The organism is Streptomyces tailanensis, from assembly GCF_008386495.1.
GTDB classification, from domain to species: Bacteria; Actinomycetota; Actinomycetes; order Streptomycetales; family Streptomycetaceae; genus Streptomyces; species Streptomyces tailanensis.
Window position 1 is genome coordinate 1 of the sequence record NZ_VTHJ01000070.1, and the last position, 44,356, is coordinate 44,356.

The 44,356-nt window shown below is 69.5% G+C and carries 40 protein-coding genes and 1 pseudogene; 18 read left to right on the forward strand and 23 right to left on the reverse strand.

Annotation, left to right across the window (positions count from 1 at the left end; all coding sequences use genetic code 11):
- Positions 1-120 precede the first annotated feature (120 nt).
- The 10 genes from F3T56_RS38410 to F3T56_RS38465 all read right to left on the reverse strand — a co-directional run bounded on the left by F3T56_RS38410 (position 121) and on the right by F3T56_RS38465 (position 11,107).
- Positions 121-1,197 carry a CU044_5270 family protein gene (locus F3T56_RS38410; RefSeq protein ID WP_149830108.1) on the reverse strand — a complete coding sequence of 359 codons (1,077 nt, stop codon included), beginning with the start codon at positions 1,195-1,197 and terminating at the stop codon, positions 121-123.
- A complete protein-coding gene (locus tag F3T56_RS38415; protein ID WP_246204290.1) occupies positions 1,194-1,838 on the reverse strand; it encodes an RNA polymerase sigma factor in 645 nt (214 codons plus the stop codon). Before F3T56_RS38415 ends, F3T56_RS38410 begins: the two co-directional genes overlap by 4 nt.
- A gap of 132 nt (positions 1,839-1,970) precedes the next feature.
- Positions 1,971-3,089: a c-type cytochrome biogenesis protein CcsB gene (gene ccsB / locus F3T56_RS38420; RefSeq protein WP_149830109.1), complete on the reverse strand. Its 1,119-nt coding sequence runs from the start codon at positions 3,087-3,089 to the stop codon at positions 1,971-1,973.
- The gene (resB, locus tag F3T56_RS38425) at positions 3,086-4,921 is read right to left on the reverse strand and encodes a cytochrome c biogenesis protein ResB (RefSeq protein ID WP_246204291.1); all 1,836 of its coding nucleotides are present in this window, start codon (positions 4,919-4,921) and stop codon (positions 3,086-3,088) included. Before resB ends, ccsB begins: the two co-directional genes overlap by 4 nt.
- 3 nt (positions 4,922-4,924) lie before the next feature.
- A complete protein-coding gene (locus tag F3T56_RS38435) occupies positions 4,925-5,683 on the reverse strand; it encodes a cytochrome c biogenesis CcdA family protein (RefSeq protein WP_425473721.1) in 759 nt (252 codons plus the stop codon).
- Positions 5,684-5,732: 49 nt separating this feature from the next.
- Complete coding sequence (locus F3T56_RS38440) at positions 5,733-6,335, reverse strand: TlpA family protein disulfide reductase (protein WP_172639340.1); 603 nt, start codon at positions 6,333-6,335, stop codon at positions 5,733-5,735.
- A gap of 98 nt (positions 6,336-6,433) precedes the next feature.
- Complete coding sequence (locus F3T56_RS38445) at positions 6,434-7,714, reverse strand: polysaccharide deacetylase family protein (protein ID WP_149830110.1); 1,281 nt, start codon at positions 7,712-7,714, stop codon at positions 6,434-6,436.
- 273 nt (positions 7,715-7,987) lie between these two features.
- Positions 7,988-8,662 (reverse strand): histidine phosphatase family protein, encoded by a 675-nt coding sequence (locus F3T56_RS38450; protein ID WP_149830111.1) that lies wholly within the window; start codon positions 8,660-8,662, stop codon positions 7,988-7,990.
- Positions 8,659-9,987, reverse strand: coding sequence for a glutamate-1-semialdehyde 2,1-aminomutase (gene hemL / locus F3T56_RS38455; RefSeq protein WP_149830112.1), 1,329 nt, complete (start codon positions 9,985-9,987; stop codon positions 8,659-8,661). The genes F3T56_RS38450 and hemL overlap by 4 nt, the downstream gene beginning before the upstream one ends.
- Positions 9,988-10,726: 739 nt before the next feature.
- Positions 10,727-11,107: a hypothetical protein gene (locus tag F3T56_RS38465; protein ID WP_149830114.1), complete on the reverse strand. Its 381-nt coding sequence runs from the start codon at positions 11,105-11,107 to the stop codon at positions 10,727-10,729.
- 45 nt (positions 11,108-11,152) lie between these two features.
- Between F3T56_RS38465 and F3T56_RS38470 the strand changes: the two genes are divergently transcribed.
- A complete protein-coding gene (locus F3T56_RS38470) occupies positions 11,153-11,590 on the forward strand; it encodes a hypothetical protein (protein WP_003974483.1) in 438 nt (145 codons plus the stop codon).
- A 67-nt stretch (positions 11,591-11,657) separates the two neighbouring features.
- Here the strand turns inward: F3T56_RS38470 and F3T56_RS38475 are convergent, their stop codons facing one another.
- Positions 11,658-13,007 carry a tyrosine-type recombinase/integrase gene (locus F3T56_RS38475; protein WP_149830141.1) on the reverse strand — a complete coding sequence of 450 codons (1,350 nt, stop codon included), beginning with the start codon at positions 13,005-13,007 and terminating at the stop codon, positions 11,658-11,660.
- A gap of 672 nt (positions 13,008-13,679) precedes the next feature.
- On the opposite strand from F3T56_RS38475, the gene F3T56_RS38485 reads away from it, so the two are divergent.
- The 4 genes from F3T56_RS38485 (at position 13,680) to F3T56_RS38500 (ending at position 18,228) form a co-directional block, all read left to right on the forward strand.
- Positions 13,680-13,913, forward strand: a complete 234-nt coding sequence (locus F3T56_RS38485) for a helix-turn-helix transcriptional regulator (RefSeq protein WP_234390463.1) — start codon at positions 13,680-13,682, stop codon at positions 13,911-13,913.
- 537 nt (positions 13,914-14,450) lie between these two features.
- Positions 14,451-15,758 carry a DUF3631 domain-containing protein gene (locus F3T56_RS38490; RefSeq protein WP_246204292.1) on the forward strand — a complete coding sequence of 436 codons (1,308 nt, stop codon included), beginning with the start codon at positions 14,451-14,453 and terminating at the stop codon, positions 15,756-15,758.
- Between the two features lie 228 nt (positions 15,759-15,986).
- On the forward strand, positions 15,987-16,553 hold the full coding sequence (locus tag F3T56_RS50350; RefSeq protein WP_149830143.1) for a MobC family plasmid mobilization relaxosome protein: 567 nt from the start codon (positions 15,987-15,989) through the stop codon (positions 16,551-16,553).
- A 4-nt stretch (positions 16,554-16,557) separates the two neighbouring features.
- On the forward strand, positions 16,558-18,228 hold the full coding sequence (locus F3T56_RS38500) for a relaxase/mobilization nuclease domain-containing protein (RefSeq protein ID WP_149830115.1): 1,671 nt from the start codon (positions 16,558-16,560) through the stop codon (positions 18,226-18,228).
- Here the strand turns inward: F3T56_RS38500 and tgmC are convergent, their stop codons facing one another.
- The 5 genes from tgmC to F3T56_RS38525 all read right to left on the reverse strand — a co-directional run bounded on the left by tgmC (position 18,229) and on the right by F3T56_RS38525 (position 21,570).
- Entirely contained in the window at positions 18,229-19,419 is a 1,191-nt protein-coding gene (tgmC, locus tag F3T56_RS38505) for an ATP-grasp peptide maturase system methyltransferase (RefSeq protein ID WP_149830116.1), read from the reverse strand. It lies immediately after the preceding gene.
- Complete coding sequence (gene tgmB / locus F3T56_RS38510) at positions 19,412-20,371, reverse strand: ATP-grasp ribosomal peptide maturase (RefSeq protein WP_149830117.1); 960 nt, start codon at positions 20,369-20,371, stop codon at positions 19,412-19,414. The genes tgmC and tgmB overlap by 8 nt, the downstream gene beginning before the upstream one ends.
- A 5-nt stretch (positions 20,372-20,376) precedes the next feature.
- On the reverse strand, positions 20,377-20,679 hold the full coding sequence (gene tgmA / locus F3T56_RS38515) for a putative ATP-grasp-modified RiPP (RefSeq protein ID WP_149830118.1): 303 nt from the start codon (positions 20,677-20,679) through the stop codon (positions 20,377-20,379).
- Between the two features lie 118 nt (positions 20,680-20,797).
- Positions 20,798-21,130, reverse strand: a complete 333-nt coding sequence (locus F3T56_RS38520; protein WP_246204293.1) for a hypothetical protein — start codon at positions 21,128-21,130, stop codon at positions 20,798-20,800.
- Between the two features lie 23 nt (positions 21,131-21,153).
- The gene (locus tag F3T56_RS38525) at positions 21,154-21,570 is read right to left on the reverse strand and encodes an ATP-binding protein (protein ID WP_149830144.1); all 417 of its coding nucleotides are present in this window, start codon (positions 21,568-21,570) and stop codon (positions 21,154-21,156) included.
- Positions 21,571-21,820: 250 nt separating this feature from the next.
- Here F3T56_RS38525 and F3T56_RS38530 point away from each other — a divergent pair, with 250 nt between their 5' ends.
- Both F3T56_RS38530 and F3T56_RS38535 read left to right on the forward strand, forming a co-directional pair.
- Complete coding sequence (locus F3T56_RS38530; RefSeq protein WP_149830120.1) at positions 21,821-23,074, forward strand: helix-turn-helix domain-containing protein; 1,254 nt, start codon at positions 21,821-21,823, stop codon at positions 23,072-23,074.
- Entirely contained in the window at positions 23,059-23,589 is a 531-nt protein-coding gene (locus F3T56_RS38535; RefSeq protein ID WP_149830121.1) for a GNAT family N-acetyltransferase, read from the forward strand. The genes F3T56_RS38530 and F3T56_RS38535 overlap by 16 nt, the downstream gene beginning before the upstream one ends.
- Positions 23,590-23,982: 393 nt before the next feature.
- Here F3T56_RS38535 and F3T56_RS38540 read toward each other — a convergent pair whose 3' ends face one another.
- Positions 23,983-26,112, reverse strand: coding sequence for an amylo-alpha-1,6-glucosidase (locus F3T56_RS38540; protein WP_149830122.1), 2,130 nt, complete (start codon positions 26,110-26,112; stop codon positions 23,983-23,985).
- Positions 26,113-26,232: 120 nt separating this feature from the next.
- On the opposite strand from F3T56_RS38540, the gene F3T56_RS38545 reads away from it, so the two are divergent.
- From F3T56_RS38545 to F3T56_RS38575, 7 genes are all read left to right on the forward strand, one after another.
- Positions 26,233-27,306 carry a LacI family DNA-binding transcriptional regulator gene (locus F3T56_RS38545; RefSeq protein ID WP_149830123.1) on the forward strand — a complete coding sequence of 358 codons (1,074 nt, stop codon included), beginning with the start codon at positions 26,233-26,235 and terminating at the stop codon, positions 27,304-27,306.
- Positions 27,307-27,556: 250 nt separating this feature from the next.
- Positions 27,557-28,801: a sugar ABC transporter substrate-binding protein gene (locus tag F3T56_RS38550; protein WP_149830124.1), complete on the forward strand. Its 1,245-nt coding sequence runs from the start codon at positions 27,557-27,559 to the stop codon at positions 28,799-28,801.
- Between the two features lie 225 nt (positions 28,802-29,026).
- Positions 29,027-30,037 (forward strand): carbohydrate ABC transporter permease, encoded by a 1,011-nt coding sequence (locus tag F3T56_RS38555; RefSeq protein WP_149830145.1) that lies wholly within the window; start codon positions 29,027-29,029, stop codon positions 30,035-30,037.
- Positions 30,034-30,933: a carbohydrate ABC transporter permease gene (locus F3T56_RS38560; RefSeq protein ID WP_149830125.1), complete on the forward strand. Its 900-nt coding sequence runs from the start codon at positions 30,034-30,036 to the stop codon at positions 30,931-30,933. The genes F3T56_RS38555 and F3T56_RS38560 overlap by 4 nt, the downstream gene beginning before the upstream one ends.
- 59 nt (positions 30,934-30,992) lie before the next feature.
- Positions 30,993-32,615: a glycoside hydrolase family 13 protein gene (locus F3T56_RS38565; RefSeq protein ID WP_149830126.1), complete on the forward strand. Its 1,623-nt coding sequence runs from the start codon at positions 30,993-30,995 to the stop codon at positions 32,613-32,615.
- A gap of 297 nt (positions 32,616-32,912) precedes the next feature.
- Positions 32,913-33,314 (forward strand): aminoglycoside phosphotransferase family protein, encoded by a 402-nt coding sequence (locus F3T56_RS38570; protein WP_172639341.1) that lies wholly within the window; start codon positions 32,913-32,915, stop codon positions 33,312-33,314.
- 174 nt (positions 33,315-33,488) lie between these two features.
- Positions 33,489-34,412: an aminoglycoside phosphotransferase family protein gene (locus F3T56_RS38575; RefSeq protein WP_149830128.1), complete on the forward strand. Its 924-nt coding sequence runs from the start codon at positions 33,489-33,491 to the stop codon at positions 34,410-34,412.
- Positions 34,413-34,418: 6 nt separating this feature from the next.
- Here the strand turns inward: F3T56_RS38575 and F3T56_RS48725 are convergent.
- Together F3T56_RS48725 and F3T56_RS38585 are read right to left on the reverse strand one after the other, a co-directional pair.
- Positions 34,419-34,681, reverse strand: a pseudogene (locus F3T56_RS48725) (transposase); the annotation flags it as partial.
- 52 nt (positions 34,682-34,733) lie between these two features.
- Entirely contained in the window at positions 34,734-35,498 is a 765-nt protein-coding gene (locus tag F3T56_RS38585) for a class I SAM-dependent methyltransferase (RefSeq protein ID WP_149830129.1), read from the reverse strand.
- A gap of 188 nt (positions 35,499-35,686) precedes the next feature.
- Between F3T56_RS38585 and F3T56_RS38590 the strand changes: the two genes are divergently transcribed.
- The gene (locus F3T56_RS38590; protein ID WP_149830130.1) at positions 35,687-36,601 is read left to right on the forward strand and encodes an aminoglycoside phosphotransferase family protein; all 915 of its coding nucleotides are present in this window, start codon (positions 35,687-35,689) and stop codon (positions 36,599-36,601) included.
- Positions 36,602-36,685: 84 nt separating this feature from the next.
- Here the strand turns inward: F3T56_RS38590 and F3T56_RS38595 are convergent, their stop codons facing one another.
- Positions 36,686-37,477: a phosphotransferase family protein gene (locus tag F3T56_RS38595; RefSeq protein WP_172639342.1), complete on the reverse strand. Its 792-nt coding sequence runs from the start codon at positions 37,475-37,477 to the stop codon at positions 36,686-36,688.
- Positions 37,478-37,605: 128 nt separating this feature from the next.
- Positions 37,606-38,157 carry an HIT family protein gene (locus F3T56_RS38600; protein WP_149830132.1) on the reverse strand — a complete coding sequence of 184 codons (552 nt, stop codon included), beginning with the start codon at positions 38,155-38,157 and terminating at the stop codon, positions 37,606-37,608.
- A gap of 568 nt (positions 38,158-38,725) precedes the next feature.
- Here F3T56_RS38600 and F3T56_RS47215 point away from each other — a divergent pair.
- On the forward strand, positions 38,726-40,375 hold the full coding sequence (locus F3T56_RS47215; RefSeq protein ID WP_216373062.1) for a serine/threonine-protein kinase: 1,650 nt from the start codon (positions 38,726-38,728) through the stop codon (positions 40,373-40,375).
- On the opposite strand, the gene F3T56_RS38610 is transcribed toward F3T56_RS47215, so the two are convergent.
- Complete coding sequence (locus tag F3T56_RS38610; RefSeq protein WP_149830133.1) at positions 40,372-41,070, reverse strand: ArsR/SmtB family transcription factor; 699 nt, start codon at positions 41,068-41,070, stop codon at positions 40,372-40,374. The genes F3T56_RS47215 and F3T56_RS38610 overlap by 4 nt on opposite strands.
- 88 nt (positions 41,071-41,158) lie before the next feature.
- Here F3T56_RS38610 and F3T56_RS38615 point away from each other — a divergent pair, with 88 nt between their 5' ends.
- Both F3T56_RS38615 and F3T56_RS38620 read left to right on the forward strand, forming a co-directional pair.
- Positions 41,159-42,550, forward strand: coding sequence for an MBL fold metallo-hydrolase (locus tag F3T56_RS38615; protein WP_149830134.1), 1,392 nt, complete (start codon positions 41,159-41,161; stop codon positions 42,548-42,550).
- 44 nt (positions 42,551-42,594) lie between these two features.
- Positions 42,595-43,830: an MFS transporter gene (locus tag F3T56_RS38620; RefSeq protein ID WP_149830135.1), complete on the forward strand. Its 1,236-nt coding sequence runs from the start codon at positions 42,595-42,597 to the stop codon at positions 43,828-43,830.
- A gap of 235 nt (positions 43,831-44,065) precedes the next feature.
- Here F3T56_RS38620 and F3T56_RS38625 read toward each other — a convergent pair.
- Positions 44,066-44,356, reverse strand: a 291-nt coding sequence (locus F3T56_RS38625; protein WP_149830136.1) for a zinc ribbon domain-containing protein, incomplete at its 5' end; no start/stop codon positions are given.

Here is a 44,356-nt window from a genome sequence, read left to right on the forward strand (position 1 = left end):
CCGGATCCGCCACACCGCGCGGGCCGGATCCGCCAGATTGATCGAAACCAGATACGCGCCCTAGCCGGGCAGATCGCCTCGGGGGCGCTGCAGGCGCCCCCGAGGCTTCCCGCTCTCCCCTTACGGCAACTCCCCCGCCTTGTCCACGACGGCCACGTCAGTGATCGCCTTGGACATGAGGACGGCCCCGTCCCGCACCGGCGGACACGTCGACCCGCTGCGCTCCGCCTCCTGGCCCGCGCCCTCGCCGGTCGGCTCGACCCACACCATCCGCTCGCCCAGGTACTCCAGCGTCTCCTCGTCGAAGATCCACTCGATCCGCTCGGTCCTGGCCTCGTCCGGCGTACGTCCGATCGAGATGCCGCCGCGGCCGAGGGCGTCCTTCACCCCGAACTTCACGGTCACCCCGGGGAGTTCGGCGACGGCCCGGAAGAGCGCGGCGCTCACCTGCGGCGGCACCAGGTTCTCGCTCAGGATCTCGCTCGCGGTTTGGAAGGCGCTGTCGTCGGACCGGCTCCGCGAGTTGTTCCCCTTGTGCAGCCAGACGTACATCTTCTCCGGATCGGTGGGCAGTTCCTGGACCGCGCGGTAGTTCATGGGCGCCTTGGCGCCGCTCGACTTGGCCTTGGGGTGCTGCTTCTCCTCGTACGTCTGCTTGCCGTTCCCGTACGAGCGGTCCAGCCCCCAGAGGGTGCCGTCGACGGACGTCCAGGACTCGAAGTCGTAGAGGTTCACGGCCTGGATCGCGCAGGTGTCGTCGAAGGAGGCGTCGGCGGCGTCCTCGGTGCTCTTGATGTAGACGAACTGGTCGTCGCCGGCCTTCCCCGGCCCCGGCCGCTTCTCGGCGGCCCGCGCGATCCGTTCCAGCACCTCGGCCGCGCTCGGACGCTCGGACGTGCTCCGCGCTTCCGGCCGTGGCGGCGCGGCGGCGTTCTGGGTCACCGTGCCGCCGACGACGACGGCGGCCGTGAGGGTGGCCGCGACGACGGGGGCGACGAAGGCGGGGCGGCGCCAGAAACGCCGTACAGCCGCCTGCTCCGGCGCACCGCCGCCGGCGCCGGCGTTCTCGCTCTCGTTGATCTCGCTGATCTCGCGCATCAGATGCTCCTTCAGGACGCGGTGGCGGCCCGGAGGGAGGTCCCGGTCCTCGGCGGACGGGAGCTCGTGGTCCTCGTGGGGGGACGGGTTGGCGTTCACTTGTTCCCCTCCTGGATGGGCCCGGCCACGGAGGTGTGACCGCCCTTTGTCTGTCCGCGGCCGCGGCCCGGTTCCCCGCCACGCCCCAGTTCGGCGGCGAGTTTCGTCCGGGCGCGGGAGAGCCGGGAGCGTACGGTGCCGAGGGGGATGCCGAGGGCCTCGGCGGCCGCCGCGTAGTCGAGCCCGCCCCAGGCGCACAGGGCCAGTACCTCGCGCTCGGGGCGGCGCAGCCGGTCGACGGCGGCGCGTACGGCCTTCAGGTACGCCGTGTCGTCGAACTGTCCGGCGACCTCGTCGGCGAAGTCCCGTACGGATTCCGGCCTGGGCAGCCGGGCGACGGCGGCGGCGTGCCGCCGGGTGGCGCGGCGGGTGTTGCGGGCCACGTTGGTGGCGATGCCGAGCAGCCAGGGGCGCGGTGAACCGCCCTCCGCGTCCAGCCGGCCGCGCAGCCGCCACGCCTCCAGGAAGGTCAGCGACACGATGTCCTCGGCCGCCGACCAGTCCCCCGTCAGCCGGAAGGCGTGGTTGTACACGGAACGGGCGTACGCGTCGAAGACCTCGCCGAAGGCCCCCGCGTCCCCGTCCCTGATCCGGGCGCGCAAGGCACTCCGGTCCCCGATGTCCCCCTGGTTCGTCTCCACGTCCTCCCCCTGTCCGTACGGCGAAGACCGGTTCCCGTGACGTGCGTCACAGCACTAGGGAACCGGCCTTCGGTGTACGGGGGTTGTACGGGAGGCGGGAGCGGGCAGTCGGGAGGCTCGGTCGCCGGGGCGTCAGACTCCGACGGACTGCAGTACGGCCAGGCTCACATCCGCGTAGGAGTGCTTGCCGGAGACGAGGATGTTCACGCCGTAGTAGTTCCACAGCCAGCAGACGAACGCGGCGATCGCGATGTACGCGGCCTTGCGGCCCTTCCAGCCGGCGGTGGCGCGGGCGTGCAGATAGGCGGCGTAGAACACCCAGGTGATGAACGACCAGGTCTCCTTGGGGTCCCATCCCCAGTAGCGGCCCCACGCGTCGCCCGCCCAGATCGCGCCCGCGATGATCGTGAACGTCCACAGCGGGAAGACGGCGGCGTTGACGCGGTACGAGAACTTGTCGAGCGACGCGGAGGAGGGGAGCCGCTCCATGACGGAGGTCGCGAAGTGGCCGGGGCGGCCGCCGCTCGCGAGCTTGCTCTCGTAGGAGTCCTTGAAGAGGTACAGGATCGTGCCGACCGCGCCCACGTAGAAGACGGCGCCGCAGAAGATCGCGGTGGAGACGTGGATGTACAGCCAGTACGAGTGGAGGGCGGGAACCAACTGGTCGCTGGCGGTGTACAAGACAGTGACGGCGAGACCGAGATCGAGGAGGACGGTCGTGATGAGCGGAAGCCCGAGCCAGCGGACGTTCTTCTTCAGCGCGAGCAGCGAGAGGTACACCCCGACGGCCACGGTGGAGAACGTGATGTTGAACTCGTACATGTTGCCCCACGGCGCCCGCTGCACCGAGAGCGCCCGCGTGAGCACACCGCCGAACTCGATGGCGAAGGCCAGCACGGTGAGGGACACGGCGATACGCCCGTAGAGGTCCCCCTGCTCGTCCCCGCCATGCGCGCCGGGCCCGTCCGGCACGTCCCGCGCCCCGGCGGCGGCCCGCACGACCACCTTGGGCCGCTCCAGCACGGAGGTCCCCCCGGCCGACCTCACGGTCACCGCGGGCGCGTCCGCCTTCTTGCCGCCCTTGGCATCGGCGGTCAGCGCGGCGGCGGTACGACCCACCTTGCTGCGGCTGCCGAAGAGCCACTCGGTGATGTACGCGAAGAAGGCCAGGGTGTAGACGGCCATCGCGGAGTAGATCAGCGTGTTGCTGATGCTCGCGAGGTTCTCGTTGGTAGCGGCGGCGAGAGTCACGGCTTCTCAGCCCCTTCGGTCTCGGAGTCTTGCGTAGTTGCGGGCAGTACCTCAGCCTCTGCGACAGTCGGAGCTTCGTCGTGGATTACCTCAGCCAAGTCGCCCAGTTCCTCCGGCACCTTCGCCGACTCGCTGCGCCCAAGTCCCGCCATCTCGACGACGGTGACGCCGTCGGGGCCGTTGGCCGCCCGCACCCACACCCGGCGCCGCTGGATGAAGAGGGACGCGGCGAGACCGGCGATCGCGGTGATCGCACCGGCGAGGGCCCAGCCACTGCCGGGCTGCTGGGTGACCTGGAACCCGGCCCACTCCTTGACCCCGTCGAAGGTGACCGTCCCGTTGCCTCCCGGCAGGGTCATGGTCTCGCCGATCTTCAGGTTCTCCCGCACCTGCTCACCCTCGGCGTCCTTGTACCCCTTCAGCTTCCGCTTCTCCAGCTGGTACACGCTCTGCGGCACCCCAGAGTCGACCCCGAGGTCCCCGTGGTACGCCTCCAGGTTCAGGACGGGATTGAGCAGCGCCGGGAACTGCGAGACGACCGCGGTGCCGGCCCCGCCGTACGTCGGCAGGAAGAACGCCTGGAACCCGAGCTGCTCCCGCTCCCCGTCGGCGTTGCGGTAACCGTCCATGACCTTGATCGCCCCGGTGGACGTGACGTTCGCGTCCAGCGGCAGCAGCGGCACGGGACCGCTGAAGACGACCTCGCCCTTGCCGTCCTTGATGGTGACGACGGGCGCGTAACCGTGGCTGACGAGGTACACCTTGGAGTCGTCGATCTCCAGCGGCTTGTTGACCTCGATCTTGGTCGACTTCTGCTCGCCGTCCGCGCCGACGGCGTAGTCGACGGTCGCCTCGTAGATCCGTGGGGTGCCCTTGTTCGGGCCGGTCGTCTCGTACGTACCGCGGAAGTTCTTGAGGTCGAAGCTGAACGGGTTGAGGTCGTCGGCGGAGAAGAGGTTGCCGGACCTGAAGTCGTCGTACTGCGTGAGGGTGTTGGCGAACCCGTCGCCCTCGACGATCAGCTTGTTGCCCTCGGACCGGTACAGCTGGCCCCAGGCGAAGGCGATGAGCATCACGATCAGGGCGAGGTGGAAGGCGAGGTTGCCCGCCTCCCGCAGATAGCCCTTCTCGGCGGCGACCGCGTCCCCGGCGACGTACGCGCGGAACCGGCGCTTCTTCAGCGCCTTCAGCGCCACCTCGCGCACCTGCTCCGGCGTGGCCTCCGTACGCCAGGTCGCGTACGCGGGCAGCCGGGTCAGCCGCTTCGGCGCACCCGGCGGCCGGCCGCGCAGCTGCCCCACGAACTGCCAGGTGCGGGGCACGATGCAGCCGATGAGCGAGACGAAGAGCAGGATGTAGATCGCCGAGAACCACACCGAGCTGTACACGTGGAACAGCCCGAGCTTCTCGTAGATCGGCGCCAGCGTGTCGTGCCGCTCAATGAAGTCGGCGACCTGCGTCTCGTCCTGCCCCGTCTGCGGAATCAGCGACCCGGGAATCGCCGCGAGCGACAGCAGGAACAGCAGCAACAGCGCGACCCGCATGGACGTCAACTGCCGCCAGAACCAACGGGCCCACCCGATCACGCCCAGGGAGGGCAGATTGGGGGACTCCTCCCGGGGGGCGGTGGACAACTGCGAACCGGCGGCACCGAGGTCGTTGTCATCGGGGGCCGAGGCGCGGTCGGGGGCGGGTGTCCCGCTCTTGCCGGTCACCCGGCCCTTGTCCGCGGCCCGGGCGGCGTCGGCCGGGCGGCGCTTGCCGCTGCCGGTGCGCTCTGCGGTGTTTTCCCGGTCGCCGGAGGCCTCGCGGTTGGCGTCGGTCGTCGTCATGGCTCAGATCCCTGGGGTGAAGCCGGTGGACCAGACCTGCATCTCCTGCACGATGCGGTCCCAGGCGCCGGTCAGCATCAGGAGGCCGATGGTGATCATCATGCCGCCGCCGATGCGCAGCACCCACGCGTAGTGCCGCTTGACCCAGGCGAAGGCGCCGAGCGCCTTGCGGAAGGCCACCGCGGCGAGCACGAAGGGCAGGCCCAGCCCCAGACAGTACGCCACCATCAGCAGCGCGCCGCGGACGGCACTGGCCTCCGAGAGGGCGAGGGCGTTCACGGCGGCGAGGGTCGGGCCGATGCACGGCACCCAGCCGATGCCGAAGAGCGCGCCGAGCACGGGCGCGCCGACGAGCCCGGTGGCCGGCTTGGTGTGGAAGCGGAACTCGCGCTGCGTGAGCCAGGGCATCAGCCCCATGAAGAACAGGCCCATGCCGACCATGAGCACGCCCAGCACGCGGGTCAGCATCTTCTGGTGTTCCAGCAGCGTCGTCCCGAAGTACCCGAAGAGCGCCCCGCTGGAGACGAACACCACGGTGAACCCGAGCACGAACAGCCCGGCCCCGGCAACCATCCGACCCCGCCGGGCGTCGGCCAGATCGGTGCCGCCGACGCCGGTGACGTACGAGAGATAGCCGGGCACCAGGGGCAGGACGCACGGCGAGAAGAAGGAGACCAGCCCGCCGAGCACGGCGACCGGCACGGCGAGGAGCAGGGCCCCGCTGGAGACGGTCGAGGTGAGATCGGCGGCGCTGGTGATCATGTCGGTGCCGGCCATCGGGGCGGCGTTGGTGATCGTGGGGGCGGGCACGTCACTTCTCCGCGAGGATCGGCTTGAGCATCTTGCGCAGCAGCGCCTCGGTCAGCGGCTTCTGGGCCCGCGCCGCGAGCTTGCCGTCCCGGTCGACGACGATCGTGGACGGGATCAGCTGCGGGTTGAGCGTGCCCTTCTCGAAGCGGAGCAGCAGCTTGCCGGTCGGGTCGTAGAGGCTCGGGTAGGTGACCTTGAACTCTTCCTCGAAGGCCTGCGCGGGCCGCGTGCTCGTGTCCCGCGTGTTGATGCCGACGAACTGCACGCCCTGGTCGGCGAGGTCGTCGGAGACCTTGACGAAGTTGACCGCCTCCGCGCGGCACGGCGGGCACCAGGAACCCCACACATTGAGGACGACGATCTTGCCCTTGTAGGCGGAGGCCACATCGAGTTGCTCGCCGTCGATGGTCTTCCCGGAGAGCTCGGGCGCCGCGTCCCGCTCCCCCTTCTTCACCGTCGCGATCCCGTCGGTACCGATAACAAAGCCGGTACCGCCACCACCGCCCTGCACGCCCCCGCCCGAACAGGCGGACAGCACCAGCGCCAGGGCCGCGGCCCCGGCGGTGAGCAAAGCGGCACGACTACGGCTCGTACGGACACTCATGTGAAAAGTTTCGCATGCCCGTTTCGCGGACTTGCGGCGGGGTCGAGGGGCCACCGATGGCCCACTTATGACCAGGTCAGGCGGCTGTGTGCAGCGGGTCAGGCCGCCGAACCGGCCCCCAGGAACTGCTTCCAGCCGCCCGTCGGCTGCTGCCCGACACCGAGAGTCCGGAGCTGGGCGAGAACGTCCGGCTTCTGCGCGTCCATCCAGTCCACGAACTGGCGGAAGGACACGATCCGTATATCCCCGTCCTTGGCCTTCTCCTTCGCGCGGGCGATGTGCTTGAGGGCCTCCTCGACGGCGTCCATGTAGACCCCGCCGTTCCACTCCTCGAAGTGGTTGCCTATGAACAGCGGCGCCCGGTTCGTCTCGTACGCCCGCTGGAACCCGGCGACGTACGCGCCGGCGGCCTGGGTGCGGTAGGCCGGGTAGTTGGCGGGCGGGGCCTGGGTGGAGTTCTGGGACTGGTTGAACATGATGTTGTAGTCCATCGACAGGACCTCGAAGCCACGGCCCGGGAACGGGATGGACTGCAACGGCAGATCCCACACCCCCTGCTTCTTCCGCGGCCAGACCTGGAGGCCGCCGGGCGAGGAGGAGTCGTAGCGCCAGCCGAGCTCGCGCGCGGTCGGCAGCAGGTTCTCCTGCCCGAGCAGGCACGGCGTGCGCCCGCCGATGAGTTCCTTGTCGTAGTCGAAGGGCAGCGGGTCGATGTCCGTCCAGCCGCTGTTGGTCTTCCACTCCTTCACGAACGCCTTCGCCTGGTCGATCTCGCTGCGCCACTGCTTGGGCGTCCAGTTCTTGACCGAGCCGAAACTCTCGCCGCAGAAGTGCCCGTTGAAGTGCGTGCCTATCTCGTGGCCGTCCAGCCAGGCCGTCCGCAGATGCCCGAGCGTCGACTTGATGTGCTCGTCCGTCAGATAACCGATGTCGGAGGCGCCGGGCGCGTTGTTCGGCGGAAGGTAGCTGCGCTTTTTCGACTCGGGGAGGAGATAGATCCCGGAGAGAAAGAACGTCATATGGGCCTCGTGCTCGCGCCCCAACTTCAGGAACCGCTCGAAAAGCCCGTTCCCGACATCTCCGGCCCCGTCCCAGGAGAACACCACGAACTGCGGCGGAGTCTCCCCCGCCTCCAACGCCTTCGGCTTCCCCGGCTGGTTCGGCTGCTTCCCGGTGTTCGCGGTCGACCCGTCACCCAGCGGCTTCACGGTGTTCTTCTTCCCACCGCCGCCCCCGGACCCGCCCTTGCCCGACCCCCCGGCCCGCCCGTTCCCACCACCGCCGCCGGACCCCGTACCGCACCCGGCGAGCCCCAGCGTGGCCGCGGCGCCCGCACCGGCACCGAGTCCGATCATTCCCCTACGAGACAATTCGCGCATTGCGCCCCCTTCGTCAGTTCACACCCCACTTGGGGTGATGCACACCGCTTTAGAGGCCGCGGGAAACGCGTGGGTTCCGTCGATCTAGCACATATTTAAGAGACTTTGCTGTATTACGCTGAGATGCCGTTCCTCATACGCTTTGTGACGGGGCGTGCGCGGGCGGGGCGAGCGTAGACATTGGACATGCCGGGCATGCCAAAGGGCCGTACGTCTGTAGGAGAGACGTACGGCCCAGGCGGTTCCTGTTGATCTACACGAGGTGTACTCGGCTCACGCCCCGAATGCTTTGTCCTTGCCCTTCACCGGCTTGGCGCCCGCCAGGAGATGCGGCGGTACGAGATCCCGCGCCGGCTCGCCGTACCCGACCGACACGATCTTGTCGCCCTGGTACGTGAACGTCGTCAGCGACGCGAGCGTGCACTGCCGTCGCCGGGGGTCGTGCCAGAGCCGCCGCTTCTCGATGTACGACCGGACGATCCAGATCGGCAGCTGGTGCGAGACGAGCACGGCCTCATGCCCCCGCGCCGCGTCCTTCGCGGCGTCGAGCGCCCCCATCATCCGGACGACCTGGTCGACGTACGGCTCACCCCAGGACGGCCGGAAGGGGTTGACGAGGTGCTTCCAGTTCTCCGGCCGCTTCAGCGCGCCGTCGCCGACGCCGAAGGTCTTGCCCTGGAAGACGTTGCCGGCCTCGATGAGCCGCGCGTCGGTGGCGAGGTCCAGCCCGTGCGCCTTGGCGATCGGCGTCGCCGTCTCCTGCGCCCGCTCCAGCGGGGACGCCACGACATACGTGACGTCGCGAGGGGCGAGGTGGTCGGCGACGCGGTCGGCCATGCGCCGCCCGAGCTCGGAGAGGTGGTAGCCGGCGAGGCGGCCGTAGAGGATCCCGTCCGGGTTGGCGACCTCACCGTGCCGCATCAGGTGGACGACTGTGATGTCACTCATGCTGCCGTGGCCTCCGCCGCTGCCCGCGCCGCCGCCGGAAGGGCGTCGGCGATCCGCTGAACCGCCCGCTCGTCGTGTGCCGTCGACACGAACCACGACTCGAAGGACGACGGCGGCAGATAGACACCCTGCGACAGCATCGAGTGGAAGAAGGCGTTGAACCGGAACGACTCCTGCGCCTTGGCGTCCTCGTAGTTCCGTACCGGTGTGTCCGATGTCTCCGTGAAGAACACGGAGAACATGTTGGAGGCGTTCTGCAGCGTGTGCGCGACGCCTTCCTTGGTGAGCGCCTCGGTGACGAGCCCCTGGATCTGCTCCGAGACGGCGTTGACGACGTCGTACGCCGCGTTGTCCAGCAGCCGCAGCTGCGCCAGCCCGGCGGCGGTCGCGACCGGGTTCCCGGAGAGCGTGCCGGCCTGGTAGACGGGCCCCGCGGGCGCGAGACACGCCATGACGTCGGCGCGCCCCCCGAAGGCGGCGGCGGGGAAGCCGCCGCCCATGACCTTTCCGAAGGTCATGAGGTCGGGGACGACCCCGTCGATCCCGTACCACCCGGCCTTGCTGGTCCTGAACCCCGTCATGACCTCGTCGGAGATGAACAGCGCGCCGTTCTCGGCGGCGATGTCCTTGAGCCCCTGGTTGAAGCCCGGCAGCGGCGGTACGACGCCCATGTTGCCCGGGGAGGCCTCGGTGATGACGCAGGCGATCTCGCCGGGGTGGGCGGCGAAGGCGGCGCGTACGGCGTTGAGGTCGTTGTAGGGCAGGACGATGGTGTCGCCGGCCTGGGCGCCCGTGACGCCTGGGGTGTCGGGGAGGGCGAAGGTGGCGACACCGGACCCGGCCGCGGCGAGCAGCGAATCGACGTGACCGTGATAACACCCGGCGAACTTGACCACCTTGCTGCGGCCGGTGAAGCCGCGGGCGAGCCGGATCGCCGACATGGTGGCCTCGGTCCCGCTGGACACGAGCCGCACCTGCTCCAGCGGCCCCACCCGGTCCACCATCTCCTCGGCGAGCGCGACCTCGCCCTCGCCGGGCGTACCGAAGGAGGTACCGCGCGAGACGGCCTCCTGGACGGCGGCGATGACCTCGGGACGGGAGTGCCCGAGGATCATGGGTCCCCAGGAACACACGAGATCGACGTACTCACGTCCATCGGCATCGGTCAGATAAGGACCGGTACCGGACACCATGAACCGGGGCGTACCGCCCACGGCACGGAAGGCACGCACGGGAGAGTTCACGCCGCCGGGCGTGACGGCCGCCGCGCGCTCGAAAAGAGTCTGCGAAACTGGGGCTTCGTACGGATAGCTCACACAGGCCATGGTGTCAGAGGCTCCGAAGATCCTGCGGGCTGGTGTTCCAGCGCACGTTTCGGCGGGCGGCCGCAGGGGAGGTCATTGACACGATGATCGGGTGGCGCGGCGGGGGCCACGCGTCCCAGAAATGCGTTCGGGTGGAGATATGCATCGCGGTGGCGGACTGGGCGAGGGGACCGGTGACCTCGGTCCTCGTCGTGCCCGGCGGGGCAGGCACCGGCGCGAGGCGGAGGAGACCGCGGAGACGTCGCGGCAGGAGCGGGGCGGGTCGACGGAGCGGGGCGGGGCCGCGTCCGCGGATCATGGTGGATCGGCGGATCGTGGTGGGTCCGGGGATCGTGGTGGGTCCGGGGATCTGAGCGGGCCGGGGGCGGCTGGGCCGGGGCAGAGCGGAGCGAGTGGAGCGGCTGGAGCGGCGTCGAGCGGACCGGGCGGTCCGAACGGCCCCACCGGTCCTACGGGCCCCGCCGGGCAGACCGGTCCTTCCGGCCCTTCCAGCCCCGCGCGCGGGCTGGGGCCGTTGGGTTCCCTGGGGTCATTGGGCTCGACCGGAGAACAGGGACAGCCGGGGTCGCCAGGGTCACAGCCCCCGTACGCGCCGTACGGCCAGCAGGGCGTGTACGGTCCGCAGGGTGCACACGGCACGCACGACTCACATGACACGCAGGGCACGCAGGGCGCCCAAGGTTCGTCGGGTGACCAGCTCGGCGGGGAACAGGACGCTCCGCGCGAGCAACAGCAGGGTTCACGCTTCTCCCGTCGCCGGCGCGGTGGGCAGGGTGCGCAGAACGGTCCTGACCGGAGCCAGACCGGCACCGGCCGTATCCCGGGCGTTCCTGACCGTCCCCGGGGCGGTAGCGACTGGAACAACGACGAATCCGACCGGGTTCAGAATGGTGCCGACCGGCTCGAAACCGGCGACGCCGACCGGAACCGGGAGGGCGGGCCTGAGCGGATCGGGCGGCGCAGCCGTATGGACGGTATGGACCGTATGGAACGTGCCGATCATGTGGATCGCGTGAATCGTGTGGACGGAATGGATCAGACGGACCGGAAGGACCGGCCTGACCTGGTGGATCGCGGAAGCCGCGCGGATCGCAGAAGCCGTGCGGACCGCCTCGACCAAGTGGTCAACCGGCTCCATACGGCGGGGAGCAGGAATGGTGGTCGGGTGGGGGTGACCTACAAATACTTCGGCGCGCCCGACGGCGCGACCGCGGCCCGCGTCCCGATCTCGATGCGCCCCGAGGAACTCGGCGGCGACGAGCTCGGCATGAACGGCATGTTCACCAAGATCAAGCCGGAGACGATGGCCGCGATGGTGCTGACGGGCATCGAAGGCGTCCCCCTCCACAAGGTGCCCCCGCTCGAACTCGTCGTCCTCCACCCCGACTACGCGGTCGTGAAGCTCCCGATGACCGTCGTGGACCCCCTGCGCGGCATCGGCGAGGAGGCCGTGGGCGCGGCGGCGTTCATCTGGTCCACGGTCCCGGACCGCGGCGGCCCCCGCGACGCGTTCAATGTGTACCAACTGCTGCACGAGTGGCAGGACTTCAGCCATCGGTTGCATGAGGCGGGGCATCAGCCTTATTGCCTTGTGTGGCCGTGACCTGGGGTTTCTTGCGGATCGGGCGGGGTCTTCGGGCCTCGCCCTCTTTGGTGCCGGGAAGGGGCCGTCAGGCGGCCAGGGCACATTGAGGGCACATTGGTTTCGCCGGGGGCGCTGATGTGCCCTGGGTGGCAGGTGGGTCGCCGTTGTCTTCCGCCTCGGCTCCCGTTCCCGTTTCCGTTTCCGTGAAGGCGTCGTCGATCGCCTTGCGGGTGCGGGTCTCGCTGGATGGCAGCAGATGCGTGTACGTACGCAGCGTGAAGCCCGGGTCCGAGTGGCCGAGGTATTCGGAGAGCGCCTTGATGCTCTCCCCCGCATCCAGGAGCACGGAGGCGTAGGCGTGTCGGAGGGCGTGCATGCCGTCTTCCGGGGCCGCCTGGAGGTAGCGCGCTCCGCGCTCGCGCGGAGGGATCACGCCGGCGGCGGCCAGGGCGAGCTTCCAGGCACCCATGTTGAAGACGCTGCGGTTGTAGGCCCGGCTCTTCTCGTCCACGAAGAGGAGGCGAAAGGTCTTCGGTTCGCCGTCCGGTTTGGCCCATGGCAGCGTGACGGCGACGGGTGGGAACTCCTTCATGTGGGCCTTGAGGGTGGCGGCAAGTTGGGCCGGCAGGGGCACTGACCGGATCTTGTTGCCCTTGGGCAGGGCGAAGACAGGCTTCGTACCGACCAGCCGCACCTGGCGGTTGACGTGGATCCAGCGGCCCTTGAAGTCGATGTCGTCGACTGCGAAGCCGAACACCTCGCCCTGCCGCAGGCCGCAGCCGAAGGCGAGCTTGCCGCCTGCCTGGAAGCGTTTCGGGAGTCCGGCGACGACCGCACGTACGCGTTCCAACGACCAGGGGATGATCTTCTTCTTGGTCGCCGTCGGCAGCTTGACCGACTTCGACTTGCAGGGGTTCTTCGGCAGCAGCCCGTCCTCCACGGCCATGCCGAGGATGCTGGAGAGGATGTCGAAGATGCCCTCGATCGTCGACACTTCCAGTTCCGCGTCCTGGAGCGTGCGGATCCAACCCTGAATGATCGAGGGCTGGTTGAGGGACCGCAGCTCGCGCCGACCGAGGTGCTCCACGATGTGGTTGCGGACGGTCGCCTCGTAGCGGAGCACGGTCGTGGGGCCGACGGAGTTCGCGTCGAGCCACTTCTGCGCGTAGGCGCCGAGTGTCTGCTTCGTCTCGGCCGGGACGACGTAGGAGCCGCGCCGGATCTCGACGTCGACCTCGGCGGCACGGTTGTCCGCTTCGGCCTTCGTGTGGAAGTTCTCCTTGCGCTGGCGGCCGTCCAGGTCGCGGTAACGGACCTGCCAGCGCTTGCCGATGCCGTGATCGGCGGTAGGGACTATCCGCTTCGTACGGCTCTTGTGTTCGCCGCACTCGGCCTCGGCGGGCTTGGGGTGGGACTTGTGCCAGCGGTCGTACACGTCAGCCAAGAAGGGCCTCCTGAATGAGGTTCGGGGACTGGGGGGTGCCGTCGGGCGGGGCGGTGTGCGTCAGCGCCACGGGAGCAGCAGGGCTGCGGGAGGAGCGGCGAGCTGGTGCTGGGGCACGCTGCACACGAGGCGTAGGTGCTCGATAGCGCGAACGACGTGGAGGTCGGCGGGGCCTATTTCGACAGGTCGGTTGGGCATAACAAACAGCTGTAACTTGCAGTCGGCCGTCGTGGCAAGAGTTAGTTCTTAAACTCTCCAAAAGTCGCCCGGAGGCGAAGTGGCGTTCGTCTCGTCGGATTCCGGCACATCACGAGCCGTTTCGGCGGGGAGGTTGTGCTACCTTCCCTCCGCGTCAAAGAAGTGGGCGATTTAAGCAGCTTTCGGATGCGATGTCCGCTAGACGAGCCACGCCACTTCTAAGCGCTGGGCGCCACCTCTGAGCTGCTGAGGTACCGGATTCCGGCACTTCAGCCGGTTGCTTCTCCGCAGAAAATTTCGGCTTCCGTGGGAGCGATTTCGGCAACCGGGGATCCGCCCTTACTGTTTTGGTCTTCCCCGGCGATGCTGAGGGAAGTAGCCGGGAGTTTCAGAATTCACTCTGGACGCTTCCCAGGTGGTGTGGCGGTGTTGCCCACGCCTGCCATCCAAAACCCTGATTCCGATATGGAGACCTCATTGCCGAACCACTCCCCACGCCTCGCCGGCGCCGAGCGTGACCAGCTCGCCACTCCCACCGACGTGGCCGCGTACCTCGGGGTACCAGTGAAGACCCTCTACCAGTGGAAGTACCGGGGCATCGGCCCCAGCGTCCACAAGGTCGGCCGTCACCTGCGCTACCGCTGGCGGGAGGTGGACGCATGGCTGGACGCCCAGACGTCGTACGACCTCACGGCCTGACCCCGCGTCTGGCGCGGACAACGAAGCGGCCCCCGGCGCGCCAACGCCGAGGGCCGAAGACTTCCCAACTGATCGCCCATCCCTGAACGAATGAGCTGGTGAGGGCGGGACCTTGCCCGTCCTGCCCCTCACCGGAGAGGAACGCCTATGGAGGACCCTACGTCCCCAAGCTCCACGAACGCCTCCCCGACCGGCTGGCCCACTCCCGCGGTCCCCGGCGAAGGCATCCCCTGGCGCCGCAGGGATCAGACGGACACACGGTCCCCGGCGCCGGGGACCGTCGAGCACTCGGCGGATGTGGAAGCACACGGGGACCGTCCCCAGCCGTCTGCTGATGCCGCTGTTGGGGACCGTCCCCACGACAAGCTCGCTGCTCGGTCCACGCACGTCCCGGTCCCCGTATCGACATCCGACGCAAACCCGCAGGTCAGCGGCGCCAAAATGGGGACCGGTCCCCAAGAGGCCGCAGTTGCACCAGGGGACCGCAATGGGGACCGTGATCACGGTCCCCACCAGTCGTTGGGGACCGACAGCTCCGTGGCGGGTACCGCCCAGCAGAAGAGGACCGGTCCCGTCGACGCATGGGGACCGGATCATGGGACCGTCTCCCGGCCTACTCGGGGACCGGCAGACCCTGAGGAACGGGGTTCCGGTGACGGTGCGGAACTGCTGGATGAGTTGCGGGCGGCGATCGGCAAGTACGTGGTGCTGCCCAGTGACGAGGCGCTGACAGCGGTCACCCTGTGGGTGGCGGCCACGCACATCCAGACCGTTCTGCAGCACGCGCCGCGTCTGGCGGTCGTAGGCCCGACGAAGGGCTGCGGCAAGTCCCGGGTTCTGGACGTGCTCCACGAGACCGTGCACCAGCCGATCATGACGGTGAATATGTCCAAGGCGGTGCTGTTCCGCATCATCGGCAAGAACCCGCGCACGATCCTGGTGGACGAAGCCGACGCCATCTTCAGCAAGGCCGGCGACAACGAGGAACTGCGCGGCCTGCTGAACGCCGGGCATCAGCGCAACCGGCCCGCCTGGCGCATCTCCGGTCCGGAGCACAAGCCGACCCCGTATCCGACCTTCGCCATGGCCGCGCTGGCCTCGATCGGCGACCTGCCCGACACGATCACGGACCGGGCGGTCGTGCTCCGCATGCAAAAGCGCAAGCCGAGCGAGAAGGTGACCCCGTTCCGCTCGCGCTACGCCACACCGGAGCTGAACGCACTGCGGGACAAGCTGGCCGCTTGGCTGGGCCCGCTGCGCGGCACGGCCGCCTCTATGGCGCCGACCATGCCGGTGGAGGACCGGGCGGCGGACACCTGGGAACCGCTGGTCATCGTCGCCGACCTGGCCGGCGGCCACTGGCCCGCCAGTGCCCGTGCGGCCTGTGTGGCGATGACCCGCTTCGAGGCCGTCCAGGACGAGCAGACCAACCTGAAGACGCGGCTGCTGCGCGACATCCACCGCGTCTTCGAGGCACACGGCAACCCGGAGGCCCTGTCCTCCCTGGATCTGGTCACCGCCCTGCTCCAGGACCCCGACGCCCCCTGGGCGGAGCACGGCACCAACGGGCTCAACGCCTATCACCTGGGCAGAATGCTGCGGGACTTCGACATCCGCCCGGCCAACTACCGGTTCGACAAGGGCAGGCAGGCCAAGGGGTACGCCCGTAACAGGTTCCTCGACAGCTGGGCCCGACACTGCCCCGACCTCGCCGAGACGGCGCCTGCCCCCACCCACGACGCCACGCCCGCGCGCCCGGCCCAGGGCAAGCCGCCCGCCGCCCCGGCGGGCTCGCTGCCCATCGGCCCGCCCGGCAGCCCCGCCGGCCCCAAACGCGCCCGCTGACCCGCCTCCCCTGGGGCCGTATCTCGGCGTCGCATCCGTCCCCGCGCAGGTCAGCGCGGGGACGGATGCTCTCGCCGGGACGGACTTCTCCGTACCTGACCGAGTGTCCGTACCTGTCCTGACCAGGCATGGGACGGATGCGACACACGTGACACACCTCCCTCCCCTCGCCACCGGAGCACCCCCATGCACGAACAGCACCACGAACTCCCCACAGCTCAGCAGCAGATGCACACCACCTCAGCCTCAGACAGCGCAGCAAGTTGTCGGGTAAGGAGTCCTTACCCGGCCTCCGCCCCAGAGGGGGCGGAGGCATCCGGCGCCGAGGGAGCACCGGAGTCGGCTGGCCCGGGGGAGCCGACCGATACGGGAGCCACCACACCATCGCCGCACACCGCACAGACGCCCACGACGCGACGCCGCCTGCGTCAGCCGCGCCTGCGCGAACACCGCGTCCACCCCCGTTACAGCGACAGCGAGTTCGCCGAAGTCGAGCACGCCGCCGCACTCAGCCGCATGAAACCCGGTGGCTACGTCGCCGAGGCATCGCTCGCCGCCGCCCGCGCCGAGGATCCCACGGCAGCGGTCGCCGACTATCGCGCCATGGTTCAGGTGCTGATGGCCGCCAACAGGCAGCTCGCCGGCATCGGCAACAACCTCAACCAGCTCACCTGGCACCTCAACAAGGACGGCACCTGGCCCCAGCCCGACACCGTCCACCGGCTCCTCGATCGCGTCGAGGCGTCGATTGCCGAGCTGGACACTGCCATCGCCCAGGTCACCGAGGGTCGGTGAGCCGGTGATACCGAAGATCATCACCGGCAAGGGCAGTACCCGCCGCCTGATCGCCTACCTCTTCGGCAAAGGCACCGCCAACGAGCACATTGATCCGCACCTTGTCGCCTCCTGGAACGCCTTCGCCCCAGACCCCGGCCGCAGCCCGCACCGTGACCCCAAAGAGGTGGAAAAGCAGCTCCACACACAGCTCGACCAGCCGGTGGCCATGCTCGGCCGCCGGGCTCCGAAGACCACGGTGTGGCACTGCCCGGTCCGTGCCGCCCGCGAGGACCCGATCCTGTCCGATGCCCAATGGGCGGAGATCGCCCGCCGGATCGTGGCTGCCGCCGGTATCGCCCCCGCCGGAGACACCGACGCCTGCCGCTGGGTCGCCGTACGGCACGCCGACGACCACATCCACATCGCAGCCACCCTCGTCCGCCAGGACGGCCGCCGCCCCCGCCGCGACCACGACATCCGCGCCGTCCAACGAGAGGCCCGCAAGATCGAGATCGACTACGGGCTCCGTCGGCTCAAGCCCGGCGACGGCACGGCCGCCAAGCGCCCCACCAGCAAGGAAGTGTTCAAGGCCAAGCGTCTGGGCGAGGACGCCACATCCCGCGAGATCCTGCGTCTGCGTGTGCGCCGCGCGATGGCCGCCGCGTCCACCGAGACCGAGTTCTTCGCCCTGCTTGATGCGACCGGCTTGAACGTGCGGCCGAAAACGGAGCCATCCGGCGATGTAATCGGCTACAGCGTCTCCCTGCCCGGTGACGTCAACAAGCAGAAGGAACCCATCTGGTACGCCGGTTCCACCCTGGCCGGCAACCTCTCCCTGCCCAAGATCCGCAAACGTCTCGCCGCCACCACTCCTGAACCGGTTCCCGTCCGCCCGGGCAATCCCTGGCACCAGGCCACTGCTGCCACCGAACGCATCCCCCACCACCTCGGCAACGGCAACGACGAAGTGGGCCAAGGCCAGCTGGACGCGCTTGGCGGAGCCCTCGATCTGCTCCCACTCACGGCCCCGGCCGCAGTGCGGGCCGAACTCGAACGAGCCGCCATCGCTTTCGAGCGCGCCACCCGCTCCCGCATCGCCGCAGACCACGACAGCGCCCGCGCTCTGCGCCGCAGCGTTCGGGCGATCTGGAAGGACCCGGTACCGCACGGGGACGGCGCCGGACTGGCAATGCTGCTGGACGTGGCGCTCACCGCGGTCGCCTACGCGATGCATTGGCACCGCACCCGCCAGCACGCCCAACAGCAGGCGGCAGCCGAACAGACCCTGATCCACCTGCAGGCCGTGTACGCCCAGATCGCCGAACCAGTCCTGGTCGGCCTCGCCAGCCGGGCACCCGGCCTGCAGACCAAGCGGCGCTACGCCTACCACCTCCAACAGGCGCTGCCCGAGCACGCCGAACGCATCCTCAACGACCCTGCCTGGGATGCCCTGTCCACCGTGCTCGCCGAGGCAGAGGCTGCTGGCCACAACGCGTCCACCCTCCTCGACCGGGCACTCAGCCAACGCACCCTGGACGACGCCCGCAGCCCTGCCCGCGCCCTTACTTGGCGCGTCCGTCGCCTCGGCGAACGCCACGCGCCGGGACCGAGAGCGCAGGCAGCAAATGCCCGCCATGTGCCAGAGCGCCCAGCCGTACGGCCTTCGCAGGAGCATCAAGCTCGGCGGCGTTGATCACGAGGCGGAAAGCGGCCATTGAGGGCCGTTCGGGTTCCCGAGCCAGACCACCTGCGCATCGCGGGATGCCGTCACCCCGAACGCGGCAGTGCTCGGTGAGCCGTACTCCTCCCAGGTGGCCACCGCCGACTCGACCGCATCCCAGAGTCGGCGCCGGCCACCCTGGCGGACCTCCCAGCCACTGTCCGTGGGAGCGAGGACGGCGAACGAATCAGTGCCGCCGTCCAGCACGAACGTGCTCACCGGTCCGCCATCGACCGGCATGGAGAAGAAGCGGGCATCTGGCACCGCGAGTTGTGCCATGAAGCCGGGCCCCGAACCGGTGAGGACTTCCGGCCCGTGCGTGACCTTCCGCTTCGTGCCATCGTCGGGCCCCGGCACCATGCCGAGGCTCTCCGGCGCATCCTGCTGGCGGGCGATCATGAAGCTCGGGTCGTCCTCGCTGAACCAGCCGTTCGCGCTGTCGCCGGTGACGATGAGCTTCACCAGGCCGAGGGAGCGCATCCAGCCGCGCAGAGTGGTCAGGATGACGCCGCCGGGCGGCACTTGCTCCAGCCAGGCAGGGGGGATGTTCCGGAAACCGCACGTGGCAATCAGCCGGTTGTAGGGGGCTCCGTCGAGGTGGCCGACGCGGCCGTCCCCCACCACCAGGTCAGGGGTATAGCCGGACCTCGCGAGAGCCTCGCGGGCTCGCCGTGCCACACCTTCGTCCGTCTCGATCGAGGTCACGGCCTCACTGCCGAGCCGGTGGCACATCAGTGCCGTCGAGTAGCCGGTGCCTGTCCCGATCTCCAGCACGCTCATGCCCTCGTGCACATCCAGGTCTTCGAGCATCCGGACTACGAGGCTCGGCAGAGTGGACGATGAGGTCGGGACCGCGTTGCTGATCGGCTTCGGATCGGCCCAGTCGATGTCCCGGCCGTCGAACTGGGTCATCCACGTCTCGTCGGAGTAGATGAGGCGGAGCCACGCGTCCTGGCCGGCGTTCGCCTCGGTGACCGGCTCCCAGGTGGTGACACCCGGGCCGTCGCTCTCGCGGTAGAAGCGCGGGATGAACACGTGGCGGGGTACTGCCTCAACGGCTGCCCGCCACTCCGGCGAGCGCAGCCAGCCGTCCTTCTCCAGTCCGGCTGCCAGTTGGCGTCGGAAGTCGGCTGCCGCTGTCTCGGCATGGGGCTCACTAGCCACGGAGTCCTCCTTCCAGGAGATCGGCGAGTGCCGCGGTCATGGGCAGACCGGTCGGCGGCTCCATCCAAGCCCACTGTCCCGAAGGATTGCACTCGATGAAGACCCACTCGCCGGAGTCGGTCAAGGCGAAGTCGAACGCCCCGAAGACAAGCCCGAAGTGCTTCAGGTAGGCACGCATGGCGCGCTCCACCTCAGGCGGCGTGGTGACGGGCGTGTAGGTGTGGGTGCCGTAGTCGGTGCGCCAGTCGAGGAGACCGGAGTCGATTCGCACCGCGAAGATCTGTTCGCCGATGACCGTCACCCGGACGTCCGCGACCTTGTCCACGCACTTCTGGAACAGGTGCATGGTGCCGGCCACCGCGTCGTCGATCTCGTCGGTGGTCACCTCAGTCACGGGAACCGTCTGGGCCTTGCCGTCGACCAGGTAGAGCGGGACCGAGATGGGTTTGAAGATGGCCGGGCCGTGACCCTTGATGAACGCCCGCGCGTCGTCAGGCACATTGGTGATCAGCGTGGGCGGCAGGGTGAAGCCGGCCGCCGCTGCGGCCGCGAGTCCGGACGGTTTGTACTCGGCGTCGCCGATGCGGTTGGGGTGATTGATGTACAGACAGCCGGGCAGCGAAGTGAGGATGCCACCCAGCCCGTAGCGGGCCTGCGCGATGGCGAACCGCTCTTCCTGCCTGTCGAGGTGAGGGAAGGCGAACCCAGAGGGGCGACGGTAGTACATCGACCTCACGGCGCCCAGGTCGGCACGCCTGCTCAGGGTCTGCACGCTTCCACGCCACCTGTCGGTGTCGCCGATCGAGGCGGAGCACGACAGGGTGGCGGGGAAGTCACCGGAGTCGAACCGCACGACCGGGACACCCCGGTCGTGCAGCTCGCTGATCACGATGTCCGTGGTCGGGTCGTCAAGGTTTGTGACAACCAGGACCGGACGATCGTCGTTCGCCACTGGAGTCACTGGTCGGTGTCGTTCCCCGTGTCGCTGTCAGGGGAGTCGCTGTTACGGTCGCCCTGGCCCGTGGTGCCGGTGGACGGATTGGTACCGGAAGATGTGCCATGCCCCGGCGACATGGTGGGCGCTCCGGACGCGTCCAAGTACCGGGCGGTCTGGGTCGCCGGGTCCAGCTCCACCGCCACGTAGTCCGGGGCCTCGACGGACGGGTACGGGGCGATGCGACGCAGGCCCCAAGGAGCGGCGGTCAGGTGTCCCTGTGGCAGCGGGCTGCCGGTGGGGAATCGGTCCATGTAGTTGAACACGGTCTTCCTTTCTCTACGGATAGTGCCTGTGTCTCGACTGCCTTGCTCGCTCACCAAGCGCATCGGACATCGAGGCGCCCAGCGGGAGTTGTCAAGCGCCGGTCGCCTCGGAGCGGTGTCAGACCGGCGCGACAACTTGCCGACGGAGTCCCTCAAGCACACGCACGAGGAGTGTCACCTCCGGCTCCCTGCCCTCGACCGCCGCTCGGCCCTCCTCGTGCCAGCGGCTAAGTCGCCGCTGATACTCGGTCTCCGCCCTTGTGGCCTCGGCTCGGATTTCCCCGAGCGCAAGGTCCGACTCCATGTGCAGCCGGAGGAGATCCACGGGCGTGATGCGCAGGGGCGCGGCGAATATCTCGGTGCCGGGGTCGCTCGTCGCACGGAAGGGACCGAGGGTGAGTTCTACACACGCCTCTGGGCTGGGATCGTCCACCAGCTCGTCGGCATCCATCAGACGTAAGGACACCCGGGGCCTCAGCACTCGGCCGGCACTTCCAGCTCGGCCCACACGACCTTGCCCCAGCGCTTCCGGTCGTATCCCCATCTCCAGCTGAGGGCCTCCACCAGGAGCAGGCCGCGCCCCTCCTCGGCGTCGTCGTCGGGGCTGCCCAGCTCGGGGCCTTCCCTGCATGTGTCGGCGACGCCGATACGCACCACGCCCTGGGTTGGACGCGTGACCAGGACACGGACGTTCCGGCACCGGGTGTGGTCGATTGCGTTGTTGACCAGCTCGGCCACAATCTGCACCCCGGCCTCAGCCAACTCGCCTATGCCCCAAGTGCTTAGGGCTGCGGAGACGAGCAGGCGGGCCCGGCGAGCGGATTCCGGCTCGCACGGCATCGTCTCGGTGTAACCGGGGGCGCCGGTCGCAGTAGGTCGGGCTGCGGTCATGGTCACAGGAACATCCCTCCGGGGTGGACGCCCGCCCCCGCGACGGGGTGGCGCCGGGGGCGGGCTCTCCTCCAAGCCGTCGAGGAAGGGGGAATCAGGACCTCGACGGGCTGATACCGAGTCAACCGCCTGTGGCCCGAGAGGAACAGGAAAGGTCGTGCTCCCACCGGCCGCCTCGAACCGGAAGACTTTGCATTCCCGTGACCTGGGGTCTGGTTCAGTCGGTGACTGCCGGTCTACGGTCGGTGGCATGGGAGCGAACGCCATCCTCAAGAGCCGGCTGGAGGAACTCGGCCTCACCCAGGATGAATTGGCTGGTCGGATGAACACTGCGCTGGCAGAGATCACCGGCAGACCCGGCGATGTCTCCGCCCGCACCGTCCGCAACCTGCTCAACGGAACGTCCCGCCGCCCCATCAGCCGTACATGCGCCGCGCTGGAGTGGGTGTTCGGGTGCCCCGTCGAGGACTTAGGGTTCAGCGCACCACGCACCATGCACCACCCGCAGGAGGACCCTGTGCGGCGTCGCACCTTCATCGCTTCGGCCACCGGGACCGCAGCCGCCGCGGTTCCCCAGATCGCCCAGCGCCGCGCGGTCGGCATGTCAGATGTGGCTCGAGCCGCCACCGGGATGAACGCCCTCGTCGCAGCCGACGACCGCCAGGGTGGTCACGCGGAGTTGGAGAAGGCGGCAATGAAAGGCCGCGACGGCGTACTGGAGTTGCAGCAGCGCAACGCCGGCGAACGCGTCCGCCGAGCTCTGTACGCGCTGGCCGCTGAATACTCCACCATCGCGGCCTGGTCCTGCATCGACGCCCGCAACCTCGACCAGGCGCAACGGCACCTGAACGAATCCGCGACGTACGCCGGCCTATCCCAGGACGGCCCCACCGAAATGCGGGTGTGGGTCAACCTGTCCATGCTCGCCTACCAGCGCCAGAACTGGCCGGAAGCTCTCGCGGCAGCTCAGGCCGCACAAGCCTCCCCGGCCGCTCGACGTGACCCGTTCTTCGACTCCCTGGGTCGTATCCGCGCCGCCCTCGCCTACGCGGCACTCGGCGATGGCCGCATCGCTGGGCGATCCCTCGGATCGGCCCAGGACGCCTTCACCAAGACTCCGGAACGCGAGCGCCCGCGCTGGACAGCTTTCTACGGCCAGGCCGAACTCGATCACCTCGCCGCCATCGTCCACTACAACAGCGGACACCACGCCCACGCCGAAGCCATGGCTCACCGCGCCCTGGCCAAGATCCCGACAACCTTCCGGCGCAACAGGGCGCTCGCAACGGCCCAACTTGCTCTCGCGCAACTGCACCAGGGCGACGCCGAACAAGCCACAGTGACAGCCGCCGACGTCTTCACCATCATGGATGGCGATCCCCTGCCCGGCCGTATGCGCACGCTCATCGGCGACTTCCACCGGGGCCTGTTCGCCCTGTCCCCTTCCACCTCCTGCGCACGAGACTGGGCAGACCGAATGCGAACCGAATGGAGTCGAGCGTGACCGACCTACGTCACTTCCAGCACGGAAACCTCCCCGAAGGTTTCCGGCAGATGCTCATCGACGTACACGCCGACGCCTACGCCGACCAGATGGACGACCCCTTCCACCAGCGCTTCGCCTGGTTCGTCGACCACTGGAGCGGCATGGAGGGCTTCTCCTGTGTCGTGGCCTACGACGGAGAGGAACCCGTCGGCTTCGCCTACGGCGCCCAGCTCGCCCCTGGCCGGGAGTGGTGGCGCTCCACGGGTTACGAGCCGAACAACGGCTACACCTCTACCTATGCCGTGTCCGAGGTGATGGTCCGCCCCGGCTGGCGCAAGCAGGGCATCTCCGAGCGATTGCACGAGGCGCTGCTCAAGGAACGTACGGAAGACCTCGCCGTGCTCCTGGTCGACGTCACCCACCCCAAGGTGCAGGAACTCTATGAGTCGTGGGGGTACTCCAAAGTCGGCGAGCAACAACCATTCGCCGACTCACCCGTGTACGCGGTGATGGTCCAAGACCTCCGGGACTGAACCACACTCAGAGAGCGGCGAGTCGGCTGTCGAGCCGGCACGCACAAGTCGCTCGTATCGAGCCCGAGGGCACATCCAGGGCACATGAGCCCGGGAAACGGCGTAGACCAGTGAGAACTACGGAGAGACGTTTCCCCTGGTCAGCGCACACATCGCCAAGAAACCCCAGGCCAGCACCCTCCCGCCCTCAATCGGCTTCATGAGTGGCAGGACTTCTCGCATCGGCTGCATGAGGCGGGGCATCAGCCTTATTGCCTGGTGTGGCTCTGACCTGGGATTTCATGAGTAGCGGGCGGGGTTTCCGACCCCGCCCTCGTCATGTGATGGCCATGTAGCGGGTTCTGACCGCGTGTCCGGATGGGCGGCCAGCACCACGTAGCGCGCTCAGTCACATCAGGCCATGGTCACGACCAACTCCCCCGGTGGCGTCACCTGCGCTGCTCCGTCCGCTGTCACCGTGACGTCCAGTCGGTTCCCATCGACCTGGAACCCGTTCAGGGACAGCGGTCCGTAGTTCCGGGCGAACGTGGAGGCCACGGTGACCGTGCCGCCCGGGACGTCCGCGTTCAGGCCCAAGGCCGCTTGAAGCACGAGGACCGAGGACGCGGCCGCCCACGCCTGGGGACGGCAGGACGCTGGATAGGGGGCCGGGCCGGGGCCCGCCTCGGTGCCGTGGCCTGCGAAGAGTTCGGGCAGGCGGGCGTCGAATGCTGCCGACGCCGTCAACAGGCCGTCGGCCAGGGATGCCGCGGCGTCCGGGAAGCCGGCCCTGATCAGGCCGTGTACGGCGATCGCGGTGTCGTGCGGCCAGATCGAACCGACGTGATAGCCGTACGGGTTGTAGCCCACCGCGTCGCTGCTGTAAGTGCGCAGACCGTGCCCCGCGTCGAGGTCGGGCCCGGCGATCCGGGCGGCCAGCAGCGCACTCTCCTCCGCGTTGAGCAGGCCCGTGCCCAGGAGGTGGCCGAAGCCAGAGGTGACCGAGTCGACCGGCCTGCCGTCGCCGTCGAGCGCGACCGCCGGGTACGGACCCTTCTCGTCCTCCACCCAGAAACACGCCCGGAAGCGGGCGGCCAGCTGGTCCGCCCAGTCCTCCCAGGCGTCCGCGCCCGGGCGGCCGAACGCGCGCAGCAGCGCAGCTCCGGCGCGTGCGGCCTCGTAGGCGTACGCCTGGACCTCGCACAGCGCGATCGGAGCGTGGGCGCGGCGGCCGTCGCGGTAGCGGATGGAGTCGTCGGAGTCCTTCCAGCCCTGGTTGGACAGGCCGTGGCCGGTCTGGTCGACGTACTTGAGGAACCCGTCACCACTGGCGTCTGCCTGGTCACGCATCCACGCGAGCGCCAACTCGGCGTGGGGCAGCAGTAGTTCGACTTCCTCCGGGGCCAGGCCCCAGCGCCAGGCGTCGTGGAGCAGGGTGACCCACAGCGGTGTGGCGTCGACGGTGCCGTAGTACACCGGCGGGAGGGAGAGGCGGTCCGCGATTTGGAGGGTGTCGCGGCGTACTTCGTGCAGGATCTTGCCCGGCTGCTCCTCCGTGGCCGAGTCGGTGACCAGGCCCTGGCGGCGGGCGAGTGTCCGCAGGGTTCCGGCGGCGAGCTCGGTGCCGAGCGGGAGGAGCATGCGGGCGGCCCAGAGCGAGTCGCGGCCGAAGAGGGTCAGGAACCAGGGGGCGCCGGCGGCCAGGAACTGGTCCGGGCGGTCCGGGTCGGGCGACCGCGGGTCCGTCAGGCGCAGCCGGTCCAGGTCGGCGAGGGACTGCTCCAGCCACCGGTCGAAGCGACGGTCCGCGCTGCGCAGCACGGGGATGCGCCAGGGCAGTCGGCCCGCGGGCGGCGCCGGGAACTGGTCGCCGTCCGCGTAGGTGGCGGTGCAGGTCAGTGTCGCCGTCCACGATGTGCCGGGCTTGAGGTCGATGGCGTAGGACAGTTCGCCCGTCGGCACCTGAAGCGCGTCCGGTGCGGGCTCGGCGGCCAGTCGTACGGTGAAGTCGTCCGTGGACCAGGCGAGGCCGACGGTGTCGCCGTCCGCGACCTGCGGCGACGCCTCCGCGATGACGTGTCCCGACTTGACCTGCTCCATGGTGGCGAGGTCCGTGCCCGCGCTCACCGTCAGCCGGAGGCGGACGTGCTCGCCGCCCGCGTTGGTGACCTCGAAGACCTCCTCGAAGCGGCCGTCGGAGGTGCTGCGGCGGCGGTGCAGGGCGACGGCCGGGTCCGGTGTCACCTCGCCGAGCCCGCGCAGGACCGCCCGGAAGCCGGCGCGGTCCGCGCCCCGCAGCCCGCCTTGAACGGGCGCCAGAGCGATGCCCTCGGCGGTGACGGTCAGCCGGGAAAGCGCCCGGCGGTCGCCGTGGTAGAAGCCGTCCGCACCCCCGCTGAGCTGCCCGTCTTCTCTCGAGATCACGAGGCTCGGCGCGTGCAGTGTGACGACCGCGTCATGCAGGAACGGCTGCAGGCCGCCGGTCGCGGAGGAGGGAGCCGTGACCGAGTCGTTGGTGTCCTGGGTCTTGACAGTGGTGTCCAAGGAAGTAGAACCTCTCAGCGTTAGATCGTTCAAAGGACACTAAGTCAAACGTCAGAGCGATGACAACGCTTTTGGAACGCTAAAACCGACCCACATCTCCTCAGCAAGCCGGAGAGCCGCATGCCCCGCGCCAAGAACACTGCCTCGGCCAAGAACGGACCGGTGACCCTCGCGATGGTCGCCGCCCGGGCCGGGGTCTCCCCGCAGACCGTGTCGAACGCGATCAACTCGCCCGGCATGCTGCGTCCCGAGACCCTGGAGCGGGTGAGCCGCGTGATCGAGGAGATGGGCTACCGCCCCAGCCGCGCCGCGCAGACGCTCCGCACCCGCTCCAGCAAGCTGATCGGCTACGGCATCCTGCCCACACTGAGCAGCAACCCGGTCCTGGACCGGTTCCTGCACGCCTTGTCGCAGGCCGCCGATGAGGCCGGATACCGGATCCTGCTGTTCGCCTGCCCGCCCGGCGGCCCGACCCTTCAGGGGTACGAGGAACTGCTGGACCAGCACGAGGTCGACGGCTTCGTGCTCAGCGGCACCGCCCGCAACGACCCGCGCCAGGCGTGGCTCGCCAAGCGGGGTGTACCGTTCGTCGCCTTCGGCCGGATCTGGTCGGGGCGGCAGATCGGCGACTGGGTCGACGTCGACGGCGCCTCGGGCACGGACGCCGCGGTCGAGCACCTGGTCGCGCTCGGGCATCGCAAGATCGCCTTCCTGGGCTGGGAACGCGGCTCCGGCTCCGGTGACGACCGTGCCGAGGGCTGGCAGCGGGCCATGCGCCGGCACGGACTGCCGACCCGCGGGCGGCGCGCGCAGACGGTGGGTGACATCGACGCGGCCCGCACCGCCGTGAAACCGCTCCTGGACGCGGGCGCGACCGCCGTGATCGCGGCCAGCGACATGCTGGCCCTCGGCTGCTACCAGACGCTGCGCGAGCGCGGCTCCGCCCCCGGCCGCGATGTCGCCGTGGTCGGCTTCGACGACTCGCCGACCGCCGAGAACCTCTTCCCCGCACTGACCTCCGTCGCCCAGCCGCTGGAGGAGGTCGGCCGGGAGTGCGTACGGCTGCTGCTGGCGCGGATCGCCGCGCCAGACGTACCGCCGGAGCGCCTTCTGCTGGAGCCGTCGCTGGTCGTGCGCGACAGCAGCGGCGCACCGTGCGACGGCACCGCGGACACGACCGAGTTAGCCGAGTAGCAGCCGCTGGGCGCCCGTAGCCGAGTGCAGCCGCCCTGACCAGGCAGCCGCTCCGGCGCCCCCTCCCTTGCCCCGGACAGCAGCCGCCAGGCCGGGCGACCAGTCTGCCCGGCACCCCTTCATCTTCGAGACCTCTCCCTCTCCTCCCCCCACCTGAGACCTCTCCCTCTCCTCCCCCCCACCCCGGACCCGTATCCCGCGCGGACCGGGTGGAGCCGCACGTAACACCCGCATCCCACGGAGGATTTCCATGGTCAACCGAAAGGCCACCGCGGCCATCGTCACCTGCGCGGCGCTGCTGGCCGCCACGGGCTGCTCGTCGAGTTTCGGCGGCGGCAAGGAAGCACAGCAGGACACCGGCTCCGGCCAGAAACTGACGGTCCTCATCGGCACCTCGGGCGACGCCGAGACCAAGGCCGTCAGGGAGGCCGTGGCCGCGTACGCGAAGCAGTCCGGCAACACGGTGACCGTGGAGCTCGCCAAGGATCTCAACCAGCAGCTCACGCAGTCATTCGCCGGGGGCAATCCGCCGGACGTCTTCTACGTTCCGTCCGACCTGTTCGCCAACTACGCCAAGGGCGGCTCCCTCTACGCCTACGGCGACCAGGTGAAGGACGTCGACGACTTCGCCGCGCCGCTGCGGTCGTCCTTCACCTACGACGGGAAGCTGATGTGTCTGCCCAAGGACACCTCCACGCTCGCGCTGGCGATCAACACCGACCTGTGGAAGAAGGCCGGGCTGACGGACAAGGACTACCCGACCACCTGGGCCGAGCTGAAGACCGTCGCGGCCAAGCTCACCAGCGGTGATGTCACGGGCCTGGTGACCAACGACGAGTACGTGCGGCTCGGCGCCTTCATGAAGGAGGCCGGCGGTGCGATCACCAACGCCGACCAGACGAAGATGACCGCCGACAGCAGCCAGAACATCGAAGCGCTCACCTATGTGCAGTCGCTGCTGAAGGATGGCTCCCTGAAGTACGCCAAGCAGGTCGACACCGCATGGGGCGGTGAGGCGTTCGGCAAGGGCAAGGCCGCCATGACCATCGAGGGCAACTGGCTCACCGGCGCCATGAAGCTCGACTTCCCGAACATCAAGTACAAGGCCGTGCCCCTGCCCGAAGGACCAGCAGGGAAGGGCTCGCTCGCCTTCAGCACCTGCTGGGGTGTCGCCCAGGACAGCACGCACCGGGCCGCGTCCGTGGACCTGGTGAAGTATCTGACCTCCGCCACCCAGCAGCTGAAGTTCGCCGACGCCTTCGGCGTGATGCCCTCGCGCACCAGCGCCCAGGCCACCTACGCCGACAAGGTGCCCGCCGCAAAGGCATGGGTCGACGCGAACGCCTACGCCCAGGGCCCGGTGACCATACCCGGCTTCGAGAAGGTCCTCGGCCAGTTCAACACCGGCCTTCAGTCGCTGCGCACCGGCGATCCGGCGAAGATCCTCGCCGACCTGCAGCGCAACGGCGAACAAGCCCTGGCGAAGGGCGAATGAGCCGCCATGGTTTCCCGTCCGACGCGCCGCTCGGGCCGGGCGCCCGGCGGCGCCACCCCCACCGCCACCCCGGCGTCCGCAGCTGCGGACCCCCGAACGGTCGGCTCACCGGGCACACCTGACACGCCCGGTGGGACCGGTCCGCACGCGGCGCCCCGCGCACACCTCGCCCCGCGCGCGGGGCGCCGCCGGGAAGGACTCTGGGGCTGGCTGTTCGTCAGCCCCATGGTGATCATCCTCGGCCTGTTCCTGGTGCTGCCGATCCTGATGGCGGCTTGGGTGAGCCTGCTGAACTGGGACGGCCAGTCCAACCCGTTCAGCGGCCAGGCGACGTTCGTGGGCCTCGGCAACTACCGCGCACTCCTCACCGAGGACGGCCTGGACCGCACGCTGTTCACGACCTCGCTGCGCAACACCGCCTACTACGTGCTGCTCACCGTGCCGCTCCAGACCTGCCTCGCGCTGGGCCTGGCCATGATCGTCAACCAGCGGCTGCTGCGCGCCCGGGGCGCCCTGCGCACCACGTTCTATTTCCCGTCGGTCACCAGCTCCATCGCCGTCTCCACCATCTTCCTCTTCCTGTTCCAGGGCAGCGGCGCCGTCAACACGCTGCTGTCCTGGGCCGGGATCAAGGGACCCAACTGGTTCGCCGACTCGCGCGGCGTGCTCTCACTCCTGCTCGGCGCCCTCGGCATCGTCGACCCCGACAGGCCCTCGGGATTCCTGGCCGACCACTCCTTCATGGGCCTTTCGTGGTTCGAGTGGCTGTCCGGGCCGTCCGTCGCGATGTGCACGCTCATCGTGCTCGCCGTGTGGACGACGTCCGGCACCCTGATGCTGATCTTCCTGGCCGCCCTCCAGGACGTCCCCCGGGAACTGGAGGAATCGGCCGCCATCGAAGGCGTCAACCGTCTGCAGCTGCTGCGCCATGTGACGCTGCCCGCCCTGCGACCCGTACTCTTCTTCGTCCTCACACTCGGCATGATCGGCTCGTGGCAGGTCTTCGACCAGGTGTACGTCGTGAGTCAGGGCGGCCCGGCCAACACGACACTGACGCCCGCCTTCCTGTCCTACACGGCGGCTTTCGGTGACGGCGACTTCGGCCAGGGCGCGGCCATCGCCTTCATCCTGCTCGCCCTGATCCTGGCCATGACCGTGCTGCAGCGCTGGGCGCTGCGCGAGCGCGCCCCCCGGCCCAGCTCCCGTATCCGTCTCCGTCTCGGGAGGAACCGATGAAGGCCAAGGCCACGGCCGTCCGGGCCCAGGAACGCCCCGTGCTCGGACGGCACCCGACGCACCTGCGGATACTTGGATACACGCTCGTGCTGGGGCTCGGGCTGCTGTATCTGATGCCGTTCGTCATCCAGCTCGTTACCGGGTTCAAGACGGACCCGGACGCGGCGGCCCACCCCCTCGGACTGATCCCGTCCCCGCCGACGACCGCCTCCTACCAGCGACTGTTCGGGCTGAGCCAGAACGGGGACGGCGTCCCCTTCCTGCGCTGGCTGGGCAACTCGACGTTCATCGCCGTCGTGGCCACGGCCGGGCATGTGCTGTTCGACTCCATGGCCGGGTACGCGCTGGCCCGGCTGCGCTTCCGGGGACGCACGCTGCTGTTCGGCTTCGTCATCGCCGTGATGGCGGTGCCCGGCATCGCCCTGCTGATCCCGCGGTTCCTGGTGCTCAACACCCTCGGGCTCTTCGACACCTACACCGGCATGATCCTGCCGATGCTGGTGGGCGCGGGCGGCATCTTCATGATGAAGCAGTTCTTCGAGTCCATCCCGCGGGAAGTGGAGGAAGCCGCGCGGGTGGACGGCGCCGGGGTGTTCCGCACCTTCTGGTCGGTGGTCCTGCCGATGGCCCGGCCCGCCCTGATCACTCTGACCATCCTGTCGTTCCAGGGCTCCTGGAACGAGTTCACCCACTTCCTGGTCGCCACCCAGTCCGCCCAGTACGAGACGCTGACGACCGGACTGGCCCGGTTCGTCTCCGGTGGCCTGGGCAGCGGCACCCAGTACCCGCTGAAACTGGCGGCGGCCCTGCTGTCGACGCTGCCGGTGGCGGTGCTGTTCTTCTGCTTCCAGCGCTACTTCGTCCGGGGCGCCAACGCCGGAGCCGTCAAGGAGTAGCGGCGGGCGAACCCGTAGCGACCCGCACCGCGCCCCCACCGAAGGAGTCGCACAACCGCATGCCGACAACCGGTAACACCGCACCGTGGTGGCGCAGCGCCGTCATCTACCAGGTCTATATCCGCAGCTTCGCCGACGGCAACGGTGACGGCGTCGGCGACATCGCCGGCCTCCGCTCCCGTCTGCCGTACCTCAAGTCGCTCTGTGTGGACGCCCTCTGGATCAACCCCTGGTACAAGTCCCCGATGGCGGACCACGGTTACGACGTGGCCGACTTCCGCGAGATCGACCCGCTGTTCGGCACCGTCGCCGAGGCCGAGCAGCTCATCGAGGAGGCACACGGGTACGGGATCCGCGTCATCCCGGACATCGTCCCGAACCACACCTCGGACCAACACGCCTGGTTCCAGGCGGCACTGGCCGCCGGCCCCGGCACCCCGGAGCGGGAGCGCTACATCTTCCGCCCCGGCCGCGGTCCCGACGGCACCCAGCCGCCCAACAACTGGGTGTCGGTCTTCGGCGGCCCCGCCTGGACCCGGCTGCCCGACGGCGAGTGGTACCTGCACCTGTTCGCTCCGGAACAGCCCGACCTCAACTGGCAACACCCGGAAGTGCGGGAGGAGTTCGAGTCGATCCTGCGGTTCTGGTTCAGCCGGGGCGCGGACGGCTTCCGTATCGATGTGGCGCACGGCCTGATCAAGGACCCCGAACTGCCCGACCTGCCACCCCGCCAGGACACGGGACACCCGCACTGGGACCGCGACGGGGTCCACGACATCTTCCGGACCTGGCGCCGGCTGGCCGACGAGTACGGGGGCGACCGGGCGTTCGTGGCGGAAGCCTGGACGGACACCCCGGAGCGCCTCGCCGCCTACGTCCGCGGGGACGGCCTGCACACCGCCTTCAACTTCGATTTTCTGATGGCCAGTTGGGATCCGAAGGACCTACGCACGGTCATCGACGACTCGCTCACTCTCCTCAGCGCGGTCGACGCGCCCGCCACCTGGGTGCTCTCCAACCACGACGTCATGCGCCACGCCAGCCGCTACGCCCGCAAGACGGTCAGACGCTGGTCACCCACCGAGCCCTACCGACCCGACGGCCCCCCCGACCCGGCCCTCGGCACCCGCCGCGCCCGCGCGGCGGCCCTGCTGATGCTCGGCCTCCCCGGCGGCGCCTACGTCTACCAGGGCGAGGAACTCGGCCTGCCCGAGGTCGAGGACCTCCCGGAATCCGTCCTCCAGGACCCCATCTGGGAACGCTCCGCCCACACCGACCGCGGCCGGGACGGCTGCCGGGTTCCGATCCCCTGGTCCGGCCGGACCACCCCCTTCGGCTTCAGCCCCGACGACGCCTCCGCCGCCCCCTGGCTCCCCCAACCCGCCAACTGGGGCGAGCGCACCGTGCAGGCACAGACCGGCGACAAGACGTCGATGCTGGAGCTCTACCGCACGGCCCTGCACCTGCGCCGCGAACACCCCGCCCTCGGCGACGGCACCCTCACCTGGCTGGACAGCCCCGACGGAGTCCTCGCCTTCACTCGCGGCCAAGGCTTCACCTGCGTGGTCAACCTCTCCGCCGAGCCGTACCCACTCCCCGAACACGCCTCGATCCTGCTCTCCAGCGACCCCGTAGAAGACGACCTGCTGGCACCTGACCAGGCAGCCTGGCTCTCGGCATAACCACCACAGGAAAGAGCGTCGGACAACTGCCCGCCCCGATCCACCCCCTGAGACAGCCAGGGCCTGTCCGGTGCCCTCCCCGCCCACCGGACGGGCCCTGGCTCTTCCGCCCTTCCAAAGCGCGGCAACCTCTCGCCGCGCACAGTTGTGATCGTGAGGGAGATGCGGTGCCTGCTGAGGGCCACAGCAACGCAAGCCGGTAGAGGTGCCCAAGGCCCTTCGGGGCTTCGACCGCTGGCAGCACCAGGGCGAGGCGGGGCACCGGTGGCTGGCGGCCCTGCCGGACACCGTCGCCGAGTGGTGCGACCGGTGGACCTGGAGGTCGACGGGCAACCCATGCACGGTTACCACAGCCTCGTGGTGCCGGTCAGCCGAGACGGCGAGCCGCCGGCGCTGAAGCTGACCTGGCCCGACCGGCATATGGAGGAGCAGATGCTGGCGCTGCGTCTGTGGGACGGCCTCGGCGCGGTCCGGCTGGTCGACGCCGACACCGCGGCGGTCGTGGTCGGGGGCGTGGGCATCACCCTGCACGGCGTGTGGTGGTACACCCCACTCAACCACGCGTGCCCGCCGGACGCGCGGGGCAGGCTGCACGACGCCGCCGTCCCCGGATTGTGGAGCCCGTCGGGATGGCTGGGGCTGTGCCCGCTGTGGCGCTGGTCGGGGTGGGCGCCGTGGCCGGGCTGGGCGCTGTGGTGATCCTGCTCGCCGGATCCCTTAAGCGGCTCGTCCCCGGCTTCAGCCGCTACGGTGCGGCGGGGCCCGTCCGCCGAAGGCACCCGCTTCGCCCGGCCGGCCGGAGCGGTCCCGGGGCCGCTGACCGACCGTGACCAGTACTCGACCGTGACCGACACCTCCGCAGGAGATCCCGCCATGAGCGCCAGCCAGGACAGTTCCGTGCCCACCGCCGAGCGGCCGGTGCCCGACCTGGACCTCGCGCGCCGGCTCGTGCGCGAGCAGTTCCCCCAGTGGGCCGAGCTGCCGCTTTGCCCGGTCGAGCCGCAGGGCTGGGACAACCGCACGTTCCGCCTTGGCTCCGACCTCGCGGTCCGGATACCCAGCGCGCGGGGTTACGACGCCCAGGTCGAGAAGGAGCACCGCTGGCTGCCGGTGCTCGCCGAGGTGCTGCCACTGCCGATCCCGAAGCCGGTCGCCAAGGGTGCGCCAGGCCCGCTGTTCGACGGTCCGTGGTCGGTGTACGCCTGGTACCCCGGGCAGACGCTGAACCGCGCCGGTGCCGGGGAAGCCGATCTGGCCGCTGTCGCGGTGGGCCTGGGCGAGTTCCTGACGGCCCTGCGCGCCACGCCGACGCAGGACGCCCCGCCGCCGGGGACGCACAACTCCTCGCGTGGCGCCGAATTCACGGTCTACGCCGACGAAGCCATCCTGGCTCTCGCCGGGCTCGTGCCCGAAGTGCGGGAGGTGGGCGAGCGGTGCGTCCGCCGCGCCACGGAGTCTTCGTGGATCGAGGCACCGGTGTGGCTGCACGGCGACATCGCACCCGGAAACCTGCTGCTGAGCGAGGGACGGCTCTCGGCGGTCATCGACTTCGGCTGCTCCGCCGTCGGGGACCCTGCCTGCGACCTGGTGGCCGCGTGGACGATGTTCGACCGCGAGACGCGTCCGCTGTTCGTCCGCGCGGCCGGTCTGGACCAGGACACCTGGCACCGCGCCCAGGGTTGGGCGGCCTGGAAGTCGGCGATCACCCTTGCCGGGGCCGACAGCACGCCGGAGGCGCGGTCGCTGGCGGAGCGAACCCTCGCCGAGCTGGCCGAGGACGTCGCGCAGCAAGCCTGAATCGGGGTAGTCGGTGCCGGACAGGTCGCGTTCCTGGAACACGGCGTGGTCGGCCTGCCACTGCGCTGTCAACCGGGTCACGGTGGCCGGCGACACCCGGCCGAGGAGCCGAGGAACTGCTCCATCGCGGGCACGAAGTCCCCGGAGGACAGGCCATGCAGGTAGAGCAGAGGCAGCAACTCAGCGATCTTCGGGGACGTGCGGCACCAGGGCCGGAAGATCGCCGAAGAGAACCGCTTGCGCTTGCCGGTGGTTTCATCAACGCGCTGGGGAGTGTCTTCAAGGTCCCGTCTGCCCGGCGCTGTGTGGTGCGCACGTTCCCTAGGGCATTCCGGGAGGGACGGGCTCCGCGGTACCGCGCCGCGCCACGAACACGAACTCCCTGCCCGGCCTGTCGGGTGCGTCGCGTACGTCCTCGATGACGAAGCCGTGCTCGTGCAAGTCCCGCTCGATCTCCGTACGTGCGCGGAAGCGAAGTGTCGATTCCGAGGTCAGTACGTCCCCGTCTGCAGCGAACACGTGCGTACCCCGGAAGCTCACCAGCGGCAGGCTCACGTCCGTCAGCTCGGCCCAGGTCTCGACGTGACCGACGCCCGGGAGGTCCGTCATGCGGTACGTGGTCTCGCGCGTCCACTCCGCCCACTCCTCCCACACGCGCTGCGCCGGATCGCGCGTCTCGAAGACAAGCCGCCCGCCGGGCCGCAGCGCCTCGTACGCGCCGCGCAGCGTCGTACGCCACGCCTGCGGATCGGCGATCGACTGGGCGACGTTCCCGGTCATCGTCACCAGGTCGATCTGCATGGGCGGCAGGTCCCCCGCGTCGCCGTCGAGCCAGCGCACCCGCTCCGCGCCCGGCTTGCCACGCGCGACGTCGACAGACGCCCGCGCGGGATCGATCCCGGTGACCGTAATCCCGCGCCCGGCGAGCAGCAGCGCGAACACGCCCGTACCGCACCCGATGTCCAGCACGGACCGCGCCCCGAACTCCTCCGCCATCGCGAGATACGCGTCGAGATCGCTGCGGTCCGGATCGAGTGGGTCGTAGATGGCTGCGAGGCGCGGATGCCCGAAAGTTGCGTCAACCATGGAGGCGAACCTATGTGGCCCCGAGCCCGCGCGGCCACTGCTTTTTCGGGTTACGGCTCCAAGCGGACGCGCCCTCGTGAGTGGTGAACGCGACGACCGGGGTCTGGCTGGTGCCGGGCTGCCGACGGGCAAGGTCACGCGACAAGAAACTGGTTGCAGTTGGAGATCGTGACGCGGATGCTTCCGCCATGAAGATGCACGCCAACCAGCTGACGGTGTCGCCTGAGACGGTGCGCACGTTGGTCGATCAGCAGTTTCCTGAGTGGCGGAGCCTGCCGGTTAGGAGCATCGCTGCGCAGGGCACGGTCAACGCCCTCTTCCGCATCGGTGATCGGTTCGCAGCTCGATTCCCTCTTGAATCCGCAGACGTCGAGCCGACCCGGCGCTGGCTGGAGTCCGAGGCGGAAGCAGCTCAAGAGCTGGCAGGTCGCACGCGTTTCCCCACGCCCGAGCCGGTCGCGCTCGGTGAACCCGGCGCAGGCTACCCGCTTCCGTGGTCTGTGCAGACGTGGCTGCCCGGGATCGTGGCCGCCGATGAGGACCCCGGCGAATCGGTGGCGTTTGCCGACGACTTGGCCGATCTCATCGGCGACCTGCGTGCTATCGACACGCGTGGCCGCACGTTTGCCGGTACAGGCCGAGGAGGCGACCTGCAAACCCATGACGCCTGGATGGAGACCTGTTTCAGGCACAGTGAGCAACTCCTGGACGTTCCTCGGCTTCGCCGCATGTGGGCGACTTTGCGCGATCTGCCGCGAAGTGCGGCTGCGGACGTCATGGCCCATGGCGATCTGATTCCTGGCAACGTGCTCGTGTCCGCCGACCGTCTGGCGGGGATTCTCGACGTTGGCGGCTTCGGGCCGGCTGACCCTTCTCTGGATCTCGTGAGCGCGTGGCATCTGCTCGAGGCCGGGCCGCGGCAGGTGCTCCGCGATCACCTGGGCAGCGACGACCTTGAATGGGAGCGAGGCAAGGCGTGGGCTTTCGCTCAAGCGATGGGGTTGGTCTGGTACTACGTCGAAAGCAACCCGGCCATGAGTCGGATGGGTCACCGATCCTTGGAGCGCATCCTGGCGGACAGTTCGCCTCGGTCATCGACGTGAGGGAGTCGGCTGCTTCTTCGCCCAGTCGACGAGGGTGCCCGCGTAGGCGGAGTCCGCCCAGACGATTGCGATTTTCCTGAGCTGTCACACGTCGAGCCAACGCTCCGCGAGCTCGAGAGTCCTTCGGCGTACGCGGGCGATCCCCAGGGCACCGTTGAAGGCGGCGAAGGACGGCCACAGCAAGAGGAAGACCGCGAGTTCCTCCGCCAGCAACGCGTGCTGCAGCGTGTGGCGTTCACACGGCCGACTGTCCACGTACGCGTCGATCAGCGCCTGAGGGACCGTCGTGCCGGCAAGTGTGGCGCGAACGCTGAGGAACGCCAGATCGGAGGCGGGGCGGCCGATACCGGCTGCCTGCCAGTCGCAGAAGACCACGGAACCGGCTCCGCGGGAGTACACGAGATTGTCCGTGTGGCAGTCGCCGTGGATGAAGACCTGCGGTATGGCGTCCATCTGGTCCCCCAACTCGGCTCGGTAAGCGAGGAGTTCGGGGAGCTGCGGGAGCGTGGAGGCCCAAAAGGCATTGATCTGCTCCAGGTCCGGATCGGCGAGAGCCTCGCACAGCGCGTCGGGGCGGGTCCACTCCGCCTCCGTAGGCAACGGCATGCTGTGCAGACCTGCCAACTCCCGGCCCAGGTCGGCCCACATGCGTGCCGTCCACGCACCGGGCTCATGGGCCTCGCCCGCCGCCTCAAGGAGTACGGCCACGCCGTCCTCTGTGTCCAGGTGGTCGAGGAGCCTCGGCGTGCGTACCGGCGCGAGGGGTGCGAGGCGCTGGTAGAACCGCAGCTCCCGCCGAGCCGCCGCGATCGCCTCCGGGCCCAGCACGGCAGGAGTGACCTTGAGGTACGCGCCCTGGCCGTCGACCGTGCGCACGGCATGAACTCCGGCTCCGGACCGCGACTCAAGTGGTGAAGGGGACGCGCAGGGCGCCAGCCTCAACGAGTCCAGGGCGGCTGTCGCGAAATCACTCGGTATCCGGGCTCCCGGGACTTGAGATCCGGTCACAGCACCCGGAGCCCGCCGCGGGCCGCGATGCGTTCACGGATACGCGCGGCCATGTCGACGGACTCCTCGGGGCTCATGGCCAGCACACCGCCTTCAGCCATCAGGGCGTGGAACTGCTGCTGCTCATAGGGCACGTCCGGCGGCAGGCAGGCGATGTGCCAGTGCAGATGCGCGTTGCCCTGCTGGCTCCCCAGCGAGTACAGGTACGTCCGCTCGGCTCCCACGCAGTCCTCCACCGCGAGGGCGACCTCCCGAACGACGAGCATGAGCCGGACGTACGCCTCTTGGTCGAGATCACGAACGACATGCTCGACATGCCTCTTCGGCGCGACCAGGACCTTGCCGGCCAGGGTGGGCCACCGGTCGAGGAAGGCGACGTGGTCCTCGTCCTCGAAGACCGTGTGATGCCCGTAGTCGGGGTGCCCCGAGACAAAGGCACACACGAAGCACGGCCCACGACGCGCCCTGTCCTCGTAGGCGTCCAAGTCAGCTCGCTGCCGTTCCGTGGAGTTCGTCACGCGTTGATGCGAGGCACGGGGCGTGATCATCCACCGAGTATGGCGAGGCGGTAAATCCCGCACAAGGCGTCGTGGCCAGCCTCCAGATCAGCGTGGGCGGGGGGGGCTGCGTCCCGACCGGCCGAAGGCACGTCCAGGGCACATCCAGGGCACATGAGCATGGGAAACGGCGTAGACCGATGAGAACTGCGGGGAGGTGTTCCCGCAGGTCAACGCACATCCCGCCAAAAAACCCCAGGTCAGCACCCCACCTCTTCCAATCGCTGCACGAGTGGCAGGACTTCTCGCATCGGCTGCATGAGGCGGGGCATCAGCCCTATTGCCTGGTGTGGCCCTGACCTGGGGTTTCATCGGTAGCGGGCGAGGTCTTCGGACCTCGCCCTTTTCAGTGCCGGAGAGGCGCCGTCAGGCGGCCAGGTGCCCACGAAATCGTCACGGAAGAAATCGCCCTCGACGGATCGTAACGGTCCCGTCAGGGTCGGAGAGTTGACACAATCACCGTCAGGTACTGGTCGGAGCGACGTGCCCCACTTGCCGGGTGAGGATGGGCCGTTGCCCACACCGGGGCAGGAGGGCGGCTCCAGTGACGGGGGTTGGCATGGACGAGCTCAGGCCCGGCGATCCGCAGACCGTGGGGGAGTATCGGCTGCTCGGCCGTCTGGGGTCCGGTGGAATGGGCCGGGTCTACCTGGGGCGTTCGGCGCAGGGTCGCACTGTGGCGGTCAAGCTGGTGCACGGCGAACTCGCGGTGGACCCGGAGTTCCGTCAGAGGTTCCGGCGAGAGGTCGAGGCCGCCCGAAGAGTGGTGGGCGATTGGACCGCAGCGGTGGTGGCGGCGGACACGGAAGCTGCCGTGCCCTGGGTGGCGACGGCCTATGTTCCCGCACTGACGCTGCACGAGGCAGTGGAGCGGCACGGGTTCCTGCCGGAGGAGTCGGTGTGGGCGCTCGCCTTCGGACTGGCGCGAGCGCTGGAGACCATTCACGGCTGCGGGCTGGTACACCGGGACCTGAAACCGTCCAACGTGCTGCTCGGCCTGGACGGGCCCCGGGTTATCGACTTCGGGATCGCGCGCGCGGCCGACGGTGAGGGGCTCACCCGTACGGGCATGGTGGTGGGCACCCCCGGATTCCTCTCTCCCGAGCAGGTGAACGGCGTGCCCGTCACCGGGGCGAGTGACGTCTTCTGCCTGGGGGCCGTGCTCACGTTCGCCGCGACCGGACGATCCCCATTCGCCGGCGCCGGCCAGGGAGCCGCGGCGGGCATGGTGGCCGTCGTGAGTGAGCCGCCCGTCCTCGATGGCATCACCGGCTCGCTTCGCGACCTGGTGGAGAGCTGCCTCGCCAAGGACCCGGCGGAGCGCCCCACTCCCGCGCGTGTCGCCGAGTCGGCCGAGGCCGCCGGGTACGACCGCTCACGTCCCTGGCTTCCGCCGGAACTGCTGGACCACCTCGGGCGGCACGCCGCACGGCTGCTGCAGGTGGAGACCCCGCCTCCCACCACGGTGGACAGGCCCGCCGGGCAGCCGGAGGCGTACTGGGCCACCCAGACCGCCGCTCCCGGTCCGGGTCACCCGGCACCCGGACCACCGCGGCCCCTCCCGTCTCCCCCCGCGGGCACGCCACAGCCCATGGCCTTTCCCCCGCCCGGAACGCCACAGCCCGGCCCCATCCATCCGGCGGCCGGCGTACCGCACCACCCGCACCCCTCCCCTCCGTGGAGTGCCGCGCCCACCACGCCCGGCGGCCCTTCGGTCAGGCCGGGCACGCCGGGCACGCCGGGCAGGTCGGCCCGGAATGCGGTCATCGTGGGGGCGGCTCTCGTCCTCGCGGGCGTGGTGGCCGTGAATCTGGTGAACGAGGGATCCTCCTCGTCAGGAGGCAAGGACTCACCGACGGCCTCGACCGCCGCTGACAGGCCTGCGCCGTCCTCGTTCCGCTACGAGGGCACCTGGCGGGGCACGGTGACGCAGGGCGAGAGCAACACCTATCCCGTCAAGGCGGACTACAAGGGCGGCAAGATCGGCGAAACCGTGGCCACGGTCGACTACCCGACGCTGGATTGCGGTGGCATCTGGGTGCTCGTTTCGCAGACCGACCAGGGCACCGAGGTGGAGGAGCGGATCACAGAAGGCACAGAGAACTGTGCCGACGAAGCGCCCATCACCCTCACACCGTCATCAGACGGCACACTCGAGTACTCGTTCGACCTCATGGAGTCCGGCCGGGCAACGCTGCGACGGGACTAGCCGGCGGCGGGCACGGTCGAGGTGGGTTCGCCGGGCTCGACGGGCAGGTCGGACAGGCGCCATTCCAGCATGCCGTCGTTGAGGCGGATCGCGCGGCGGCCGTGGGCCGTCAACAGGCGTACGGCGTCGTAGGCGAGCACGCAGTACTCGCCGCGGCAGTAGACGACGATCTCCGTCTCCTCCGGCAACTCGCCGATGCGGTCGGCCAGTTCGTCGATGGGGACGGAGATCGCGCCCGGGATGTGCCCGGCCCGGTACTCCTCCGCCGGGCGTACGTCCAGTACCACCACGTCGCCCGCCGCGACGCGGGCGCGCAGTTCGTCGTGGGTGACCTCGGTCGCGCCGTCGTCGCCGAGGTAGGCGTCGCGGGCGGCCGGTACGGCGGCCTGGTGGGTCTCGGCGACCTTGCGGAGCAGCGCGAACAGGTGGGCCACGTCGTCGCCGGCCAGCCGGTAGTGGATGCGTACGCCCTCGCGGCGGGTGGCGACGAAGCCGGCCTGTTTCAGGGTCTGGAGATGCGCCGACGCCGTCGTCAGGTTCAGCCCGGCCGCCTTGGCCAGGGCGTCGACCGTGCGCTCGCCCTGGGCCAGCAGGTCGAGCAGTTCCAGCCGCTTTCCGCTGGCCAGCGCCTTGCCGCTGGTCGCGAACGCGTCGTACAGCCGCGCCTTCGCACCGGCCGTGATGTTCCCCGCCATGACATCCTCCATAAATCCATGGAATAGTGTAAGTGATGGTGAGGGCGTGTGACCACAGGCCCCCTCGCCCTCGAACCTGGGAGGACCGATGGGCTTCGCCGACGACCACCTGATACCGCTGGTCGACAAAGGGCTGGGCAACAGCGCCTACCTCGTCGACCTCGGTGACGGCCGCGCCCTGGCCGTGGACGCGTGCCGTGACCTGCGTGCCCTGCGCGCGGCCGCCGAGCGGCGCGGGCTGACCGTGGCGTACGCGGCGGACACCCACCTGCACGCGGACTTCCTCTCCGGCGCGGTCCAGCTCGCCCATGACGACGGCGCCCGGGTGCTGGCCTCCGCCGCCGGACGGCGGGCCTTCCCGCACGTACCGCTGGCGGACGGCGACGAGACGGACCTCGGCGGTCTGACCCTGCGGGCGCTGGCCACCCCCGGCCATACGGACGAGCACCTGTCCTTCCTGCTCCTGGACGGCGACCACGTACTCGGCGTCTTCACCGGCGGCTCGCTCATCGTGAACTCGGCCGCCCGCACCGACCTCCTCGGCGCCGAACGCACCGAGGAACTCGCCCGCGCCCAGTACCGCTCGCTGCGGCGGCTGGCCGCGCTGCCGGACGCGACGGCGGTGTGGCCCACCCACGGTGCCGGTTCCTTCTGCTCGGCCGCGGAGGGCGCGGAGCGCACCTCCTCCATCGGCGCGCAGAAGCGGACCAACCCCCTGCTGGCCGCCGCGGACGAGGACACCTTCGTACGGCGTCTGCTGGCCGGCCTCGGCAGTTACCCGGACTACTTCGACCGGCTCGCCGAGGCCAACCGGCGCGGCCCCGCCGTACTGACCACCGCGCCGGTGCTGCCCGACCTGACCGCCGCGCAGGTCAAGTCCCTCCTCGCCGAGGGCGGTTACGTCGTCGACGTCCGACCGGCCGCCGAGTACGCGGCCGGACACATCCCGGGCGCGCTCTCCGTCCCGTTGCGGGACCAGTTCGCGACCTGGCTGGGCTGGCTGCTGCCCGACACCGCGCCCCTCGCCTTCGTCGCGGGCGAGGTTCACCAGAACCATCAGGACCATCAGGATCTGAGCGAGATCGTCTGGCAGGCGTACAAGATCGGGTACGAGCGCCTCGCCGGACGTCTCCGTGGTGGCATGGCCGCCTGGCTGGCAGACGGCAACCGGCAGGCCACGACCACGTTCGTCACCGCCGAGCGTGCCGGGAAACGGCCGTACGTCGACGTACGGCAGGAGGCGGAGTTCGCCGCCGGGCACGTTCCTGGCGCGGTGCACATCGAGCTCGGCGGGCTCGCCGACCGTGCCGCCGACGCCCCGGACGGGCCGGTCGTGGCGTGCGGCCACGGTGAGCGGGCCATGACCGCCGCCAGCCTTCTCGAACGCGCGGGCCACACCGACCTCGCCGTCCTCCGCGGCGGACCGGACGACTACGCGGCGGCCACCGGCCGACAACTCGTCCAGGGCACGGGCAGGTGAGGGCTGGTCATGGGCACCGGCAGACTCGTACTGAGCGCCGGCACGTGAGGCCTGTTCGTCTGGGCCTGCGGGAGAACCGGTTGCAGTTCACCCTGCTCGTCGTCGTGAACGTCTGCGTCGGCGGCCTGGTCGGCCTGGAACGCACCACCGTCCCGCTCATCGGCACCGACGTCTTCGGTCTGACCAGCGACCTGGCCGTCTTCTCCTTCATCATCGCCTTCGGCGTCACCAAGGCCCTGACCAATCTCGCCGCCGGCGCCCTGACCGCCCGCTTCCGCCGCAAGCGACTCCTCGTCGCCGGGTGGCTGGTCGGCGTCCCCGTCCCCTTCGCCCTCGCGTGGGCGCCGTCGTGGGGCTGGATCGTCGCCGCGAACGTCCTGCTCGGCCTCAACCAGGGCCTGACCTGGTCGATGACGGTCAATATGAAGATCGACCTGGTCGGCCCGGCCCGCCGTGGCCTGGCCACCGGCCTCAACGAAGCCGCCGGTTACACGGCGGTCGGCGCCACCGCCCTCCTCACCGGCTACCTCGCCACCGCGTACGGTCTGCGCCCCACCCCCGAACTCATCGGCGTCGTCTTCGTCGCCGCCGGACTCGCCCTCTCCCTCGTCGTCCGCGACACCGCCGCCCATGTCGCCCTCGAACTCGCCCAGCACACCGAGCCGTTGCCCACCGACGAGGACACCGGCTTGAAGGCCACGTTCGCCCGTACGTCCTGGCGCGACCGTTCCCTGCGCGGCGCCAGCCAGGCCGGTCTGGTCAACAACCTCAACGACGGCCTGACCTGGGGCGTCTTCCCCCTCCTCTTCACCGACCACGGCCTCGGCCTCGCCGCCGTCGGCCTGATCAAGGGTCTCTACCCGATCCTGTGGGGCCTCGGCCAGATCCCCACCGGACACCTCGCGGACCGCGTCGGCCGCAAACCCCTGGTCGTCCACGGCATGTTCGTCCAGGCCGCGGGTTTCGTCCTCGCCCTGGCGCTGCTCGACCGCCCGCTCCTCGCCGGCGTCCTCTCCGCCGTGTTCCTCGGCATCGGCACGGCCATGGTCTACCCGGCCCTGATCGCCTCCGTCTCCGACCACGCCCACCCCGCCTGGCGCGCGGGCGCCCTCGGCACCTACCGCTTCTGGCGCGACCTCGGCTACGCCGCCGGCGCCCTGACCGCCGGCATCCTCGCCGACACCCTCGGCCTGAACGCCACCGTCATCGCCGCCGCCGTACTCACGGCCGCGTCGGGCCTCCTCGCGGCGTTGTGGATGACGGACCGGCCGGGGCGGTGAGCGGGAGGCTGTCGGGGTTCAGCCCGCGCGCGGCGATTGGCGGATCCGTCTCGGCAATACACCCCGTTTACGGCTTTTTGCGGCGGCCCGGTGGGACTGTTCTGCCAATCGCCGCGGGCAACGGTTGCCTCACGGCTGTCTCACGTCTGCCTCACGCCCGTGGAGTCGGCGCGGGGCGGGAAGCGGGATGTGAGGGTGAGGGCTTGACGCTCTCCTCCCTGAAGGGAGGAGATTCTTACGGCTCGCGCCGTGAGACTTCCTGTTTCATCGCCGACTGCCCGCCCGGAGAACTCCGTTGAGGTCTTACACCAGCTCCGCAGGCTGTAACGGCCCGTCCGGCCGCCAGAAGGTTCTTTGCCGCGTTCACGTCCCGGTCGTGGGTCGTGCCGCAGTCGCACGTCCAGGTGCGGACGTTCAGCGGCATGTTGTCCTGCAGGGTGCCGCAGGTGGAGCACAGTTTGGAGGAGGGGAACCAGCGGTCCACGACCACCAGGTTCCGCCCGTACCACGCCGTCTTGTACTCCAG

Bases quoted from the DNA above. Each gene is read 5' to 3' on its own strand.
- resB (WP_246204291.1), bottom strand. From the start codon at position 4,921: ATGACGACGACCGACGCCAACCGCGAGGCCTCCGGCGACCGGGAAAAC.
- F3T56_RS38435 (WP_425473721.1), bottom strand. From the start codon at position 5,683: ATGATCACCAGCGCCGCCGATCTCACCTCGACCGTCTCCAGCGGGGCC.
- F3T56_RS38440 (WP_172639340.1), bottom strand. From the start codon at position 6,335: ATGAGTGTCCGTACGAGCCGTAGTCGTGCCGCTTTGCTCACCGCCGGG.
- F3T56_RS38445 (WP_149830110.1), bottom strand. From the start codon at position 7,714: ATGCGCGAATTGTCTCGTAGGGGAATGATCGGACTCGGTGCCGGTGCG.
- F3T56_RS38450 (WP_149830111.1), bottom strand. From the start codon at position 8,662: ATGAGTGACATCACAGTCGTCCACCTGATGCGGCACGGTGAGGTCGCC.
- hemL (WP_149830112.1), bottom strand. From the start codon at position 9,987: ATGGCCTGTGTGAGCTATCCGTACGAAGCCCCAGTTTCGCAGACTCTT.
- F3T56_RS38485 (WP_234390463.1), top strand. From the start codon at position 13,680: ATGGAGACCTCATTGCCGAACCACTCCCCACGCCTCGCCGGCGCCGAG.
- F3T56_RS50350 (WP_149830143.1), top strand. From the start codon at position 15,987: ATGCACACCACCTCAGCCTCAGACAGCGCAGCAAGTTGTCGGGTAAGG.
- F3T56_RS38520 (WP_246204293.1), bottom strand. From the start codon at position 21,130: ATGGATGCCGACGAGCTGGTGGACGATCCCAGCCCAGAGGCGTGTGTA.
- F3T56_RS38525 (WP_149830144.1), bottom strand. From the start codon at position 21,570: ATGACCGCAGCCCGACCTACTGCGACCGGCGCCCCCGGTTACACCGAG.
- F3T56_RS38530 (WP_149830120.1), top strand. From the start codon at position 21,821: ATGGGAGCGAACGCCATCCTCAAGAGCCGGCTGGAGGAACTCGGCCTC.
- F3T56_RS38535 (WP_149830121.1), top strand. From the start codon at position 23,059: ATGGAGTCGAGCGTGACCGACCTACGTCACTTCCAGCACGGAAACCTC.
- F3T56_RS38545 (WP_149830123.1), top strand. From the start codon at position 26,233: ATGCCCCGCGCCAAGAACACTGCCTCGGCCAAGAACGGACCGGTGACC.
- F3T56_RS38550 (WP_149830124.1), top strand. From the start codon at position 27,557: ATGGTCAACCGAAAGGCCACCGCGGCCATCGTCACCTGCGCGGCGCTG.
- F3T56_RS38555 (WP_149830145.1), top strand. From the start codon at position 29,027: ATGGTGATCATCCTCGGCCTGTTCCTGGTGCTGCCGATCCTGATGGCG.
- F3T56_RS38560 (WP_149830125.1), top strand. From the start codon at position 30,034: ATGAAGGCCAAGGCCACGGCCGTCCGGGCCCAGGAACGCCCCGTGCTC.
- F3T56_RS38565 (WP_149830126.1), top strand. From the start codon at position 30,993: ATGCCGACAACCGGTAACACCGCACCGTGGTGGCGCAGCGCCGTCATC.
- F3T56_RS38575 (WP_149830128.1), top strand. From the start codon at position 33,489: ATGAGCGCCAGCCAGGACAGTTCCGTGCCCACCGCCGAGCGGCCGGTG.
- F3T56_RS38585 (WP_149830129.1), bottom strand. From the start codon at position 35,498: ATGGTTGACGCAACTTTCGGGCATCCGCGCCTCGCAGCCATCTACGAC.
- F3T56_RS38590 (WP_149830130.1), top strand. From the start codon at position 35,687: ATGAAGATGCACGCCAACCAGCTGACGGTGTCGCCTGAGACGGTGCGC.
- F3T56_RS38600 (WP_149830132.1), bottom strand. From the start codon at position 38,157: ATGATCACGCCCCGTGCCTCGCATCAACGCGTGACGAACTCCACGGAA.
- F3T56_RS47215 (WP_216373062.1), top strand. From the start codon at position 38,726: ATGGACGAGCTCAGGCCCGGCGATCCGCAGACCGTGGGGGAGTATCGG.
- F3T56_RS38610 (WP_149830133.1), bottom strand. From the start codon at position 41,070: ATGGCGGGGAACATCACGGCCGGTGCGAAGGCGCGGCTGTACGACGCG.
- F3T56_RS38615 (WP_149830134.1), top strand. From the start codon at position 41,159: ATGGGCTTCGCCGACGACCACCTGATACCGCTGGTCGACAAAGGGCTG.